This window comes from Streptomyces sp. NPDC053079, from assembly GCF_044546695.1.
In the GTDB taxonomy this organism is placed as follows: domain Bacteria; phylum Actinomycetota; class Actinomycetes; order Streptomycetales; family Streptomycetaceae; genus Streptomyces.
This window is the reverse complement of sequence record NZ_JBITZJ010000004.1, coordinates 708,204-755,835: the sequence shown is the minus strand read 5'-3', so window position 1 is coordinate 755,835 and position 47,632 is coordinate 708,204. Positions and strand designations below refer to the sequence as shown.

Genomic DNA, 47,632 nt, shown 5'->3' with positions numbered 1-47,632 from the left:
GTTACATTCCGAACCCGGAAGCTAAGCCTTTCAGCGCCGATGGTACTGCAGGGGGGACCCTGTGGGAGAGTAGGACGCCGCCGAACAATTATTCAAAAAGCTCTGATGTATGGACTCCGGTTCATGCATCAGAGCTTTTTTGTTTTCACGATGAACTGTGCGGCGTCACGCCTCGTTAACGTCGCGTGGGCACCATCCGCGGCATGGGGACAGTGGAGTTGCTCAGGGCGGCAGGTGTGGGAACCGGCGACGAGGTCATCGTGCCCTCGTACGCCACGGCCGGGCCCGCCGAGGCCGTACGGAGCGTGGGCGCCCGGCCTGTGTTCGCCGACATCGATGCGCACAGCTTCTGCCTCGACCCCGCCTCCGTGGCCCGCGCCGTCACCTCACACACGGCCGCCATCATGCCCGTACACCTCTTCGGGCATCCCGCTGATCTGCTGGCCCTTCAGGCCGTCGCCGACGCGCACGGTGTCCGCCTCATCGAGCACGCGCCGCACGAGCCCGAGCCCGGCGAGGCCCTGCAGCGGCGCCGGGCCAACGCCGCCTACCTCGACGCCCGTCTCTCCGGGGTCGTGACGCCGGCCGTGGCTCCCGGAGTCGTGCACCGCTACCGCTCCTATGTGGTGCGCGTGCCCGGCAACGGTCGTCCCGACCGGGACGCCTTCGCCCGTGCGCTGCGGGCCCGGGGGATCGGATGCCGGGTGCCCGTGCAGACGCCGGTGCACCGACTCCCCGCCTACCGGCGGGAGTTGTGGCTGCCCGAGACCGAGCGGGCCGCCGGCGAATGCCTCGCTCTGCCCGTCCTGGCAGGGATGTCGCCCCGGGAACTGCACCGGCTGGTGGCGGCGTGCAACGCGCTCGGAGGGTTGTTGCCCGTAGCGGCCGCCTGATGGTCAAAAGCGCGTCCGAACATCGGGTATGCTTTATCTCGTTGCCGGCCCCAATAGCTCAGTCGGCAGAGCGTCTCCATGGTAAGGAGAAGGTCAACGGTTCGATTCCGTTTTGGGGCTCCACAGGAAAGGCCCCCGCCGTAAGGCGGGGGCCTTTCTCGTATCCCGGCTCCCTCAGGAGTCCTGAGGCTCCGGCACCCGCATCGCGAGGATGGCCATGTCGTCGGAGGCGGGCTCCGCGGCGAAACGTTCGACCGCACGGAGGACGCGCGCGGCCACCGCACCCGCCGTCAGGCCCGTGCAGTTCGTCAGGACGTCCGTCAGACCGTCGTCGCCCAGCATCCGCGTGCCCTCGCGGCGCTCGGTGACGCCGTCGGTGACGCACAGCAGCACGTCGCCCGGGTCCAGGGTGACCGTCTGCTCGTACAGCTCCAGGTCGTCCATGACGCCCAGCAGCGGCTGCGGGTCCGCGGCCGGCTCGACCGTGCCGTCCTGGCGCAGGCGCAGCGGCAGGGGATGACCGGCGCAGACGACCTTGAGGATCGCGCTGCCGTCGTGCTGGGGCCACAGCTCGCCGTAGAGAAGGGTGAGGAAGCGGCTGCGGGCGCCCTCGTCGAGGATGGCGGCGTTGAGCCGCTCGAGGACCGCGGGGCCGCCGAAGCCCTCGCGGGCCAGCAGGCGCAGCGCGTGCCGGGCCAGGCCGGTGACGGCCGCCGCCTCCGGGCCCGTACCGCAGACGTCGCCGATGGCGAAGCCGTAGGCGCCGTCGCGGATGGGGAAGAGGTCGTAGAAGTCGCCGCCGACCTCGTTGCCCTCGCCGGCGGCGCGGTAGATGACCTCGACCTCCACACCGGGGACCTCCGGCAGCTCCGGCGGGAGCAGGCTGCGCTGGAGGCTCTGGCTGATGGCGGTGCGCTCGCTGTAGAGGCGGGCGTTGTCCAGGGCGAGGGCGGCGCGGCGGGAGAGGTCCTCGGCGAGTTCGAGGATCTCCTGGCGGAAGTGGTCGTCGGTGGGCTTGCCGAGGGTGAGCATGCCGATGACGCGGTTGCGGGCCACCAGGGGGAGGACGACCGTTTCGCCGCCGACGGCCGCGGCCGTGGCGAGCGAGGTGCCCGGGCCGGGGATGCGGCCGGTGGCGTCGGCGAGGCCGAGGCTGCGCAGGGAGGTGCGCAGCGCCGCGGAGTGGGCGGCCTCGGCGGGGGCGGACCAGATGCGGGCGCCGGGGGTGGGGACCGGGTCGGGCGGGGCGACCTTGGACAGCAGGGCCTTGAGGCCGTCGATGCGGTCCTCGTCCTCGTGGAGGACGTAGGACAGCTCGGGTTCCGAGCTCTGGTCGGCGATCGTGTAGACCGCGCACCAGGTGGCCAGGGTCGGGACGGTCATCTGGGCCATGAGGGCCAGGGTCTGGTCGCGGTCGAGGGTGCCGGCGAGCAGGTCGGAGGCCTCGACGAGGAAGGAGAGGGAGCCGCGGCGCAGCCGTTCCAGTTCGCCGAGGCGGGCGGACTCGACGGCGAGGGCGATGCGGTCGGCGGCGAACTGCAGGCGCAGGGCCTCTTCGTTGCCGTAGCGGCGCGGGGATTCGGCGGCGACGCCCAGCGAGCCGGTGAGGCGGCCCTCGACCTTGAGCGGCACGGTGACGACCGAGCGCATTCCGGTGTCGGCGAGGAGGGGGACGGCGCCCGGTACGGCGCTGAGGTCGTCGTGGACGGCCGGCATGCGCGCGGAGCCGTAGCGGCCGGTGCCCGCCTCGACGGGGACGCGGGCGAAGCGCTGGCGGGTGGAGGGCAGGCCCGTGGAGGCGCGTACCTCCAGTTCCGTCTCGTCGTCGGTGGCGAGCAGGAGGTAAGCGGAGTCGCCGTCGAGCATGTCGCGGGCGCGCTCGACGGTGCGCTGGAGGAGTCCGTCGAGGTCGTCGGGGGCGGGGGAGCCGATGAAGACCTCGAAGGGGTCGGTCCCCGAGCCCCGTTCCGCGGCGGCCGCGTCGGGGGCCGGGGAGCGGGGCGGGCTCTGCAGGACGGCGCGCTCGTCGTCCCGTACGAGCAGGCAGACGGTCGAGGGGGAGCCGGCGGTGTCGCGGACGCGCAGGTGGGAGGCGTAGACGGGGATGATCCTGCCGTCGGCACCCCTTATTCCGTAGGAGCCCTCCCAGCGGGACAGGCGCAGGGCCTCGGCGATGCCGGTGGAGGTGCCGGGGGTGTGCGGCCAGGCCGCGAGGTCGGTGAGGGGCTTGCCCATGATCTGGTCGGCGGCGAAGCCGAAGAGTTCGTGGGCGTCGTCGTTCCAGGCGCTGATGCCGCCGGTGCGGTCGATCTGGATGACGGCGACGCGCACGCGGGCGTCGGCGACCGGCAGTGCTTCGGCGGGGAGGGCGGGGCCGGCGGAGCGGGTGCCCGCGGGGCGGTCGGGCAGGTCGATGCGGAACCAGACCGTCTTGCGGGTGGCGCTGTACTCGACGCCCCAGCGGGCGGCGAGTGCGGCGCACAGCAGCAGGCCGCGGCCGCCTTCGCGGTCGACGCCGCCGAACTGGCGGGCCGGGCTCTGCACGGGCAGCTCGCGCTCGGGGTAGCGGTCGGCGACCTCGACGCGTACGCCGGCGTCCATGCGGATGCACAGGACGTCGGCTGCGGTGCCGGCGTGGACGACGGCGTTGGTGACGAGCTCGCTGGTCAGGACGACGGCATCGTCGATGACGTCGGGGAAGCCCCAGCCCTGGAGGGTGTCCCGGACGAAGGCCCGGGCGGCGGCGACCGAGCGGCCGACCGGCTCGAAGGTGGCGGCAGCCCGCGCGGTGATCACAGGTCTCCTCGTGTATGTCTCGGCGATCTGCTCACACATGTGCAGCGCCCCTCCGTTGCCCTGGCCGGTTGCCAGGTTACTTACCTCCGCTGTGTGCGCGGATCCCGGTGCACAGGGATTCCACCTTGGGGGTGCCGGCGGACCGTGTGCGATGCTGCCGACTGTTATGGCCTGGTTGGGCCGGGGTGAAACACTGGGAAAGCTCGAAGCGGAAGCCCGACGAGGATGATCGACCCAGCGGGAGGGACACGGTGGAGTCTGGCGCAGCGGCGCGGGGCGTGAGCACGCGCGCGAAGGGCGGACGGTCCCGGCCCAACGGGACGACCGAAGTGGACACGGCTGCCCTGAACCGGCTGCGGTCGGCCTTGGAGGCGATGCGGGACGGGAACCTGCGCAAGCGGCTGACGGTCTCCGGCGACGGCGTGATGGCCGAGATCGCCGCCGTCTTCAATGAGGTGGCCGACCGTAATCTGCAGCTCACGGGCGAGCTGGCGCGGGTGCGCCGGGTGGTCGGCCGCGAGGGCAAGCTCGCGGAGCGGCTGGAGGTCGGGGCCTGCGAAGGGGCCTGGGCGGCGGCTATCGACGCCTCGAACGCCCTGGTGGACGATCTGGTGCGGCCGGTGTCCGAGGTGGGCCGGGTGCTGTCGGCGGTCGCCGAGGGCGATCTGGAGCAGCGGATGGATCTGCGCTCCCAGGGGGCCGACGGTGCGGCGCATCCGCTGCGCGGTGAGTTCCTGAAGGTCGGGCGGACGGTCAACGGGCTCGTGGACCAGCTGTCGGCGTTCACCGACGAGGTGACGCGGGTGGCGAGCGAGGTGGGCACCGAGGGCAAGCTGGGCGGCCAGGCCCGGGTGCGCGGAATGTCCGGTTCTTGGAAGGACCTCACGGATTCCGTCAACACGATGGCGTCCCGGCTCACCGCTCAAGTGCGTGATATCGCGCTGGTGACGACGGCGGTCGCCAAGGGCGACCTCTCCCGGAAGGTCACCGTTCACGTGGCCGGGGAGATGCTGGAGCTGAAGAACACCGTCAATACGATGGTGGATCAGCTGTCGTCCTTCGCCTCCGAGGTCACGCGGGTGGCCCGGGAGGTGGGTACCGAGGGCGAGCTGGGCGGTCAGGCGCAGGTGCCGGGTGTCGCGGGGGTCTGGAAGGACCTCACCGATTCGGTGAACCTCATGGCCGGCAATCTCACGGCGCAGGTGCGCGGTATCGCGCAGGTCACGACGGCCGTCGCCAGCGGCGACCTGTCGCAGAAGGTCACGGTGAGCGCGCGCGGCGAGGTGGCGCAGCTGGCCGAGACGGTCAATCAGATGACGGAGACGCTGCGGACGTTCGCGGACGAGGTCACGCGCGTCGCCAGCGAGGTGGGCGCCGAGGGCCGGCTGAGCGGTCAGGCGCAGGTGCCGGGTGCGGCGGGTACGTGGAAGGACCTCACCGATTCGGTGAACACGGCCTTCCGTAACCTCACCGGCCAGGTCCGTGACATCGCGCTGGTGACGACGGCGGTCGCCAACGGCGATCTGGGGCTGAAGGTCACCGTCGACGCGGCCGGCGAGATGCTGGAGCTGAAGAACACCGTCAACGGGATGGTGGATCAGCTCCAGGCGTTCGGTGCCGAAGTCACGCGGGTGGCGCGGGAGATCGGTGTCGAGGGTGAGCTCGGCGGTCAGGCGCAGGTGCCGGGTGCGGCGGGTACGTGGAAGGACCTCACCGATTCGGTGAACACGGCCTTCCGTAACCTCACCGGCCAGGTGCGCAACATCGCGCAGGTGACCACGGCGGTCGCCAACGGCGACCTGTCGCAGAAGGTCACCGTCGATGTGTCCGGCGAGATGCTGCAGCTGAAGAACACCGTGAACACGATGGTGGACCAGCTGTCGTCCTTCGCCGACCAGGTCACGCGGATGGCGCGGGACGTGGGTACGGAGGGACGGCTCGGCGGCCAGGCCCGGGTGGACGGCGTCAGCGGCACCTGGAAGGAGCTGACCGACTCGGTCAACTTCATGGCCGGCAACCTCACTTCGCAGGTGCGTCAGATCGCGCAGGTGACCACGGCGGTGGCGCGCGGTGATCTGTCGCAGAAGATCGATGTGGATGCCCGGGGCGAGATCCTGGAGCTGAAGAACACCATCAATACGATGGTCGACCAGCTCTCAGCCTTCGCCGAACAGGTGACCCGGGTGGCCCGTGAGGTGGGCACGGACGGCCGGCTCGGCGGTCAGGCGCAGGTGCCGGGCGTGGCGGGCGTGTGGCGTGACCTCACCGACTCGGTCAACGGCATGGCCGGCAATCTGACCACCCAGGTCCGCAACATCGCGCAGGTCGCCACGGCGGTGGCGCGCGGTGATCTGTCGCAGAAGATCGATGTGGATGCCCGGGGCGAGATCCTGGAGCTGAAGAACACCCTCAACACGATGGTGGACCAGCTCTCCTCGTTCGCCGACCAGGTCACGCGCGTGGCCCGCGAGGTGGGTACCGAGGGCATCCTGGGCGGTCAGGCGGAGGTGCAGGGCGTCTCGGGCACCTGGAAGGACCTCACGCAGTCGGTCAACTTCATGGCCAACAACCTGACCTCGCAGGTGCGCAACATCGCCGAGGTGACCACGGCGGTTGCCAAGGGCGACCTCTCCAAGAAGATCACCGTCGATGCCAAGGGCGAGATCCTCGAGCTCGTCACCACGGTGAACACGATGGTCGACCAGCTGTCGGACTTCGCCGAGCAGGTCACGCGGGTGGCCCGTGAGGTGGGTACCGAGGGGCAGCTGGGCGGTCAGGCGCGGGTGCGTGACGTCACCGGCATCTGGAAGGACCTCACCGACAACGTCAACCTGATGGCCAACAACCTGACCAGCCAGGTCCGCAACATCTCGCAGGTCGCGGGCGCGGTCGCCAACGGTGATCTGACCAAGAAGATCACCGTCGAGGCGCGCGGCGAGGTCGCGCAGCTCGCCGACACCGTCAACACGATGGTGACGACGCTGTCGTCGTTCGCGGACGAGGTCACGCGCGTGGCCCGTGAGGTGGGCACCGACGGCATCCTGGGCGGTCAGGCGCGGGTGCCGGGCGTCAGCGGCACGTGGAAGGACCTCACCGAGTCCGTGAACTCGATGGCGTCCAACCTGACCGGCCAGGTGCGCAACATCGCGATGGTGACGACCGCCATCGCCCAGGGCGATCTGACCAAGAAGATCGACATCGATGCGCGCGGCGAGATCCTCCAGCTGAAGACGACCATCAACACGATGGTGGACCAGCTGTCCTCCTTCGCCGACCAGGTGACCCGGGTGGCCCGCGAGGTGGGTACCGAGGGTCAACTGGGGGGTCAGGCTCGGGTACGCGACGTGGACGGCACGTGGCGCGACCTCACAGAGTCGGTGAACGAGATGGCGGGCAATCTGACCCGGCAGGTAAGGGCCATCGCGGAGGTCGCCACGGCGGTGACCCGCGGCGACCTCAATCTCAAGATCGACGTGGATGCGGCGGGCGAGATCCTGGAGCTCCAGGACAACATCAACACGATGATCGCGAATCTTCGCGAGACGACCCTGGCCAACAAGGAGCAGGACTGGCTCAAGGGCAACCTCGCCCGGATCTCCGGTCTGATGCAGGGCCGGCGCGACCTGCAGGACGTCGCCGGGCTCATCATGAGCGAGCTGACCCCCGTGGTCTCCGCGCAGCACGGGGCCTTCTTCCTGGCGATGCCCACGGGCCCGCAGGAGACGGAGGGCGGCGACGAGGCGTACGAGCTGCGGATGCTCGGCTCGTACGGCTACTCCATGGGCTCGATGCCCACGTCCTTCCGGCCCGGTGAGTCGCTCATCGGTACGGCGGCGCAGGAGAAGCGCACGATCCTGGTGGAGAACGTTCCGCCGGGCTATCTGAAGATCGCCTCGGGCCTGGGCGAGGCGCCGCCGGCCCATGTGATCGTGCTGCCGGTGCTGTTCGAGGGGCAGATCCTCGGTGTGATCGAGCTGGCGTCCTTCCAGCCTTTCGCGCAGATCCAGAAGGACTTCCTGAGCCAGATCGCCGAGATGATCGGCACCAGCGTGAACACCATCAGCGTCAACACCAAGACGGAGATGCTGCTCAAGCAGTCGCAGGAGCTGACCGAGCAGCTGCGCGAGCGCTCGGCGGAGCTGGAGAACCGGCAGAAGGCGCTGGAGATCTCCAACGCCGAGCTGGAGGAGAAGTCCGACCGGCTGGCCCGGCAGAACCGCGACATCGAGGTGAAGAACACCGAGATCGAGGAGGCCCGGCAGGTGCTCGAGGAGCGGGCCGAGCAGCTCGCGGTCTCGATGCGCTACAAGTCCGAGTTCCTGGCCAACATGTCGCACGAGCTGCGCACCCCGCTCAACTCGCTGCTGATCCTGGCCAAGCTGCTCGCCGACAACGCGGAGGGCAACCTCTCGCCGAAGCAGGTGGAGTTCGCCGAGACGATCCACGGCGCGGGCTCGGACCTGCTGCAGTTGATCAACGACATCCTGGACCTGTCCAAGGTCGAGGCGGGCAAGATGGACGTCAGCCCGAGCCGGATCGCCCTGGTCCAGCTCGTGGACTACGTGGAGGCCACCTTCCGGCCGCTGACGGCGGAGAAGGGCCTGGACTTCTCGGTGCGGGTCTCGCCGGAGCTGCCGGCCACGCTCCACACCGACGAGCAGCGGCTGCTGCAGGTGCTGCGCAACCTGCTGTCGAACGCGGTGAAGTTCACCGACACGGGGGCGGTCGAGCTGGTCATCCGGCCGGCCGGGGCGGACGTGCCGGACAGCATCCGCGAGCAGTTGCTGGAAGCGGGCTCGCTGCGCGACGCCGACGCCGACATGATCGCCTTCTCGGTGACGGACACCGGCATCGGCATCGCGCAGAGCAAGATGCGGGTCATCTTCGAGGCGTTCAAGCAGGCGGACGGCACGACGAGCCGCAAGTACGGCGGTACGGGCCTGGGGCTGTCCATCAGCCGGGAGATCGCCCGGCTGCTCGGCGGTGAGATCGACGCGGCCAGCGAGCCCGGCCGGGGCTCGACCTTCACGCTCTACCTCCCGCTCAACCCCGGTGAGCTGCCGCCGCAGGGCTATCCGCAGCTGGAGGCGGACGGGCGGACCGCGGGCGCGCCGCTGAGGGCGTCCGGCGACGCGACGACCGAGGGGGAGGTCTCCCCCGCGCGCCAGGCCGCCGGGCTCTTCCTGCGGCGCCGCCGGGCGGCCCAGGCCGCCGGGCAGATGGCGGCCCTGGCCGGGGCGACGGGGCAGGGCGAGTCGGCGGTGCCGGGCGCCCGGGGGGCGCGCGTGGGCGAGAGCGCGCCGCCGGAGCCGTGGATGAGCGAGGCGCACCGTCACGCGGGGGAGGCGCACAGCGGCTTCAAGGGCGCCTTCCAGGGCGAGAAGGTGCTGATCGTCGACGACGACATCCGCAACGTCTTCGCCCTCACCAGCGTGCTGGAACAGCACGGCCTGTCGGTGCTCTACGCGGAGAACGGGCGCGAGGGGATCGAGGTCCTGGAGCAGCACGACGACGTCGTGGTGGTCCTGATGGACATCATGATGCCGGAGATGGACGGCTACGCCACGACGGCGGCGATCCGCAGGATGCCGCAGTTCGCCGGGCTGCCGATCATCGCGCTCACGGCGAAGGCGATGAAGGGCGACCGGGAGAAGAGCATCGACGCCGGAGCGTCCGACTATGTCACCAAACCAGTTGATACGGATCATCTTCTGACGGTGATGGAGCAGTGGATGCGCGCAGAGTGACGGAATCTCGTTCACTATTTGACTGTCTGCTGACGGAGTGTGGCCAAAGACGTGTGGGACCGCGGTATTCGGGGAACCTTCTGGTCCCCCACCGCGTTTCTGCTACGTGCACAGTGACATCGCGGTGACAGGGTGTGGCGACAGGCGGGGTGCGGCTACCATGACCGGCACAAGGACGGGCGGCGCATGGGAGTCGTCCCCTGGGGCGGCGCCCGGTGCACTGCCGGGGCGAGGAGGACGGGCCATGGTGCAGAAGGCCAAGATCCTCCTGGTCGATGACCGGCCGGAAAATCTGCTGGCGCTGGAGGCGATCCTCTCGGCGCTCGATCAGACACTGGTACGGGCATCGTCAGGGGAGGAAGCGCTCAAGGCGCTGCTGACGGACGACTTCGCGGTGATCCTGCTGGACGTTCAGATGCCCGGCATGGACGGCTTCGAGACCGCAGCGCACATCAAGCGGCGGGAGCGGACCCGGGACATCCCGATCATCTTCCTCACCGCCATCAACCACGGTCCGCACCACACCTTCCGCGGCTACGCGGCGGGCGCGGTCGACTACATCTCCAAACCGTTCGACCCGTGGGTGCTGCGCGCCAAGGTCTCGGTCTTCGTCGAGCTCTACATGAAGAACTGCCAGCTGCGCGAGCAGGCCGCCCTGTTGCGCCTGCAGCTGGAGAGCGGCCAGTCCGGCCGGAGCGGTGCCATCGAGCCCCAGGAGCCCGCAGGGCTGCTCGCCGAGCTCTCCGCACGGCTGGCCGCCGTCGAGGAGCAGGCCGAGGCGCTCTCCAAGCAGCTCGACGAGTCCGCCGACGCGGCGGCGGTGGCCACCGCCGCCCATCTGGAGCGCAAGCTCACCGGTCTGCGGCGCGCGCTGGACGCGCTGGAGCCGGGCACGGGAAGCGGCGCGAGCCCGCTTCCCTCCCCGAGCTGACCGCCCTTTGACGCCGCGTCACCGGCTTCGCCACGGCACCGCGACACGAATGGGTGAACGCCCGGCCCCACGTGTACCGCGCGTCGGACAACGGTAATCTCGGCACCATGGCCTCACGTACGTCCGGCAAGGGTTCCCAGAGCACGGCGGGCAACTCCAAGCAGCGCGCCGGACGGTCCGGGGGCGCTGCCAAGAAGGCACCCGCGAAGAAGTCACCGGCCCGCCCCGCGGGCCGGCCGCCCGCGCGCAAGGCACCCGCCAAGAAGCCGGCGGCCAAGGCGGCACCCAAGCGGGCATCGGGCGGCGCCCGACGCGTCGGCAGCGGCCTGGCGCACGGCGCCGGCAGCCTCTTCCGCGGGGTCGGCCGCGGCGCCAAGGGCCTGGACCCGGCCCACCGCAAGGACGGACTCGCCCTGCTGCTCCTGGGCGTGGCCCTCGTGGTGGCCGCCGGCACCTGGTCCAGCCTCGACGGTCCCGTGGGCGACCTCATCCGGATGCTCGTCACCGGCGCCTTCGGCCGCCTCGACCTGGTCGTACCGATACTGCTCGGCGTCATCGCGATCCGGCTCTTCCGCCACCCCGAACGGCCCGAGGCCAACGGACGGATCGTCATCGGTCTGTCCGCGCTGGTCATCGGCGTCCTCGGGCAGGTCCACGTGGCCTGCGGATCACCCGGCCGCGGTGACGGCTCGCAGGCGCTGCAGGACGCCGGAGGGATGATCGGCTGGGCGGCCGCCAAGCCCCTGATCGTCACGGTCGGCGAGATGCTGTCCGTACCGCTGCTGTTCCTGCTCACCGTCTTCGGCCTGCTGGTGGTCACCGCGACGCCCGTCAACGCCATCCCCCGGCGGCTGCGGCAGCTCGGGATCCGGCTCGGCGTCATCGAGCCGCACCCGCAGGAGTACGCACCCCAGGACGGCGAGGACTACGCGGAGTACGGCGAGGAGTGGCGCGAGGCGCCGCCCGCTCGCAGGCCCCGCCGCCCCGCCGCCGCGGCCGACCCGGGGCGGGCTGAGGAAGAGGCGCTGGACAAGCGGCGCACCCCGCGCCGCAAGGCCGTGGATCCCCCCGCCGACCGCGAGCCGGACGCGGTGGATCTCGCCGCCGCTGCCGCCGCCTCCCTGGACGGCGCCGTCCTGCACGGCATCCCGCCCACCCCGCTCGTCGCCGACCTCGGCAGCGGCGTGCAGCCGGAGAACGGCCGCCCCGGCGCCGTGCCCACCGCGCGCGGCGGCGGGAAGGCGGGCAAGGCCGGCAAGGCCGCGCCGCCCGCGGAGGCCGCGCCGGGCGTCGTCCCCGACCTCACCAAGCCCGCGCCCGAGCCGGCCGGCGGGCTGCCCGCGCGGGCCGAGCAGCTGCAGCTCTCCGGGGACATCACCTACGCGCTGCCCTCGCTCGGCCTGCTCGAGCGCGGCGGCCCCGGCAAGACCCGCAGCGCCGCCAACGACGCCATAGTGGCCTCGCTCACCAACGTCTTCGCGGAGTTCAAGGTCGACGCCGCCGTCACCGGCTTCACCCGGGGCCCGACCGTCACGCGCTACGAGGTCGAGCTGGGCCCGGCCGTCAAGGTCGAGCGCATCACCGCCCTCACCAAGAACATCGCCTACGCCGTCGCCAGCCCGGACGTACGGATCATCAGCCCGATCCCCGGCAAGTCCGCCGTCGGCATCGAGATCCCGAACACCGACCGTGAGATGGTCAACCTCGGCGACGTGCTGCGGCTGGCGGACGCCGCCGGCGACGAGCACCCGATGCTCGTCGCGCTCGGCAAGGACGTCGAGGGCGGCTATGTGATGGCCAACCTGACGAAGATGCCGCACGTCCTGGTCGCCGGCGCCACCGGCTCAGGCAAGTCGTCCTGCATCAACTGCCTGATCACCTCGGTGATGGTGCGTGCCACGCCCGAGGACGTCCGGATGGTGCTCGTCGACCCCAAGCGCGTCGAGCTGACCGCCTACGAGGGCATCCCGCACCTGATCACGCCGATCATCACCAACCCCAAGCGGGCCGCCGAGGCCCTGCAGTGGGTCGTGCGCGAGATGGACCTGCGCTACGACGACCTGGCCGCCTACGGCTTCCGGCACATCGACGACTTCAACGCCGCCGTGCGGGCCGGGAAGGTCAAGCCGCCCGAGGGCAGCGGGCGTGAGCTCTCCCCCTATCCGTACCTGCTGGTCATCGTGGACGAGCTCGCCGACCTGATGATGGTGGCGCCGCGCGACGTCGAGGACTCCATCGTCCGCATCACCCAGCTCGCGCGCGCCGCCGGCATCCACCTCGTGCTCGCCACCCAGCGGCCGTCCGTCGACGTGGTCACCGGTCTGATCAAGGCGAACGTCCCGTCCCGGCTCGCCTTCGCCACCTCCTCGCTCGCCGACAGCCGGGTCATCCTCGACCAGCCGGGCGCCGAAAAGCTCATCGGCAAGGGCGACGGCCTCTTCCTGCCGATGGGGGCCAACAAGCCCATCCGCATGCAGGGCGCCTTCGTGACGGAGGCCGAAGTGGCGGCCATCGTCCAGCACTGCAAGGATCAGATGGCGCCGGTCTTCCGCGACGACGTCACCGTCGGCACGTCGAAGAAGAAGGAGATCGACGAGGAGATCGGCGACGATCTGGACCTGCTGTGCCAGGCGGCCGAACTGGTCGTCTCCACCCAGTTCGGGTCGACCTCGATGCTGCAGCGGAAATTGCGTGTGGGATTCGCCAAGGCGGGCAGGCTCATGGACCTGATGGAGTCGCGCGGCGTCGTGGGACCCAGCGAGGGTTCCAAGGCCCGCGACGTGCTGGTGAAGCCCGATGAGCTGGACGGGGTCCTCGCGATCATCCGCGGGGAGGACCAGCCGTAGCAGCTGGAAAAGATCCCTGACCAACCGTTTCTCTCGGGCCCGAGCGGAGTTGAGCGAGGGGGGAGGGGCGATGTGCCACTGGCGTTACCACAGAGCATTCTGATGGCCTACAAAGTCCGGCTTCCCGCTTGCCCGACCGTTTCGCATCCCCCCTAGACTGAATCTCCAGCAGGTGGCTGCACGCTCGAAAGGCGCCCACGTGTCCATCGGCAACTCTCCAGAGCCATCAGAGTCAGAGGATGACCGGCCCGAGGAAGACCGGCCCTCCGTCGGACGATCCCTTCAGCAGGCCCGTATCGATGCCGGACTGACCGTGGAAGAAGTCAGTTCGGCCACCCGCGTACGCATCCCGATCATCCACACGATCGAACAGAACGACTTCACCCGCTGCGGCGGCCGCGTCTACGCCCGGGGACACATCCGCACACTGGCGCGCGCCGTGGGCGTCGACCCGGCGCCGCTCGTCGCGCAGTACGACGCCGAGCACGGCGGGCGCCCCGCGCCCACGCCCGCCGCCCCGCTCTTCGAGGCCGAGCGCATCCGGCCCGAACCGCGGCGGCCCAACTGGACGGCAGCGATGGTCGCCGCGATCGTGGCGGTCGTCGGCTTCGTCGGTTTCACGCTCTTCAGCGGCGGGTCGAAGAGCGGGCCGGTCTCGGCCGACCCCGCCACCAGCAAGCCGTCCGCGGCACCGAGCAAGGCCGGCTCCGGGAAGGCCGGCTCCGGGAAGGCGTCGTCCGACCCCAAGGCCGAGGCGTCCGCCAGCGCCATCGCCGGCGTCCCTGCCAACAAGGTCACCGTCAAGCTCACCGCCGAGAACGGCCAGACCTGGATGTCCGCCAAGGACCACAACGGCAAGCTCCTCGAGGAGGGCGTGCTCAAGCAGGGCGCCTCCAAGACGTTCACCGACAGCAAGCGCATCGACCTGGTGCTGGGCAACGCCGGGGCCGTGCAACTGTTCGTGAACGGCAAAGAGGTCAAGAACCTGGGCGACGACGGCCAGGTTCAGCGCCTGAGCTACACCAGGGGCGACCCCTCGGCGGGCTGAGGGCCCCTGCGGGCGGGGAAGAGCAGCCGCACGGACGGGCGCGGAGGGCCACCGGGTGACCAGGCTCTCCGCGCCCGCCGGCCACTCGGCAACGGATGCGGCGCCGGGACAAAGTAGGCTGAGCCCTATGCCCGAACGCCGTACCGTCGCTCTTGTCACACTTGGCTGCGCCCGTAACGAGGTGGACTCGGAGGAGCTGGCAGGCCGCTTGGCGGCGGATGGCTGGGACCTCGTCGAGGACGCCGCCGATGCCGATGTGGCCGTCGTCAACACCTGTGGTTTCGTCGAGGCCGCCAAGAAGGACTCCGTCGATGCCCTTCTCGAGGCCAACGACCTCAAGGATCATGGCCGGACCCAGGCCGTCGTAGCCGTCGGCTGCATGGCCGAGAGATACGGCAAGGAGCTCGCCGAGGCGCTGCCGGAGGCCGACGGCGTGCTCGGATTCGACGACTACGCCGACATCTCCGACCGCCTCCAGACCATCCTCTCCGGCGGCGTCCACGCCTCCCACACCCCGCGTGACCGGCGCAAGCTGCTGCCGATCAGCCCCGCCGAGCGCCAGCAGGCGGCCGACGTGGCCCTTCCCGGGCACGCCCAGGACACCCCGCCCGCCGACCTGCCGCAGGGCGTGGCGCCGGCGTCCGGGCCGCGCGCCCCGCTGCGCCGCCGGCTCGGGGCCAGCCCCGTCGCCTCCGTGAAGCTCGCCTCCGGCTGCGACCGGCGGTGCTCCTTCTGCGCCATTCCCTCGTTCCGGGGATCCTTCATCTCCCGCCGCCCCTCCGACGTGCTGGGCGAGACGCGCTGGCTGGCCGAGCAGGGCGTCAAGGAGGTCATGCTCGTCTCCGAGAACAACACCTCGTACGGCAAGGACCTCGGCGACATCCGCCTGCTGGAGACGCTGCTGCCCGAGCTCGCGGCCGTTCCCGGCCTGGAGCGGATCCGGGTCAGCTACCTCCAGCCGGCCGAGATGCGACCGGGCCTGATCGACGTGCTGACCTCGACGGACAAGGTCGTCCCCTACTTCGACCTCTCCTTCCAGCACTCGGCGCCCGGCGTGCTGCGCGCCATGCGCCGCTTCGGCGACACCGACCGCTTCCTGGAGCTGCTCGAGACGATCCGGGCCAAGGCGCCGCAGGCCGGTGCCCGCTCCAACTTCATCGTCGGCTTCCCCGGCGAGACCGAGGAGGACGTGGCCGAGCTGGAGCGCTTCCTGACCGGGGCCCGCCTGGACGCCATCGGCGTCTTCGGCTACTCCGACGAGGACGGCACCGAGGCGGCCACCTACGAGAACAAGCTGGACCCCGACGTCGTCGCCGAGCGGCTGGCGCGTGTGTCGATGCTGGCCGAGGAGCTCACCGCGCAGCGCGCGGAGGAGCGGATCGGTGAGACGATCGAAGTACTGGTCGACCGTGTCGACGACGAGGACGGCGTGATCGGCCGCGCGGCGCACCAGGCGCCCGAGACCGACGGCCAGGTGCGGCTCATCTGGTCCGACGACGTCCAGGCGCCCGCGCCCGGCCGTATGGTCGTGGCGAAGGTGGTGGCGAGCGAGGGCGTCGACCTCGTCGCCGAGCCGCTCGGAATCGAGGGCGGGTGTACCGAGGAGGCGGGCAGATGAGCGGACTCCCGGCCTCCGCCGCAGGAGGTCCGGCTCCGGCGACGGGCGTGAGCCCGGCCCGGTTGTGGAACATCGCCAATATCCTCACCATGGTGCGCCTGCTCCTGGTGCCCGGGTTCGTCTTGTTGATGCTTCACAACGGCGGCTACGACCCGGCCTGGCGCTCCTTCGCCTGGGCGGCGTTCGCCATCGCCATGATCACCGACCTGTTCGACGGTCATCTGGCGCGGGCGTACAACCTGGTCACCGACTTCGGCAAGATCGCCGACCCGATTGCCGACAAGGCGATCATGGGCGCGGCGCTGATCTGCCTGTCCGTCCTGGACGACCTGCCGTGGTGGGTCACGGGCGTGATCCTGCTCCGCGAGATCGGCATCACGGTGATGCGGTTCTGGGTCATCCGGCACGGCGTCATTCCGGCCAGCCGGGGCGGCAAGATGAAGACGCTCTTCCAGGGCGTGGCCGTCGGCATGTACATCCTCGCGCTGACAGGGCCGCTGGCCACGCTGCGCTTCTGGGTGATGGCGGTCGCCGTCGCGTTGACCGTCTGGACCGGCCTCGACTACGTCAAGCAGGCCGTCCAGATGCGCCGGGCAGGACGGTCCCGGGAGTCCGCGCGATGACCACGACGGGCGGCGGCGACGCCGTAGAGGTGCTGTCGGCGCTGCTCGAACGGGGCCACACGGTGGCCGCCGCCGAGTCGCTCACGGGCGGCCTGGTCGTCGCCTGGCTGACCGAGGCGCCCGGGGCCTCCCGCACCGTCCGCGGCTCGGTCACCGCTTACTCCACCGAGGTCAAGCGGGACGTCCTCGGTGTGGACGGCGCGCTGCTCGAGGCGCGGGGCGCCGTCGACGCGGACGTGGCCCGGCAGATGGCACGGGGCGTACGGGACCTGCTCGGCGCCGACTGGGGGATCGCGACGACGGGGGTCGCGGGTCCCGACGAACAGGACGGCCAGGCCGTCGGCACGGTCTTCGTCGCCGTGGCGGGGCCGGACGGCGCGGATCACGCACGGCAGCTGTCGCTCGACGGCGACCGCGCGGCCATCCGGGCCGCAAGCGTACGGGCGGTCCTCGCGCTGCTCCTGCGCGAACTGACGGAGAACGCGGGGGCAAAGGATACGGAACACAACGGGGGGAATTGATGTTTGCAGCCCTGAGTGAACACGACATAGCTCCCCGCACGGCCGCACCCCGAGGCGGTACGGTGGGGCGTGAAGGAACCGGATTCGCGGTCCAAGGAGGGAGCCACCGATGATTCTGCTCCGTCGCCTGCTGGGTGACGTGCTGCGTCGGCAGCGCCAACGCCAGGGCCGCACTCTGCGCGAGGTCTCCTCGTCCGCCCGGGTCTCGCTCGGTTATCTCTCCGAGGTCGAGCGCGGGCAGAAAGAGGCGTCCTCCGAGCTTCTCTCCGCAATCTGCGACGCTCTGGACGTTCGGATGTCCGAGGTCATGCGCGAGGTGAGTGACGAGCTGTCGCTCGCCGAGCTGGCGCAGTCGGCGGCGGCGAGCGAGCCGGTACCCGCGCCGATGCGGCCGATGTTCAATTCGATGTCCGTAACGTCCGTGACGGGCGTTCCGGGGGAGCGCGTGACCATCAAGGCCCCTGCGGAGGCCGTGGATGTGGTCGCTGCCTGAGAAGGGCTGACAAGAGCCTGGAAGGCATGAGTTTCCCGTTCGGGATCCCGGTCAGAAGTTCTGACCGGGATCTCTGCGTTTTCCGGCCCGTCACGGCACCCGTGTGCCGTGATTCCCGCGCCATGCCATCGTGGTGCCGTGGCGGAAAAAGCGGAGCAACCGAAGTAATGCCTTGAACAGGAGGAAAGCGGATGTCTGTCGTGAAGAGTCCTCTGTCCGAAGGGGACCGCAAGACCGTCGGTGATGCGCTCCAGGGCGCGCTCGTCGATCTCGTCGACCTCTCGCTCGTGGCCAAGCAGGTCCACTGGAACGTCGTGGGCCCGCGATTCCGCTCCGTCCACCTCCAGCTCGACGAGGTGGTGGCGAGCGCTCGCGTGCACGCCGACACGGTGGCCGAGCGGGCCTCGGCGCTGGGCATCGCCCCGGACGGGCGGGCCGAGACGGTGGCGAAGACCAGCGGCATCGACCCGGTCGGGGGCGGCTGGACCAAGGACACGGACGCGGTACGGACCCTGGTCGAGGCGCTCGGCGCCGTGATTACCAGGATGCGCGAACGCATCCGGGAGACGGCCGATCCGGACCCGGTCACCCAGGACATCCTCATCGGGCTCACGGGCGACCTGGAGAAGCACCACTGGATGTTCCAGGCCGAGAACGCCTGATGTCCATGTCCTGCACGTCCCCCACGTCCCCCGTGGCCCTTCGGCCGTGGACCCGGCCACGGGCTTACGGGTGGCGGGGGCGGTCCCTGCGGGGTCTCCTGGGGACATGAGCGAGCACCCGGTGATCCGCTTCACGACAGAGCTGATGGTGGTCTCGGACCTCGACCAGGCCACGGCCGGCGCTTTCGTACGGGCGGTCTACCAGGAGGGTGTGCACGAGGGGGAGCAGCGGGTGATCGTCGAGGTGCACCGGCGCGACCGCGAGATCGCGGAGCTCGAGCGGGAGCTCGCCCGGGCCCGCGGCGAGAACGCCGGCTGACGCCGGCCGAGGGCCTTCGGAAGGCCCCTGTGGGTCGGTGCGGTGCTCCCGGTGTCGGCCCCCGAAGGAGGCAGCCATGGTCCGCAGCGTTGTGCCGGGGCGCCGACGGCGCCCGGGCCCGGTCGGCTGGACGCTCGCGCTGCTGCTGGGCGGGGTGTGGTGCTGGGCCGTCTTCCGGCTGCTCCTCCAGCCGGGGCGCACGGGGTTCCTCGAAGGGCTCGTCGCGACCGGGGGCTGGGGGCTGAGCCTGCTGCCGGTGCACTGCGTGCCGAGGGACCGCAGGGCGGGGGCCCGGGGCGTACGGCGACGGCGGTGGCGCCGGGGCGATGGGCAGGGACCGGCCGGCATGGGGTGAGCCGGAGCGAGGCCGCCTTGCCTCACCCGTCCGGCCCAGGGGCGGTCCGATGCCGGTGCGCGGGCCGGCCCGTGGGGGGTGGGGGGCCGGCCTGGCAGTGGGGGCACCAGTACGTGGACCGCTCCTGGCCCGCCGGGCCCTGGTCGGCGAGGAGGACCGGGGTGCCACAGCGGCGGCAGGGCCTGCCGACCCGTCCGTAGACCCACAGATGGCGGTCGGGGCGGGCGTCGGCGGTGGTGATGCGGGCGCTGCGGGACTTGTTGGCCTCCAGCAGCTTCTTGGCGAGGGCCACCAGCCGCTCGGGCCCGGGGAGCGCGGCGACGGGCAGCCAGGGGGACACCCGGAGCATGAAGCAGAGCTCGGATTTGTAGACATTTCCGATGCCCGCGAGATTGCGCTGGTCCAGCAGGGCCTCGCCGAGGGTGCGGCCGGGATCGGCGAGCAGGCGGCGGACCGCCTCCTCCGCGTCCCAGCCGGGGCCCAGGAGATCCGGGCCCAGGTGGCCGACGACCGTGGACTCGTCCGTGGTGCGCAGCAGCTCCAGGACGGGCAGGCGGTAGCCGACGGCCGTGTGGCCGGCCGTGGCGAGGACGGCACGGATCTGGTGCTGTGGGCCTCCGCCGGGGCGCCGGCCGGGAAGCTGGATCCGCCAGGAGCCGTCCATGCCGAGGTGGGAGTGGAGGGTCAGGCCGCCCTCGACGCGCATGAGCAGGTGCTTGCCGCACGGGACCGTCTCGAGGACCGTGCGGCCGGTGAGGTCGACGGTCGCGAGCTTCGGCACGCGCAGGTCGGAGCGGACCAGCGGCTCACCCGCGAGGGCGTCGTGCAGGTCCCGCGCGGTGCGCCAGACGGTGTCCCCTTCGGGCATAGGGCGTCTCCTTCCGGCCTACGGCCATCATGTGGCCTCGCTCAGGGTGCGCGCAGGCGCAGCCCTCGCGGTGTGGCGTGGAAGCCCACGGACTCCAGGAGCGGGCCCAGGGGCGAGGACAGGGCCGGGGAGCCGTTGACGCGCTCGACGGTGACGGTGCCCAGGGCGCCGGCGCGGGCCGCCTCGGCGAGGGCGGCCGCCGCCTCGCGCAGTCCGGGGTCGTCGCCGCTCGCGGTGTCGGTGCCCTCCTGCTGCGGCCAGGCCAGCAGGGTCTTGCCGCCGCGCTCCACATAGAGCGCCAGGGCGCCGTCGAGGAGCACGACCAGGGAGCCGGCCTTGCGGCCGGGCTTGTGGGCGGCCGCTTCGCCGGGCGGCTCGGGCCAGGGAAGGGCGGCGCCGTAGGCGTTGGCGGGATCGGCGGCGGCGAGCAGGACGGCGCGGCGGGCGGGTGGTGCGCTGGCGGGCCGGGCGTCCCAGGGGGCGACGGGCGCACCGCCGGACCGCTCACGGGCCGTGCCGGCGGCACGCAGCCGGTCGACGGCGCCGTCCATGGCGAACTGCGCGGCGCCCAGGCCCTCGACGACATAGCCGCGGCGGGCCTGCCCGCTCTCCTCGAAGGCGGAGAGCACGCGGTAGGCGGCGGAGAAGCCGCCCTCCACGCCTTCCGCGGCGACGGCGCCCCGGGTGACCACGCCGTGCCGGTCGAGGAGGGTCCGGGCCAGGGCGTGGGCCCGGTGGGTGGCGTCCGCCTCGCGCTGGGGCAGCAGCGACCAGCGGCCCGCGACCGTCGGGGGGCCACTGCGGGAGGCGGTGCTCCGGGCCGTCAGACCGGTCAGGCTCGGCCGGCCCGTGAAGGCGCCGTAACGGCCGCGCGGCACGGCCCGCTTGGCGCGATGGGCGGTGGAACCGGCCGTGCGGCCCGAGCCGAGGAGCGAGCGCAGCGGAGCGAGGGTGTCGTTGGTGAGCCGGCCCGACCAGGCGAGGTCCCAGACGGCCTCGGCGATCAGAACGTCGCTCGCCGCTGATTCGCCCATGGCCGGGTCGGCGGCGCGGACGCGGTCGGCGATCTGACGGAAGAACAGGCCGTAGCCGCCCGAAAGGGCCTCGAGCACGGCCTCGTGCAGGGGCGAGAGCTCCAGCGGGTGCGGCGCGGGCAGCAACAGGGGCGCCGCGTCGGCGAGCAGCAGCGAGACCCAGCCGTCCTTGCCGGGCAGCGCGCCGGCGCCGGCCCAGACGACTTCGCCGGAGGCGGTGAGCTCGTCGAGCATGGCGGGGGCGTAGTCCTTCACTCGGGCGGGGAGGACGAGCTTCTCCAGGGCGGAGGCGGGCACCGAGGCGCCCTGCAACTGCTCCACGGCACGCAGCAGTCCGTCGATGCCGCGCAGGCTGTGGGCGCCGATGTGCTGCCAGGCGGGGAGGAACGCGGCCAGGGTGGCGGGCGGAACCGGCTCCAGCTCGTGCCGCAGCGCGGCCAGGGAGCGGCGGCGCAGCCGGCGCAGGACGGTCGCGTCGCACCACTCCTGGCCGATGCCGGCGGGATGGAACTCGCCCTGGACGATGCGGCCGCCCGCCGTCAGCCGGTGCAGCGCGCCGTCGGTCACCGCGGTGCCGAGGCCGAGGCGGGCGGCGGCCTGGGCCGAGGTGAACGGGCCGTGAGTGCGGGCGAAGCGGGCCAGGAGGTCGCCGAGCGGGTCCTTGACGGGCTCGGTGAAGGCCTCGGGCACGCCCACGGGCAGGGCCGTGCCCAGGGCGTCGCGCAGCCGTCCGGCGTCCTCGACGGCCGCCCAGTGGTCCCGGCCCGCGATACGGACCCGGATGGCGCGGCGCGCCTCGGACAGCTCCTTCGCCCACTGCGCTTCGGCGCCGCGCTCGGCGAGCTCGGCGTCGGTCAGCGGGCCGAGGAGGCGCAGCAGGTCGGCGACGCCTTCGGCGTCCTTGACCCGGCGGTCCTCGGTCAGCCACTGCAGCTCGCGCTCCAGTTCGGTGAGGACTTCGGGGTCGAGCAGCTCGCGCAGCTCGGCCTGGCCCAGCAGCTCGGCCAGCAGCCGGGAGTCGAGGGAGAGCGCGGCGGCCCGGCGCTCGGCGAGCGGGGAGTCGCCCTCGTACAGGAACTGGGCGACATAACCGAAGAGCAGCGAGCGGGCGAACGGGGACGGCTCGGGCGTGGTCACCTCCACCAGCCGGACCCGGCGGGCCTCGACGTCCCCCATGAGCTCGGTCAGCCCGGGGACGTCGAAGACGTCCTGAAGGCATTCGCGCACCGCCTCGAGCACGATCGGGAACGAGCCGAACTCGCCCGCGACCTGCAGGAGCTGGGAGGCGCGCTGGCGCTGCTGCCACAGCGGGGTGCGCTTGCCGGGGTCGCGCCGCGGCAACAGCAGGGCGCGGGCGGCGCACTCCCGGAAGCGGGCGGCGAACAGGGCCGAGGAGCCCACCTGGTCGGTGACGATCCGGTCGACCTCGCCCTTGTCGAAGGTGACGTCGGCGGCCCCGACGGGGGACTGCTCGCCGTCGTACTCCGTGCCCTGCCGCGCGGGCTCGGTGTCGAGCAGCTCCAGGCCCATCAGGTCGGCGTCGGGCAGGCGCAGCACGATGCCGTCGTCGGCGTGCATCACCTGGGCGTCCATGCCGTACCGCTCGGAGAGCCGGGCGCCGAGGGCCAGCGCCCAGGGGGCGTGCACCTGGGCGCCGAAGGGGGAGTGGACGACGACCCGCCAGTCGCCCAGCTCGTCGCGGAAGCGCTCGACGACGATCGTCCGGTCGTCGGGCACATGGCCGCAGGCGCGGCGCTGTTCGTCCAGGTAGGACAGGACGTTGTCGGCCGCCCAGCGGTCGAGCCCGGCGGCGGTGAGCCGCTCGCGGGCCGCCTCGGGCGCCAGGCCGCCGATCTCGCGCAGGAACGCGCCCAGGGCCCGTCCCAGTTCGAGGGGGCGGCCGAGCTGGTCGCCCTTCCAGAACGGCAGCCGGCCGGGGGTGCCGGGGGCCGGGGTGACGAGGACGCGGTCGCGGGTGATGTCCTCGATCCGCCAGGACGTGGTGCCGAGGGTGAAGACGTCGCCGACCCGCGACTCGTAGACCATCTCCTCGTCGAGCTCGCCGACCCGGCCGCCGCCCTTCTTGGGGTCGGCGCCGGCCAGGAAGACGCCGAAGAGGCCGCGGTCGGGGATGGTGCCGCCGGAGGTGACGGCGAGCCGCTGCGCTCCCGGGCGCCCCGAGAGCGTGCCGGCCGTGCGGTCCCAGACCAGGCGCGGCCGCAACTCCGCGAAGGCGTCGGAGGGGTAGCGGCCGGCGAGCATGTCGAGGACGCCGGAGTAGGCGGACTCCGGCAGCGCCGCGAAGGGCGCCGCGCGCCGCACCACGGCCAGCAGCTCCTCCACGTCCCAGGTGTCCATGGACACCATGGCGACGATCTGCTGGGCGAGCACGTCCAGCGGATTGGCCGGCACGCGCAGCGACTCGATGGCGCCCTGCCGCATGCGTTCCGTCACGACGGCCGCCTGGACCAGGTCGCCCCGGTACTTGGGGAAGACGACGCCGGTCGAGACGGCGCCGACCTGGTGTCCGGCGCGGCCCACCCGCTGCAGCCCGGAGGCGACCGACGGCGGTGACTCGACCTGGACGACCAGATCGACGGCGCCCATGTCGATGCCCAGCTCCAGGCTGGAGGTGGCGACGACGGCCGGCAGCCGGCCCGCCTTGAGGTCCTCCTCCACCAGGGCCCGCTGCTCCTTGGAGACCGAGCCGTGGTGCGCCCGGGCGATGACCGGGGGCGCGCCCTTGGCCGGGCCGGAGCCGCCCATCAGCTCGGCGGGGGAATGGTGCTCGGGCAGGGGCTCGCCCGTGGCCCGCTCGTAGGCGATCTCGTTGAGGCGGTTGCACAGCCGCTCGGCGAGACGGCGCGAATTGGCGAAGACGATCGTGGAGCGGTGGGACTGGACGAGATCGGCGATGCGCTCCTCGACGTGCGGCCAGATCGACGGCCTCTCCTTGCCGTCGCCGCCCTCCTGCACCGGTGAGCCGCCGAGCTCGCCCAGGTCCTCGACCGGCACGACGACCGACAGGTCGAACTCCTTGCCGGACGACGGCTGGACGATCTCCACCTTGCGCTGGGGCGAGAGGTACCGCGCCACCTCGTCCACCGGCCGCACCGTCGCGGACAGGCCGATGCGCCGGGCGGGGCGGGCGAGGAGGGTGTCGAGGCGCTCCAGGGACAGGGCCAGGTGGGCGCCGCGCTTGGTCCCGGCGACGGCGTGCACCTCGTCCAGGATCACGGTCTCCACGCCCGTGAGCGCCTCCCGCGCGGCGGAGGTCAGCATCAGGAACAGCGACTCGGGAGTGGTGATCAGAATGTCCGGCGGGCGGGTGACCAGCGCGCGGCGCTCGGCGGCGGGCGTGTCACCGGACCGGATGCCGACGCGGATCTCCGGCTCGGGCAGTCCCAGCCGCACCGACTCCTGGCGGATGCCGGTGAGGGGGCTGCGCAGGTTGCGCTCGACGTCCACGGCCAGGGCCTTGAGCGGCGAGACGTACAGCACCCGGCAGCGCTTGGCGCGCTCGGTGGGCGGTGGGGAGCTGGCCAGGCGGTCCAGGGAGGCGAGGAAGGCGGCCAGCGTCTTGCCGGAGCCCGTCGGGGCGACGACCAGCACGTCCGAGCCCTCGTCGATGGCCCGCCAGGCTCCCGTCTGGGCCGCCGTGGGCGCGGTGAAGGCCCCCGTGAACCAGGCGCGGGTCGCGGGGGAGAACGTGGCGAGGGCCGGGGCCGGATCCCCCGCCGTCGCAGCTGCCGTGTCGTCCGCCATGCCCCCCATCGTGCACCGCACCACTGACAATGCCCCGGACGGGCAGGTCAGCGGCGGTTTTCAGGGGTGCCGGGAGGGCTGGTCGGCGTGGCCGTAGGCCCGCAGCGTCAGCAGGGCGTCGATGGTCACCATGGGCCGGCACTCCAGCACCGTCCCCGGCGCCCAGGCCCGCCAGCGGATCGGCCAGCCCCCGTCCTCCTCCTGCGCGGCGGCGAGGAACTCCAGCGACCTGGCCAGCTCGGCGTCGGTGAACCAGGGCCGGGCCAGGGAGCCGGGGGTCCGGGCGAAGTCGTGCGGGAAGTGGTGCTCGCCCGGTGCGTACCCCTCCGGCACCGGCTGGTCGGCCGCCCGCGCCGGGTCCAAGAGGGCCAGCCGCTGCTCCCGCACCGTCCGCCCGAGCCGCTCGGCCGCAGCCTCGGCACGCCGCCGGTCCGGGACCCCGTCGAGAAAGGCGACGGCCGCCTCGACCTCGTACGGATGCGTGCGCGCACCCGCGCCGAGTGCGTCGACCGCGGCCCAGCAGAAGTCGGTGGCCCGGAACAGCCACGCGTGCCACACCTCGTTGCGGTGCAGCAGCCCCACCACGGGCCCGGTCGCCAGAAGGTCGCTCGGCGGATCGTCGACGACCGGAATCCAGGGGGCCGCCGGATAGCCGCGCAGCGAGGGGTGGAGCGCGGGCAGCGCGCCGTCCGGCGTGGAGACCGCCGTCAGATAGCGGCACAACCGCTCCACACGGCGGTCGCGGCAGCGGCCGATCTCGTCCAGCACGCGCAGCGCGTGCGCGGTGTGCAGCGGCTGGCTGACGGGCCCGCGCAGATCCGGCTCCAGGGCGTGTCCGAAGCCTCCGTCGTCGCCCTCGTACGCGGTCAGGGCCGCCTCGACGGCGTCAGCGCCGCCACCGAGGAAGTGGTAGGCGAATCTGCGCTGCTCCAGGACGCGGGCGGTGAGCCAGACGAAGTGTTCGGCGCGGGCGACAGCGGATGCTCCGGATGGGGCCATGGACAAGACCGTAGGGTGCGAAGCGGCCCCGGTCAGCGGCTCGTGCGCGGCTGCACTCTCAGGGGCGGGATACTTGGACCATGCGGTTGACGGTCTTCTGGCAGCGGATGGCGGACTATTTCGGCGCGGTGTACGCCGACTCCTTCGCGCGCGATCATGTGATGTCCGAACTCGGCGGAAGGACCGTGCACCAGGCGCTGGACGCCGGCTGGAACGCCAAGGACGTCTGGCGAGGGGTGTGCAGGGCGATGGAGATCCCCGAAGACAGGCGCTGAGGGGCGCCGACGAGCACCCACGGACCGTCCGGCCGGATGTCGCCGGACGGTCCGTTACTCATTTCGTCCTATAGGCAACACTTGGTCCGTGGCAGCGACAGACGACTCCGCCCCGGACAGCCCCCGCCCGCCCCGGCCCGACGACGGCTCGCGCATGCCGCGCTGGCTACCCCGGGCCGTGGTGGTCACGCTCGCCCTGGTCGCCTGCTTCCAGCTGGCCAGCTGGGCGTTCCACCAGCTGATCGGCCTCTTCGTCAACATCCTCATCGCGTTCTTCCTCGCGCTCGCCATCGAGCCGGCCGTGGACCGGATGGCCGCGCGCGGCGTGCGCCGGGGGATCGGGACGGCTGTGATGTTCCTGGGGGTGACCGTCGCCTTCGTGGGCTTCTTCACCCTCCTGGGATCTATGCTCGCCGGGCAGATCCAGACCATGGTGGAGAACTTCCCCTCCTACCTGGACTCGGTGATCCGCTGGAGCAACCGGACGTTCGGCACCAAGCTGTCCCGGCTCGAGATCCAGGAAAGCGTCCTGCACTCGGACTGGCTGCAGAAGTACGTGCGCAACAGCGCCGGCGGAGTGCTGGACGTCTCGGCCACCGTCCTCGGAGGCCTCTTCCGGCTGCTGACCGTGGTGCTCTTCTCGTTCTACTTCGCGGCCGACGGCCCCCGGCTGCGCCGCACCCTGTGCTCCCTGCTGCCGCCGAACCGCCAGACCGAGGTGCTGCGGGCCTGGGAGATCGCGGTCGCCAAGACCGGCGGGTACATCTACTCGCGCGCCCTGATGGCGCTGATCTCCGGTGTGGCGCACTACGTCCTGCTGGAGATCCTGGGCGTGCCCTACGCCCCGGCCCTCGCCGTCTGGGTGGGCCTGGTCTCGCAGTTCATCCCGACCATCGGCACCTACCTCGCGGGCGCCCTGCCGATCCTGCTCGCCTTCACCGTGAATCCCTGGTACGCGGTGTGGGTGTTCGGCTTCGTCGTGGTCTACCAGCAGTTCGAGAACTACGTGCTGCAGCCGCGCATCACCGCCAGGACCGTCGACATCCACCCCGCCGTCGCCTTCGGCTCGGTGGTCGCGGGCACCGCGCTGCTCGGTGCGGTGGGGGCCCTGATCGCCATCCCCGCGGTCGCGACGCTGCAGGCGTTCCTGAGCGTGTACGTGAAGCGGTACGAGGTCTCCACGGGCGCCGGCGAGCCGCCCGGCCCCGGCCGGCGGGCGCCGGGGGGCCGTCGTCCCTCGCTGTTCGCCCGGCTGGCGAGGGCCCTGCGCAGGCGCTGACCGGGGCGGCTGATCCGGGCGGCCGGGGGCCGCCGCGCGGGCGGAGTGGCGCGCTTGACAGCAAAATCGAACATCCATTCTTATGGGTGTCCCGGGCCCACGGAGCCGAGTTATCCACAGGCCGGGGCGACGCCCGGGCGCATTGTCAGTGGCAGGCGTTAGCGTCGTGGACGTGAAGCGATCGACTCAAGCAAACCGGGTGGAACCCATGGCAGGCACCGACCGCGAGAAGGCGCTGGACGCCGCGCTCGCACAGATTGAACGGCAATTCGGCAAGGGCGCCGTGATGCGCCTGGGCGACCGGCCGAACGAGCCGATTGAGGTCATCCCCACCGGGTCGACCGCTCTCGACGTCGCCCTCGGCGTCGGCGGACTGCCGCGCGGCCGCGTGGTGGAGGTCTACGGACCGGAGTCCTCCGGTAAGACCACCCTCACCCTGCACGCCGTGGCCAACGCGCAGAAGGCGGGCGGCACCGTCGCCTTCGTCGACGCCGAGCACGCCCTCGACCCCGAGTACGCCCGTGCCCTGGGCGTCGACACCGACAACCTCATCCTTTCCCAGCCGGACACCGGCGAGCAGGCGCTGGAGATCGTGGACATGCTGGTCCGCTCCGGTGCCCTCGACCTGATCGTCATCGACTCCGTCGCCGCCCTGGTGCCGCGCGCGGAGATCGAGGGCGAGATGGGCGACTCGCACGTCGGTCTCCAGGCCCGCCTGATGAGCCAGGCGCTGCGCAAGATCACCAGCGCGCTCAACCAGTCCAAGACCACCGCGATCTTCATCAACCAGCTCCGCGAGAAGATCGGCGTCATGTTCGGCTCCCCGGAGACGACGACCGGTGGCCGGGCCCTGAAGTTCTACGCCTCGGTGCGTCTGGACATCCGCCGCATCGAGACCCTCAAGGACGGCACGGAGGCGGTCGGCAACCGCACCCGCGTGAAGGTCGTGAAGAACAAGGTCTCGCCGCCCTTCAAGCAGGCCGAGTTCGACATCCTCTACGGCCAGGGCATCAGCCGCGAGGGCGGCCTGATCGACATGGGCGTGGAGCACGGCTTCATCCGCAAGGCCGGTGCCTGGTACACCTACGAGGGCGACCAGCTCGGCCAGGGCAAGGAGAACGCCCGCAACTTCCTCAAGGACAACCCCGACCTCGCCAACGAGATCGAGAAGAAGATCAAGGACAAGCTGGGCGTGGGCGTCAAGCCCGAGTCCCCGGCCGGTGAGCCCGGTGCGGACGCCGCGGCCGCCTCCGGCGAGCCGGCCAAGTCCGTGCCCGCGCCGGCGGCCAAGTCCACGGGGAAGGCGGCCAAGGCCGCGGCCAAGAGCTAGCGATGACACGGCGAAGCGAGTGGCCCGAGCCCGGCGAGCCGCACGCGGGCGACCGTACGGGCGGTGGCGCCCCCTCCCCGTCGAGGGCCGGGGGCGGAGCGCCACCGTCACCGGAGGAGCAGGCGCGGGCGATCTGCCTGCGCCTGCTCACCGGATCCCCGCGCACCCGCAAACAGCTCGCCGACGCGCTGGCCAAGCGGGGCATAGCGGACGAGGTCGCGGCGGAGGTGCTGTCGCGGTTCGAGGACGTGGGCCTGATCGACGACGGGGCGTTCGCCGACGCCTGGGTGGAGTCCCGGCACCGCGGCAGGGGGCTGGCCCGCCGTGCCCTGGCGCGCGAGCTGCGCACCAAGGGCGTGGACGCGGAGCTGATCGACGAGGCCGTCGGCCGGCTCGACGCGGAGCAGGAGGAACGCACGGCCCGCGAGCTGGTCGAGCGCAAGCTGCGCTCGACCCGTGGCCTGGACCGGGAGAAGCGGCTGCGCCGCCTCGCCGGGATGCTGGCCCGCAAGGGCTACTCCGAGGGCCTTGCCCTGCGCGTGGTGCGCCGCGCGCTGGAGGAGGAGGGCGACGACCCCGAACTGCTCGACGCCTATCTGCCCGAGGCCTAGCACCGGGCGGACGCCCACGCGGACGCCGAGGGAGAGACGGGTGAAGCGGGGAGCCGCCGGGCCTCAGGTCCGCACCGGCAGCCCCGCCGCCCGCCAGGCCTGGAAGCCGCCCACCAGGTCCGTCGCGCGGTCCAGCCCCAGCTGTCGCAGGGACGCCGCCGCCAGCGACGACGCATAGCCCTCGTCGCAGATCACGACCACCCGCAGGTCATGGCCGGTGGCCTGTGCCGCGCGATGGTCGCAGGCCGGGTCCAGGCGCCATTCCAGCTCGTTGCGCTCCACCACGAGCGCCCCCGGGATCGTCCCGTCGCGCTCCCGCAGCGCCGCGTAGCGAATGTCGACCAGCAGCCCGCCGGAGGCCTGGACGTCGGCCGCCTCGGCGGGGCCGAGCCGGTCGAGGCCCGCACGGGCGGCGGCCAGCAGCTCCTCGACCCTCATGCCCACTCCTGCGGCCACTCGACCTGCTCCAACCGCAGCACCAGGCCGCTTCGGCTGTAGCGCCGCATCATCGGCAGCGGCGGGTAGTAGGCGTGCACGGACACCGCGTGCCGCTCCGGCGAGCCGTTGAAGACCTGGTGCACATGGTGCGGACCAAAGGCGCGGCCGGCACCGTCCGTCAGCTGCCGTTCGCGGTCGATGCCGTCCGCCAGCTCCAGCAGCGTCCAGCCCTCGGTGGGCAGCCGTGCGGCGAGCGACTGCTCGGTGAGGTGGCCGGCGGCCGCGGCGAAGGCACCGTGCGAGCCGCCGTGGTCGTGCCAGCCGGTGCCACTGCCCGGCGGCCAGCTGATCAGCCATGCCTCACTGCCGCTCGGTCCCTCCAGCCGGATCCAGGTGCGGCCCTGCGGATCGAGGGGGAGCGAGCCGACGAGCCGGTCGTCGGCCGCCGTCCGGCGGACGAAGTCGAGGAGATCGGCCTCCGAAGGAGCGCCCGGAGCGCCGGGAGCGGCGGACGCCGCGGCTGGGACGACGGAAGAAGGGGCGGAGGCATGCACGGGGGAAGACACGGAGGACCGTCCTGAGTGATCGCGAAGGAGCGCGCGGGGCGTTCGACGCACGGCCGCGCGGTGAAGGAAGCGGATCAACAGGACGGACGACAGACGCAGCCCGCATAGCGGAGGAGGTCCAGATGGACCCTCCGCCAGAAACGAGCGCCGCTGTCAGTCACGCTCGGAGTGAACCATGACGATCCGGGCCGGTCAACGGTTGGCCGTAGCCTCACTGTTGGCGGTCCGGGGGTGTCCCTCGCCCTCCGCAGCCGTGGCCGTGGCCGCCGTCGCCCCGCCCCGCGCCGCGTCCGCGCAGGCGTACAGCTCCGCCGGCCGCACCCCCGCGAGGGCCGCCACCAGATGACCGTCCGGTCGCACCACCAGCACCGTGTGGGCGTCCGCCCCCGGGTACCCCTCCGTCACCAGGAGCTCCGCCCGCATGGGCAGCGCCGAGACGGCGGCCGCCAGCCGGGGCATGAGCCCGGCGCCCAGCCAGTGCCGCCGCTCCCACACGCCCGTACCCGGCGCGACGAGCACCACCAGCAGCTCACCGCCCAGCCGGTCGCGCAGCCGTGTCTCCGACCCGTCCGGCGCGGTCACCGGCACATCGACGACCGGCGCTCCCACCGCCGTGCCCACCAGGACCGAACCGGCGGGCGGCGCGGCCGGCGCCAGGGGCGTACGGGAGTGGACGTACGGCGCGCTCAGCAGCCCGCGCCCCAAGTGGCCATCGGTCAGCAGCAGGTCGTGGCCGCGCGCCGCGCCCGGCAGCACGGTGCGCCGGACCGTGCGCCAGCCACCCTCCCCGCGCACGGTCGGCAGGGTCCGGTCGGCGGCGCGCAGCCGGGCCGCGACCGCCTCCCGCCGCTCGGCCTGATAGCTGTCGAGCAGTACGTCCGAGGCACCGTGGTGCCAGGCCAGGGCGAGCTTCCAGGCGAGGTTCTCCGCGTCCCGCAGCCCCTCGTCGAGAGCCTGCGTGCCCAGCGCCCCGAGCAGATGGGCGGCATCCCCGGCGAGGAAGGCGCGACCGCTGCGCCAGCGGCGCGCGAGGCGGTGGTGCACGGCGTGCACACCGGTGTCCAGCAGGTCGTACGCCGGTACCTCCCCGCACCACAGGGACAGCGCGTCGCGCACCCGCGCGAGGAGGGCGTCGGGGGTGACCAGCTGGCCGTCGGGCGGCAGCAGCCAGTCGAGCCGCCACACCCCGTCCGGAAGCGGACGGGCCGTCACCTCACCGCCGCGCGGCGGCGACCGGTGCAGCAGGGCTTCGCCCGGCCACGGCAGTTCGGTGCGCAGCGCGGCGACCGCGTACCGTTCGACGGCCGTACGGCCGGGGAAGCGCGCGCCCAGCAGTTTGCGCACGACGGAGCGGGCGCCGTCGCAGCCGACCAGGTAACTCGCGCGCCAGACCGTGCCGTTGTCGCCGCTGGTGTGCGCGGTGACGCCGGAGGAGTCCTGCTTCAGGACGGTCAGCCGGCTGTCCTGGATGATCCGGACGTCCGCCTCGTCGCCGAGCGCGGCACGCAGCTCCCGGGTCAGGGCGTGCTGGGGCAGATGGAGGGGAGACGGTTCTGCTCCCGTGACGCCGGAGTCCCCCTCGGTCCCGGGCTCCTCCAGCGCCCCTGGCTCCTCTTCCTCCTCGGCCTTCACGCTGCCGGGCGGTGCGGCGAAGCGGACCCGTGCCACCTCGGCGCGGCGTCGCATCGTGCGCCAGCCCGTCCACCGGGTGCCCTCGGTCGTGGCGCACCCCAGCCGCTCCAGCAGGGCGGCGGTCTCCGGCCGCAGCACCGCCGTGCGCGCCAGGCGGCGGTCCTCCTGCCCCAGGCTCTCGGGCGGCGCCTCGTCCAGAACGGTGACCGGCACCTCGTACCGGGCCAGGGCCAGGGCCAGGGTGAGCCCGACCGGGCCGGCCCCGACGACGATCACCGGGTCCACGGCACGGCTCCCCCGTCCCCGGGGCGGACGGCGGCGGACGCCTCGCGCGCGTGGTGCTTACGGGACGTACGGGGACTGGCAGGGGGAAAATGCGCGATCACAGAACGTATGCAACCCATTGCCGGTGCTTGCGTCAAGCGATCAGCGGCCTCGCCACGGCGCGCCGGACGCGTGCGCCCCGCCGGCCCTGGGGGCCGACGGGGCGTCATGCACGGCGGTGGCGGCGGGCCTTGGCTCAGCTCGCGCCGGCGGCTCCGGGGCCCGCTCCGTGCGCCGGGTCGCCCGTGAGCACCGCGGTGGTGTCCATCGGGGGAGGGGTGCCCTTGCGCGAGCGCTTCGTGCGCCGTTCGACCCACGTGGCGAGCGAGGACAGCGCCAGGCACAGCAGGATGTAGATCGAACCGAAGACGATCACCATCGGAATGAAGGCGTAGACGCCGTTCACGGGCGGGGTCTGCTGGGCGAACGCCTTGCCGACGAACAGCAGTTCCTCGTACAGGATGATGAATCCGAGCGAGGTGTCCTTCAGGGTCACCACGAGCTGGCTGATGATCGACGGCAGCATCGACCGGACCGCCTGCGGCACGAGGACGTTCGTCATCACCTGCGTCTTGCGCAGTCCGATGGCGTACGCCGCCTCGCTCTGCCCCTTGGGCACGGCCTTGATGCCGGAGCGGAAGATCTCCGCCTGCACCGAGCCGTTGTAAAGCGTCAGGCCGATCACCAGCGCCCACATGGGGTCGGAGGTGAACACCGCCGCGTACAGCAGGAAGATCATGATGAGCAGCGGCATGGCCCGGAAGAACTCCACGGCCACCGTGGCCACCCACCGCACGGGCTTGTGGTCGGAGAGCCTGGCCGTGGCCAGCACCGTGCCCAGCACCAGGGAGAGGACCGCCGCGATGGCGAAGGTCTTCAGCGTCGTCAGCAGGCCGTCGACGATCCGCTGCTGGGTGTCCGCGTATTCGTAGTCGTCCCACAGCCCGGCCTGGAACTGGCCGGTGTCGTCCAGCTTGTAGACGATGAAGGCGAGCAGGCCGACGATGGCGGCTATGGAGAGGACGCCGTAGACCCGGTTGCGGTTCCGTGCCCGGGGGCCGGGGACGTCGTAGAGGACGCTGCCACTCATCGGGCCACCGCCAGACGGTTCTCCAGCAGCCGGAAGAGGCCGCTGATCGTGAACGTGATGATGATGTAGCAGACCGCGATCCACAGGAAGATCACGTAAATGTCGTAGCCCGACGCCGCGTTGAGGGTCTTCTGCACCGAACCGAGCTCGGTGACGTTGAAGCCCGAGGCGATCGCCGTGTTCTTGGCCAGCGCGATCATCAGGCTGCCGATGGGCGGTATCGCCGTCCGGGCGGCCTGCGGCAGGATTATCTGGCCCAGGGTCTGGTTGAAGGTCATCCCGATGGAGCGGGCCGCCTCCGCCTGGCCCACCGGCACGGTGTTGATGCCGGACCTGATGGCCTCGCAGATGAACGCCGAGGTGTAGCACCCCAGGGCCATCACGGCGAGCCAGAAGGAGTCCCAGCCCTTCAGGCCGAGCGCCGGCAGCCCCAGCGTGACGGCCAGGAACAGCAGCACCAGCGGGGTGTTGCGGAGCAGCGTCACCCATGCGGTGCCGAAGGCGCGCAGCGCGGGCACCGGAGAGACGCGGAACGCCGCGACGAGGGTGCCCAGCACCAGGGCGAGCAGCGCGCTGAGCGCCGTCAGTTCGACGGTGCCGAGGAAACCTTCGCGGAACATCGCGAAGTTGTCCGACAGAACGTTCAAGTCATTTCTCCGGGAATCGCGTGGCGGTCATACGGCACCGATCGCCGGTCAGTAGCGCTGGACGGCGGGCGGGGTCGCGGAGCTGCCGGACTTGCCCAGCGTCGCGTCGTAGGCCTTCTTCCAGTCGCCGTTCTGCACGTGCGCCTCGATGGCCTTGTTGACCGCCTCGCGCAGCGCCGCGTCCTCCTTCTTCAGGCCGATGCCGTACGGCTCCTTGGAGAAGGGGTTGCCGACGACCTTCAGGGCGCCCTGGTTCTCGGCCGCGTAGCCCTTGAGGATCGAGTCGTCCGTGGTGACCGCGTCGACCGAGCCGTTGACCAGGTCCTGCACGCACAGCTGGTAGCCCTGCTGCGCCTTGGCCTCGGCGACGTCGTACTTGGGCTCCTTGATCCGCTTGAGCGGCGTGGAACCGGTCGCCGAGCAGACCTTCTTGCCCTTGAGGTCCTCGGGGCCCTTGATGGTGCTGTCCGCCTTGACGAGCAGGTCCTGGCCGGCCTCGTAGTACGGGCCGGCGAAGCCGACCTGCTTCTTGCGCTCGTCGTTGATCGTGTACGTGCCGACGTACAGGTCGACGCCGCCGCTGGCGATCTGCGTCTCACGCGCCTCGGAGGGCACGGTCTTGAACTTGATGTGCGCCTCGTCGAAGCCGAGGTCGGCCGCGATCATGCGGGCGATCTCCACGTCGAAGCCGGTGCGCTTCTTGGTGCCGGGGTTCTCGTAGCCGAGGCCGGGCTGATCGGCCTTGGTGCCGATCGTGATCTCCTTGCCCTTGATCTTCTCGAAGACGGGCGAGTCCTTGACGTCGGCGGCGGTGTTCACCTTCCACTGCGGGAGCGCGGCCGCCGACGTACCGCCGCTGGCCTTGTCGCCGTCCTTGGCGTCGTCGGGGCTGCCGGACTTGCCGCAGGCGGTCGCGGTCGCGGCGAGCGCCAGCACCACGGCGGCCGCCGCAGCGGTGTTGCGGAGCTTCATGAGGAACATCCTTTGCGTCTGCGCCTGCGTCTGCGGGGCGTCGGGTAGCGGGGGAAAGCAGCGGTAAAGAAGCGGCGGGGGTTTCGGAGGGGGCGGGGCCGAGCGGGCCGGCCCCTCACTCCGGCCGGATCAGTGGTGCAGGATCTTCGACAGGAAGTCCTTGGCCCGGTCGCTGCGCGGGTTGTTGAAGAACTGGTCCGGCCGGGCCTCTTCGACGATCCGGCCGTCCGCCATGAAGACGACACGGTTCGCGGCGGAACGCGCGAAGCCCATCTCGTGGGTGACGACGACCATCGTCATGCCGTCCCGGGCGAGCTGCTGCATGACCTCCAGCACCTCGTTGATCATCTCCGGGTCGAGCGCCGAGGTCGGCTCGTCGAAGAGCATGACCTTCGGGTCCATGGCCAGCGCGCGGGCGATCGCCACCCGCTGCTGCTGGCCGCCGGAGAGCTGCGCGGGGTACTTGTCCGCCTGCGCGCCCACCCCGACCCGGTCGAGCAGCTCCCGGGCCTTGGTCTCGGCCTCCTTGCGGTCCTTCTTGCGGACCTTCACCTGCCCCAGCGTCACGTTCTCCAGCACGGTCTTGTGCGCGAAGAGATTGAAGGACTGGAAGACCATCCCGACGTCCGCGCGCAGGCGCGCCAGCTCCTTGCCCTCCTGGGGCAGCGGCTTCCCGTCGATGGTGATCGAACCCGTGTCCGTCGTCTCCAGCCGGTTGATCGTGCGGCACAGCGTCGACTTGCCGGACCCCGACGGCCCGATGACGACCACGACCTCGCCGCGGGCGATCGTCAGGTCGATGTCCTGGAGCACATGCAGCGCGCCGAAGTGTTTGTTGACCTTGTTCAGGACGACCAGTGCGTCCGCGGCGGGCGCCACGTCCTTGGTCACCGATACCTCGCTCATCGGCGTTCCTCGCTCCGTCCTCCTCGATTGGAGAGGACCCTAATGAGCCGCAACGACCAGCGTCATTACATCTGAGCTGAAATTGAGCATAACGATCCGGCCTCAAACGGACACTCTGCGTCAACAGCCGCGCACACGTCGCGCGGGCGTACCGGCTGCATAACGGAAGGCCTCCGAAGGGCTGGAACCCCTTGACGCGCCCGGCCTCCATCGGCGTGGATGCGGTGTTGCCGTACCTGCGCCCGGAGGGGGCCGATGAGACTGCTGCTCGTGGAGGACGACGACCATGTCGCCGCGGCCCTGTCGGCCGTGCTGGCCCGGCACGGGTTCGACGTCACCCACGCCCGCAGCGGCGAGGAGGCCCTGCACGCGCTGCTGCCGGACGAGGGCGCGCCCTTCGGCGTCGTGCTGCTCGACCTCGGACTGCCCGACCAGGACGGCTTCGAGGTCTGCGGCAAGATACGCAAGCGCACCGCCACCCCCGTGATCATGGTGACCGCCCGCTCCGACACCCGCTCGAAGATCCACGGCCTCAACCTCGGAGCCGACGACTACGTCGTCAAGCCCTACGACACGGGGGAGCTGCTCGCCCGCATCCACGCCGTCGCCCGGCGCACGCCGCACTCCGAGAGCGCACCGGGACCGTCGCAGGACGCCGCCGGTCCGCACGCCCTGTTCCTGGGACCCCTGACCATCGAGGTCCCCAACCGCAAGGTCTGCGTGGACGGCAACGCCGTCCCGCTCACCCGCAAGGAGTTCGACCTGCTGGCGCTGCTCGCCCAGCGCCCCGGCGTGGTCTTCCGCCGCGAACAGATCATCAGCGAGGTGTGGCAGACCAGTTGGGAGGGGACCGGGCGCACCCTCGAGGTGCACATCGCCTCGCTCCGCTCCAAGCTGCGGATGCCCGCGCTCATCGAGACGGTCCGCGGCGTCGGCTACAAAATCGTCCTCCCGGCGTGAGGACCGTACGAGCCTGTGCGCACCCGACTCCTTCCGCTGCTGCTCGTCCTCATGGCGGGCGTCCTGCTGGCCCTGGGCTTCCCGCTCGCCGCCGGCATGGCCACCGTGCAACAGCAGGAGGTAGTTGTCGACCGCATCGACGACACCGCCCGCTTCGCCTCCCTCGCCCAGTACGTCACCGCCCGGCCCTTCGAACCTGCCGACGAGGCGGACGGACGCCTGATCACCCTGCGCTCCGAGCTCGCCCGGTACGAGGACCTCTACGGCATACGGGTGGGCATCTTCTACCGCAACGGCCAGCCCATGGCCCTCGCCCCCGCCCAGTGGACCCTCCCGCTGGAAGGGGAGAGCAAGCGCGCCTTCCAGGAGGCCCTCGCGGGGCGCCGCAGCCGCGACCCCGGCCAGGTCTGGCCCTGGCTGCGCAGCCGCCTGACCGTGGCCTCGCCCGTCATCCGCGACGGTGACGTCGTCGCGGTCGTCGTCACCGAATCGCCCACCGGGCAGCTGCGCTCCCGCATCCTGCACGAATGGCTGCTGCTCGCGGCCGGCGAGACCGCGGCCATGCTGGTCGCCGTCCTGGCGGCCTTCCGCCTCACCGGCTGGGTGCTCCGCCCCGTACGCACCCTCGACGTCGCGGCCCACGACATAGCCACCGGCCGGATGAACTCGCGCGTCGTCGCCGACAGCGGCCCGCCCGAGCTGCGCCGCCTCGCACGCTCCTTCAACGAGATGGCCGACAACGTCGAGAACGTCCTGGAGCAGCAGCGGGCCTTCGTCGCCGACGCCTCGCACCAACTGCGCAATCCGCTCTCCGCGCTGCTGCTGCGCATCGACCTGCTGGCCCTGGACCTCCCCGACGGGCACGCGGAGGTCACCTCCGTCCAGGCCGAGGGCAAGCGGCTGGCCCGGGTGCTGGACGACCTGCTGGACCTGGCGCTGGCCGAGCACGACGCCGGCGATCCGCAGCTCACCGACATAGCCGAGATCGTCACCGACCGGGTGGGCGCCTGGTCCCCCGTCGCCGACCGCGAGGGCGTCCCCCTCACCTACCGGGGACCGTCCGCCGCGACCGGCTGGGCCGACCCCATCGCCCTCTCCAGCGCCCTGGACGCGGTCGTGGACAACGCACTGAAGTTCACGCCCGAGCACGCCCGCGTCGAGGTCACCGTCGAGGTGGTCGGCGACCGCGTCCACATCGCCGTCGCCGACGGCGGGCCCGGTCTGACGGAGGAGGAGCTCACCCGGATCGGCGACCGCTTCTGGCGCAGCGGCCGCCACCAGAACGTCTCCGGCTCCGGCCTCGGCCTGTCCATCTCGCGGGCCCTGCTCGCCGCGTCGGGCGCCACGCTCACCTACGAACCGAACGAGCCCACCGGCCTGCGCGCGACGATCGCCGTACCGCGCGACGGAACACCGGCCGCCCGGCACGACACCGGCTGACTTTCGCCCCCGAAAACGGGTTTAGGGCTTGACCGACACGTAATAGCGGCGCGCACCCGCGTGCAGCGGCAGCGGGTTGGTGAAGATGGCCGTGCGGAGGTCCACTTTCTGCGCGGCGTGCACCCGGGTGCCGATGCGGTCGCGACTCCTTATCACCGTGCGGGTGATGCTCTCCGTGAGATCGGAGTCGGTGTCGTCCAGGGTGACCAGGAGATTGGCGACCGCGATCGTCTTGACGACGTCGGTGGCACGCAGCTCCGGATAGGCGTCCGCCGGCATCATCGCCGCCCGGTAGAAACGGGCCTCCTCGCCCATGGCGTGCAGGGGCCCGATCAGGTCGCCGAGCTGGACGAGCCGGATCGGCAGCCGCCGTCCCAGGGACTGCACGGCATTGGTGGGCAGCCCCCCGGACCAGAAGAAGGCGTCGATCTCGCCCTTCTCCAGCAGTCCCGGCATCCGGTCGATGCCGACCCGCACCGCTGTGACGTCCGCGTCGAAGTCCAGCCCGGCGGCCTTCATCAGACGCCTGGTGATCAGCTGCACGCCCGAACCGTCCGCACCCACCCCGACCCGCAGCCTTTTGAGGTCCCGCGCCGACCGGACGGGCGAGTCCTTGCGCACCACCAGCTGCATGTAGTCGTCGTACAGCCGCGCACACGCGCGCAGCCGCTCCGCGCCCGGTTCCCGGCTCTCGCGATAGGTGGCCACCGCGTCCGCGGTGGCCAGGGTGAAGTCGGCCCTGCCGCCCGTGAGCTGCCGCAGATTGTCCAGCGACCCCTGGCTGCGCCTGAGCCGTACGTCCAGGGCCGGCAGGTCCTGCGCCAGGTCCTCCTTGAGGAGGTCTCCGTACTTCGCGTACACCCCGCTCGGCACCCCCGTGGCCACCGATATCCGGCCACTGGGCGAGGGGCCCCCGTCCATCGGCAGCAGCCACCACATGAGCAGCGCGAGCACGGCGGCGGCCGCCGCGCCCGCCCGTGCGGTGCGGCGCCTTCCGGAGCTCGGGAGTCGGGGGGCCATGGGCGGGATCCTGCCAGCCCGCTCCGCCGCGGACCAGGCTTCCCGCGCGAGCGTGACGGTGAGCACGCGGGCAGCGCAGGTGGGAGGGGAAGGGGAGGGATGCGGGGGAGGGGCGGGAAGAAGGAGGAGGCGGGGTGTCCGGACGACCACGTACCCTGGTCGATTGAGATGAGTGCGAAGACCTACGAGGTGCGCACCTACGGGTGCCAGATGAACGTCCATGACTCCGAGCGGCTGTCCGGCCTCCTGGAGGACGCGGGCTATGTCCGCGCCCCCGAAGGCCACGCCGAGGGTGACGCCGACGTCGTCGTCTTCAACACCTGCGCGGTGCGGGAGAACGCCGACAACAAGCTGTACGGCAACCTCGGCCGGCTGGCCCCGATGAAGACGAAGCGGCCCGGTATGCAGATCGCCGTCGGCGGCTGCCTCGCCCAGAAGGACCGCGACACGATCGTCAAGCGGGCCCCCTGGGTCGACGTCGTCTTCGGCACGCACAACATCGGCAAGCTGCCGGTCCTGCTGGAGCGCGCCCGCATCCAGGAAGAGGCGCAGGTCGAGATCGCCGAGTCGCTCGAGGCGTTCCCCTCGACGCTGCCGACGCGGCGCGAGAGCGCGTACGCGGCCTGGGTCTCCATCTCCGTCGGCTGCAACAACACCTGCACCTTCTGCATCGTCCCCGCGCTGCGCGGCAAGGAGAAGGACCGCCGCCCGGGCGACATCCTCGCCGAGGTCGAGGCGCTCGTCGCCGAGGGCGTCAGCGAGATCACCCTGCTCGGCCAGAACGTCAACGCCTACGGCTCCGACATGGGCGACCGCGAGGCGTTCTCCAAGCTGCTGCGCGCCTGCGGCCAGATCGAGGGCCTGGAGCGCGTCCGCTTCACCTCGCCCCACCCGCGCGACTTCACCGACGACGTGATCGCCGCGATGGCCGAGACGCCGAACGTGATGCACCAGCTGCACATGCCGCTGCAGTCCGGCTCGGACACGGTCCTCAAGGCGATGCGCCGCTCGTACCGCCAGGAGCGCTTCCTGGGCATCATCGAGAAGGTGCGCGCCGCCATGCCGGACGCCGCCATCTCCACCGACATCATCGTGGGCTTCCCCGGCGAGACCGAGGAGGACTTCGAGCAGACCATGCACGTGGTCCGCGAAGCACGCTTCGCGAACGCCTTCACGTTCCAGTACTCCAAGCGCCCCGGCACCCCGGCCGCGACCATGGAGGGCCAGATCCCCAAGGAGGTCGTGCAGGCGCGCTACGAGCGTCTGGTGGCCCTCCAGGAGGAGATCTCCTGGGACGAGAACAAGAAGCAGGTCGGCCGCACCCTGGACGTCATGGTCGCCGAGGGCGAGGGCCGCAAGGACGGCGCCACGCGCCGTCTGTCGGGCCGCGCCCCCGACAACCGCCTCGTGCACTTCACCCAGCCCGACGAGCCGGTCCGCCCGGGCGACGTGGTGACCGTCGAGATCACCTACGCCGCCCCGCACCACCTGCTCGCCGAGGGCCAGGCCAAGGCCGTGCGCCGCACGCGCGCGGGCGACGCGTGGGAGAAGCGCACCGCCGCGGCGGCCGCCAAGCCCGCCGGCGTCATGCTCGGCATCCCGACGATCGGCGCGCCCGCGCCGACGCCCGCCCCGGCCGCCCAGGGCTGCTGCGGCGACTGACGTCGCTCCGGCCGGCGCGCGCCGGCCGAACGTCCGCCCCGCCGCGGGCCCGCTCGAGCAGCGGGCGCACGGCGGGGCGTATCGTTCGCGCCATGCTCGTCGCCGCTGCCGTATGCCCCTGCCCGCCCCTGCTCGTGCCCGAGGTGGCCGCCGGGGCCGCACCCGAACTGGACGCCCTGCGGGCCGCCTGTCTCGACGCCGTGGCCGTGCTGGCGGCCGCCCGCCCCGACCGGCTGGTCGTCCTGGGCCCCGCCGGGCCGGCGGACCGCGGCACCTATCCGCAGGGCGCCCCCGGATCCTTCCGCGGCCTCGGCGTGGACGTCGACGTACGGCTCGGGCAGGGCGGCCCGGCAGGCGAACGCGAACTGCCGCAGTCCCTGGCCGTCGCGGCCTGGCTGCTGCAGCGCACGGGCTGGGCGGCGGCGCCCGTCGAGGGCCTGGGCGTCGGCGAGGAACTGGAGGCCGAGCGCTGCCTGGCCTCCGGGCGGGAGCTGGCCGGCGCGGCCGGGCGGGTCGCGTTCCTGGTGATGGGCGACGGCAGTGCCTGCCGCACGGTGAAGGCTCCGGGCTACCTCGACGAGCGGGCCGAGCCCTTCGACGCCGGGGCGGCGCGGGCGCTGGGCGCCGCCGACACCGCCGCGCTGGCCGCGCTGGACGTGGAGCTGGCCCACGGACTGAAGGTCGCCGGACGGGCCCCCTGGCAGGTGCTGGCGGGCGCGGGCGAGGGCGCCGGGCTGCGCGGGCAGCTGCTGTATGAGGACGCGCCCTACGGGGTCGGGTACTTCGTCGCCGGCTGGTCGTAGGCGGAACGCATCACAGCCGGCCGCGACGGGAACGGGAGCCGCCGAGCGGAGCGCGGGCCGGCCGCACGAGCCGTCCGGAGTCGCGGGGCCGGCCCGAAGGCCGGCCTACGGGCTCCGCCGGCCCGGCACGGCGACGGCCGTGGAGCGGGCTCCACGGCCGGTCGCCGGCGAGGGGTCAGGACGAGGCGTCACGGAGTCCCGGAGCTCGTACCGCCGCCCTTGCCGTCCTTCTCGGCGAGCCGGCCGAGCGCGTCCTTGGCCTTGCTCGTGCCGGTCCGGATCTGGCTGCTGTACTTGCCCTTGGTCTTTGAATCGACCACCTGCGCGGCCTTCTCCAGCCCGTGTTCGATCTTGCCCTCGTGCTGCTGCGCGAGGTCGCCGACCTTGCCCTTCAGCGGGCCGAGCTTGGCCTTGAGATTGTCCAACAGGCCCATGGTGACCGCCCCTCGTCCTACCTTGCCAAAACTTACTTGCGGGCGCCCTCACCGGCCTCGCTGTCGGCCGCCTTCTCCGCGGACTGCTGCTTGGGGATGTCGACTCCCTCAGCCGCCTCGTCCGCGGTGTCCTCGGCCTTGGCCTCGGCCGCCTCCTCCTCCGGCTTCACCTCGGCCGTCTCGGCAGCGTCGGTGGATTCCGCCGTCTGAGTGGCAGTCGCGGCCTCTTCCGTTGACGTCGAGGACGACCTACGGAGAATCCTTGAAAACACGCCCATATCTACTCCATTACCTTACTGGTGTGAGCGAAATCCCGCGTCGTCCGGGGCGTCCCATGGCGCCGCTTGCGGACACCGGTCCGCGAACCGGCTCTCGGAACCTCGCAACAGGCAACGAACCCGTCGGCGTCGCGTCACGTCGCTCGTTCGTGGGGCACGCCCGAGGTTTGGGACACTGATCAGGTGAGAAACGCAGCTCCCGCACCTCGGGTCATTGCCGTCGTCGGCCCCACCGCAGCCGGCAAGTCCGATCTCGGCGTCGCCCTCGCCCAGCATCTGGGCGGCGAGGTCGTCAACGCCGACTCCATGCAGCTCTACAGAGGCATGGACATCGGCACCGCCAAGCTCACGATGGCGGAGCGCCACGGCGTGCCCCACCACCTGCTCGACATCTGGGACGTCACGGAGGCCGCGAGCGTCGCCGAGTACCAGCGGCTGGCCCGGGCGGAGATCGACCGGCTGCTCGCCGAGGGCCGCACCCCGGTGCTCGTCGGAGGCTCCGGGCTCTACATCAAGGGCACCATCGACGCCATGGACTTCCCCGGCACCGACCCGGCCGTACGGGCCCGGCTGGAGGCCGAGCTGGCCGAGCAGGGGCCCGGGGCGCTGCACGCCCGCCTCGCCGCCGCCGATCCGGACGCCGCCCGCGCGATCCTGCCGGGCAACGGCCGGCGCATCGTGCGCGCCCTGGAGGTCATCGAGCTCACCGGCCGCCCCTTCACCGCCAACCTGCCCGGGGAGGAGCCGGTGTACGACGCCCTGCAGATCGGCGTGGACGTCGAGCGCCCCGAGCTCGACGAGCGGATCACCCTCCGGGTCGACCGCATGTGGGAGGAGGGGCTCGTCGACGAGGTCCGCGCGCTGGAGCGCGAAGGGCTGCGCGACGGGCGCACGGCATCGCGCGCGCTCGGCTACCAGCAGGTGCTCGACTTCCTCGCGGGGGAGTGCACCGAGGAGGCCGCCCGGGCCGAGACGGTCCGGGCCACCAAGAGGTTCGCGCGCCGTCAGGACTCGTGGTTCCGCAGGGATTCGCGCGTGCACTGGCTGAGCGGAGCGGCCGACCGGCGGGCGGAACTGCCCGGCCGAGCGCTGGCGTTGGTCGAACGGGCGATTACAGCCTGATCACGTGATGGCATCGGGACGCTCCGTGTGCCGTGCAGGCATCCTCTGGCGTGCCATCATCGAGCTTCGATCGAGCCGTGAAGTCCGGGTTGGGAGGGCGCGTGGCGATGGAGGCCGGCCCTCGTGACAGACCGCAGCAGCCGCCGCGCAGGGGGCACCTCCCCGCGGTGGCCGGGACGGAACCGGTGGGCCTGAGTCCGGACGGGCCCGACGACACCGAGGGGACCACGGCCGACGCCACGGCGCCCGCGTCGTTCCGCGAGCTGCGCCCCCAGCGCAGGCTGCGCGCCTGGCAGCTCGCCCCAATCGTCATGCTCGCCGCCATCGGCTCCCTCATGTTCGCCTTCCCCCTCGCCTTCGAGTTCGGGGACGGCGGCCCCGTCGTCGCCATGCTCGGCCTGCTCATCAGCTGCTGCGCCGCGGGCTGGGGCGTCATGGCGGCCCGCCGCGTCGGCTACACCTGGCCCGGCCTGCCGCCGCGCGGCTCCGGGCGCCGCCCCGACTGGCGCTACGTCGCCGCGTACACGGCCGTCGTGATCGTCGTGGTCGTCCTCGCCGTCTGGCGCGTGGCCCGCCTGCGCTGAGCCCCGGGGCCCGCGGAAGGCCGGTGTGTCGTCGGCACACCTCACCCGTACCATCGAAGGGTGAGCACCGCGCAGATCGCCTTCCTCAAGGGTCACGGCACCGAGAACGACTTCGTGATCATCCCCGACCACGACGGCCGGATCGAGCTGTCCCCTGCCGCCGTCGCGCGGCTGTGCGACCGGCGGGCCGGCATCGGCGCGGACGGCGTGCTGCGCGTCGTGCGCTCCGCCGCGCACCCCGAGGCGCGGGCCATGGCCGCCGAGGCCGAGTGGTTCATGGACTACCGCAACGGCGACGGCAGCATCGCGGAGATGTGCGGCAACGGCGTCCGCGTCTTCGCGCACTACCTCCAGCGGGCGGGCCTCACCGGGGAGGGCGACGTCGCGATCGCCACCCGCGCCGGCATCCGCCGCGCCCACATCGCCAAGGCGGGCCCCGACGGTGAGCCCGGCGAGATCACCGTGGGCATGGGCCGGGCCGTGCTCCCCGAGGGCGAGGTCACCGTCACCGTCGGCGAGCGCAGCTGGCCCGCGCGCAACGTCAACATGGGCAACCCCCACGCCGTCTCCTTCGTGGCCGACCTGGCCGACGCCGGAAACCTGCTCGCCGCCCCCGCCGTCAGCCCCGCCGGCGCCTACCCGGACGGCACGAACGTCGAGTTCGTCGTCGACCGCGGCCCGCGCCACGTCGCCCTGCGCGTCCACGAGCGCGGCTCCGGCGAGACCCGTTCCTGCGGAACGGGCGCCTGCGCCGTCATGGTGGCGGCCGCCCGCCGGGACGGCGCCGACCCGGCCGTCCTCGGTCACCCCGTCACGTACACCGTCGACCTGCCCGGCGGGCGACTGGTCATCAGCGAGACCCCGGACGGCGAGATCGAGATGACCGGAGCGGCCGTCATCGTCGCCGAGGGCGTCATCGACGCCTCCTGGTTCGCCACGGCCACCGCCTGACACCCCCGCGCGCCCGCACCGTCCCGACACACCCAACGGGCTCCCTCGAATGGGTGATCCGTTTCACTCTGGGCGAGAGGGGGTGAGCGGTGCGTGATGGGCTCGGTAGCATCAAGCACCGGTCTGGAGGCGTGAGCCGACCACCGGTCGACGCTGCCGGAGGTGCCCATGAGCGCAGAGGCCACGAACACCGGTGCTCCCGGCCGCAGGCGCGGCCGTCGCATCGACCTGAGACGGCTCGGGCGTGCGGCGCTCAGCGGCTCCGGGGCCCGCGGCCGGCTCCCTGATGCCATCGACCACGTCGCCAAGGTCCACCGCGCCCATCACCCCGGCGCCGATCTCGACATCCTGCACCGGGCGTACGTCCTCGCCGAGTCCTCCCACCGCGGCCAGACGCGCAAGAGCGGCGAGCCGTACATCACCCACCCCCTCGCCGTCACCCTGATCCTCGCCGAACTGGGCGCCGAGACCACCACCTTGACCGCCTCGCTGCTGCACGACACCGTCGAGGACACCGAGGTGACGCTCGATCAAGTGCGGGAGCAGTTCGGCGAGGAGGTGCGCTTCCTGGTCGACGGCGTCACCAAACTGGAGAAGGTCGACTACGGCACCGCCGCCGAGCCCGAGACCTTCCGCAAGATGCTCGTCGCCACCGGCAACGACGTCCGCGTGATGTCCATCAAGCTCGCCGACCGGCTGCACAACATGCGCACCCTCACCGTCATGCGCCCCGAGAAACAGGCCCGGATCGCCAAGGTCACCCGCGATGTGCTGATCCCGCTCGCCGAGCGGCTGGGCGTCCAGGCGCTCAAGACCGAGCTGGAGGACCTGGTCTTCGCGATCCTCCACCCCGAGGAGTACGCGCGCACCCGCGACTTCGTCCTCGCCCACGCCGGCCGCCCCGACCCGCTGGAGGCGACGGCGGCGCGCGTACGGGCGGTCCTGCGTGAGGCGGGCATCGCCGGCGAAGTCATCGTCCGCCGACGGCACTTCGTCTCCGTGCACCGGGTGCGCCTCAAGCGCGGCGAACTGACCGGGTCGGACCTGGGCAGGCTGCTCGTCCTGGTGGGGGAGGACGCCGACTGCTACGCGGTCCTCGGTGAACTGCACACCTGCTTCACGCCGTTCATCTCGGAGTTCAAGGACTTCATCGCCGTACCGAAGTTCAACCTTTACCAGTCCCTGCACACCGCCATCGCCGGTGAGGGCGGGCAGGTCGCCGAAGTCCTCATCCGCACGCACCAGATGCACCGCGTCGCCGAAGCCGGCGTCATCGCCCTCGGCAACCCCTACGCCGCCCCCGAGGCGCCCGACGCCGCCGACGGCGAGCGTGCCGACCCCACCCGCCCGGGCTGGCTCTCCCGGCTGCTGGAGTGGCAGCGCGCCACACCCGACCCCGACACCTTCTGGACGTCCCTCCGCGACGAGCTGGCTCAGGACCGCGAGGTGACCGTCTTCCGCGCCGACGGCGGCACCATCGGCCTGCCGGCGGGCTCCAGCTGCGTCGACGCGGCGTACGCCCAGTACGGCGAGGGCGCGCACCACTGCATCGGCGCGCGCGTCAACGGCCGGCTGGCCACCCTCAGCACCGTTCTGCGCGACGGCGACACCCTGCACCTGCTGATGTCCGCCGACGCCGCCTCCGGGCCGTCGCCCGACTGGCTCGAGCACGCCCGTACACCCGCGGCCCGCATCGCCATCGGCCGCTGGCTGGCGACCCATCCGCAGGAGCCCGCCGCCCCCGCACCGCCCGCGCCCTCCGCCCCCGGCCCCCCGAGGTCCGCCCCCCGGACCGTCGCGGCGGCCGGGGTCGGGCCGGTCGCCGTCGTCGCCGGGGGCGGCGGCCCTGCGGCCCCGAGCGTGCGACTGGCCGGCTGCTGTACGCCCGTACCGCCCGACGAGGTCACCGGCTTCACCGTGCGCGGGGGCACGGTGACCGTGCACCGCGCCCCGTGCCCCGTGGTGGACCGGATGGTCACCTCGGGCCGCGAGCCGGTGGAGGTGCACTGGCGCAGCAGCCCGGACGGCGCGGGCACCGGCGACTACCGGGTCACCCTGCGGGCCGAGTCGTTCAGCCGCCCGCACCTGCTCGCCGACCTCACCGAGGTCATCGCGGCCGCGGGCGCCGCCGTCGTCTCCGCCGCCGTCGAGCCGCCGCACGAGCAGCGGGTGCGCCACACGTACACCCTTCAGCTGCCGGACGTGGGCCGGTTGCCGGAGCTGATGCGGGCGATGCGCCGGGTGCCGGGGGTCTACGACGTCGCGCGGGCGGGACGATCGGTGGCCCCGGCGCCCCTGTGACCGCGCGGGGTGCTCCTTGCACGTACGGGTGATACGACACTCGTACCACCATCCGAGACGCTCGTACGGGTGGGACGGCGCCGCGCCGCCACCGGTCGGCGGCCGGGCGCTGATAGCGGTGGACGCATGTCGCACTCACCGGAGCGTTCCTCCCGGCGCCGGCGGTCCGCGCGCCGCCGGGCCGCCCTCGTCGTCGCAGCAGCCTCCCTGGTCCTCGGGGCCGCCGCACCGCCGGCCCCCGGTGCGCTGGGGGTCGGCGACCGGCTCTTCCCGCACCTCGGCAACCCCGGCTACGACATCGCCGCCTACGACATCTCCTTCGGCTACCGCGCCAACAACCAGCCGCTCGACGCCGTGACCAGAATCGTCGCCCGGGCCACCGCCCCCCTGGAGCGGTTCAACCTGGACTTCACCCACGGCACGATCAGCGCGATCGAGGTCAACGGCGCCGCGGCACAGTTCGTCGCGGCCGGCGAGGATGTGGTCGTC

At 72.1% G+C, this 47,632-nt stretch carries 39 protein-coding genes, 1 tRNA gene and 1 rRNA gene (1 of these 41 running past the window's edge); 27 read left to right on the top strand and 14 right to left on the bottom strand.

Annotated features, from left to right (window positions below; translation table 11 throughout):
- The 3 genes from rrf to ACIGXW_RS18970 all read left to right on the top strand — a co-directional run.
- Positions 1–86, top strand: a 5S ribosomal RNA gene (rrf, locus tag ACIGXW_RS18980); the annotation flags it as partial.
- A gap of 117 nt (positions 87–203) precedes the next feature.
- On the top strand, positions 204–893 hold the full coding sequence (locus ACIGXW_RS18975) for a DegT/DnrJ/EryC1/StrS family aminotransferase (RefSeq protein WP_399574024.1): 690 nt from the start codon (positions 204–206) through the stop codon (positions 891–893).
- 47 nt (positions 894–940) lie between these two features.
- Positions 941–1,016: transfer RNA gene (locus ACIGXW_RS18970), tRNA-Thr, on the top strand.
- Between the two features lie 51 nt (positions 1,017–1,067).
- On the opposite strand, the gene ACIGXW_RS18965 is transcribed toward ACIGXW_RS18970, so the two are convergent.
- Positions 1,068–3,689, bottom strand: a complete 2,622-nt coding sequence (locus tag ACIGXW_RS18965) for a SpoIIE family protein phosphatase (RefSeq protein ID WP_399574022.1) — start codon at positions 3,687–3,689, stop codon at positions 1,068–1,070.
- Positions 3,690–3,940: 251 nt separating this feature from the next.
- On the opposite strand from ACIGXW_RS18965, the gene ACIGXW_RS18960 reads away from it, so the two are divergent.
- From ACIGXW_RS18960 to ACIGXW_RS18910, 11 genes are all read left to right on the top strand, one after another.
- Positions 3,941–9,436, top strand: a complete 5,496-nt coding sequence (locus ACIGXW_RS18960; protein ID WP_399574021.1) for a HAMP domain-containing protein — start codon at positions 3,941–3,943, stop codon at positions 9,434–9,436.
- Positions 9,437–9,680: 244 nt separating this feature from the next.
- The gene (locus ACIGXW_RS18955; RefSeq protein WP_360910838.1) at positions 9,681–10,367 is read left to right on the top strand and encodes a response regulator; all 687 of its coding nucleotides are present in this window, start codon (positions 9,681–9,683) and stop codon (positions 10,365–10,367) included.
- A gap of 107 nt (positions 10,368–10,474) precedes the next feature.
- The gene (locus ACIGXW_RS18950) at positions 10,475–13,213 is read left to right on the top strand and encodes a DNA translocase FtsK (RefSeq protein ID WP_399574019.1); all 2,739 of its coding nucleotides are present in this window, start codon (positions 10,475–10,477) and stop codon (positions 13,211–13,213) included.
- Between the two features lie 199 nt (positions 13,214–13,412).
- Positions 13,413–14,261 (top strand): helix-turn-helix domain-containing protein, encoded by an 849-nt coding sequence (locus ACIGXW_RS18945; RefSeq protein ID WP_399574017.1) that lies wholly within the window; start codon positions 13,413–13,415, stop codon positions 14,259–14,261.
- A gap of 127 nt (positions 14,262–14,388) precedes the next feature.
- On the top strand, positions 14,389–15,879 hold the full coding sequence (rimO, locus tag ACIGXW_RS18940) for a 30S ribosomal protein S12 methylthiotransferase RimO (protein ID WP_399574016.1): 1,491 nt from the start codon (positions 14,389–14,391) through the stop codon (positions 15,877–15,879).
- Complete coding sequence (gene pgsA / locus ACIGXW_RS18935; protein ID WP_399574015.1) at positions 15,876–16,502, top strand: CDP-diacylglycerol--glycerol-3-phosphate 3-phosphatidyltransferase; 627 nt, start codon at positions 15,876–15,878, stop codon at positions 16,500–16,502. Before rimO ends, pgsA begins: the two co-directional genes overlap by 4 nt.
- The gene (locus ACIGXW_RS18930; RefSeq protein WP_399574014.1) at positions 16,499–17,023 is read left to right on the top strand and encodes a CinA family protein; all 525 of its coding nucleotides are present in this window, start codon (positions 16,499–16,501) and stop codon (positions 17,021–17,023) included. The genes pgsA and ACIGXW_RS18930 overlap by 4 nt, the downstream gene beginning before the upstream one ends.
- Before the next feature lie 109 nt (positions 17,024–17,132).
- Positions 17,133–17,516, top strand: a complete 384-nt coding sequence (locus ACIGXW_RS18925; RefSeq protein ID WP_071965196.1) for a helix-turn-helix domain-containing protein — start codon at positions 17,133–17,135, stop codon at positions 17,514–17,516.
- A 191-nt stretch (positions 17,517–17,707) separates the two neighbouring features.
- Positions 17,708–18,178, top strand: a complete 471-nt coding sequence (locus ACIGXW_RS18920; RefSeq protein ID WP_071965195.1) for a DNA starvation/stationary phase protection protein — start codon at positions 17,708–17,710, stop codon at positions 18,176–18,178.
- A 106-nt stretch (positions 18,179–18,284) separates the two neighbouring features.
- Positions 18,285–18,497: a hypothetical protein gene (locus ACIGXW_RS18915; RefSeq protein WP_143170363.1), complete on the top strand. Its 213-nt coding sequence runs from the start codon at positions 18,285–18,287 to the stop codon at positions 18,495–18,497.
- 76 nt (positions 18,498–18,573) lie between these two features.
- A complete protein-coding gene (locus ACIGXW_RS18910) occupies positions 18,574–18,852 on the top strand; it encodes a hypothetical protein (RefSeq protein ID WP_071965193.1) in 279 nt (92 codons plus the stop codon).
- A gap of 22 nt (positions 18,853–18,874) precedes the next feature.
- Here ACIGXW_RS18910 and ACIGXW_RS18905 read toward each other — a convergent pair whose 3' ends face one another.
- Genes ACIGXW_RS18905 through ACIGXW_RS18895 form a run of 3 tightly spaced genes read right to left on the bottom strand, consistent with a single transcriptional unit; the run spans position 18,875 to position 25,518 of the window.
- Positions 18,875–19,720: a DNA-formamidopyrimidine glycosylase family protein gene (locus ACIGXW_RS18905; protein WP_399574012.1), complete on the bottom strand. Its 846-nt coding sequence runs from the start codon at positions 19,718–19,720 to the stop codon at positions 18,875–18,877.
- A 41-nt stretch (positions 19,721–19,761) separates the two neighbouring features.
- The gene (locus ACIGXW_RS18900; protein WP_399574010.1) at positions 19,762–24,519 is read right to left on the bottom strand and encodes an ATP-dependent helicase; all 4,758 of its coding nucleotides are present in this window, start codon (positions 24,517–24,519) and stop codon (positions 19,762–19,764) included.
- A gap of 60 nt (positions 24,520–24,579) precedes the next feature.
- The gene (locus tag ACIGXW_RS18895; RefSeq protein WP_399574008.1) at positions 24,580–25,518 is read right to left on the bottom strand and encodes a hypothetical protein; all 939 of its coding nucleotides are present in this window, start codon (positions 25,516–25,518) and stop codon (positions 24,580–24,582) included.
- An 80-nt stretch (positions 25,519–25,598) separates the two neighbouring features.
- Here ACIGXW_RS18895 and ACIGXW_RS18890 point away from each other — a divergent pair, with 80 nt between their 5' ends.
- From ACIGXW_RS18890 to recX, 4 genes are all read left to right on the top strand, one after another.
- On the top strand, positions 25,599–25,793 hold the full coding sequence (locus tag ACIGXW_RS18890) for a DUF3046 domain-containing protein (protein WP_071965189.1): 195 nt from the start codon (positions 25,599–25,601) through the stop codon (positions 25,791–25,793).
- A 154-nt stretch (positions 25,794–25,947) separates the two neighbouring features.
- Positions 25,948–27,072 carry an AI-2E family transporter gene (locus ACIGXW_RS18885; protein WP_399574071.1) on the top strand — a complete coding sequence of 375 codons (1,125 nt, stop codon included), beginning with the start codon at positions 25,948–25,950 and terminating at the stop codon, positions 27,070–27,072.
- A 208-nt stretch (positions 27,073–27,280) separates the two neighbouring features.
- Entirely contained in the window at positions 27,281–28,402 is a 1,122-nt protein-coding gene (recA, locus tag ACIGXW_RS18880; RefSeq protein ID WP_071965187.1) for a recombinase RecA, read from the top strand.
- A gap of 2 nt (positions 28,403–28,404) precedes the next feature.
- Positions 28,405–29,013, top strand: coding sequence for a recombination regulator RecX (gene recX / locus ACIGXW_RS18875; RefSeq protein ID WP_399574006.1), 609 nt, complete (start codon positions 28,405–28,407; stop codon positions 29,011–29,013).
- Between the two features lie 63 nt (positions 29,014–29,076).
- Here the strand turns inward: recX and ACIGXW_RS18870 are convergent, their stop codons facing one another.
- The 7 genes from ACIGXW_RS18870 to ACIGXW_RS18840 all read right to left on the bottom strand — a co-directional run bounded on the left by ACIGXW_RS18870 (position 29,077) and on the right by ACIGXW_RS18840 (position 35,588).
- Complete coding sequence (locus ACIGXW_RS18870; protein WP_360910810.1) at positions 29,077–29,451, bottom strand: rhodanese-like domain-containing protein; 375 nt, start codon at positions 29,449–29,451, stop codon at positions 29,077–29,079.
- Positions 29,448–30,017 (bottom strand): cysteine dioxygenase, encoded by a 570-nt coding sequence (locus tag ACIGXW_RS18865; RefSeq protein WP_399574004.1) that lies wholly within the window; start codon positions 30,015–30,017, stop codon positions 29,448–29,450. Before ACIGXW_RS18865 ends, ACIGXW_RS18870 begins: the two co-directional genes overlap by 4 nt.
- Positions 30,018–30,209: 192 nt before the next feature.
- Complete coding sequence (locus ACIGXW_RS18860) at positions 30,210–31,934, bottom strand: FAD-dependent monooxygenase (RefSeq protein ID WP_399574001.1); 1,725 nt, start codon at positions 31,932–31,934, stop codon at positions 30,210–30,212.
- Positions 31,935–32,169: 235 nt separating this feature from the next.
- On the bottom strand, positions 32,170–33,063 hold the full coding sequence (locus ACIGXW_RS18855) for an amino acid ABC transporter permease (protein WP_399573999.1): 894 nt from the start codon (positions 33,061–33,063) through the stop codon (positions 32,170–32,172).
- Positions 33,060–33,710 (bottom strand): amino acid ABC transporter permease, encoded by a 651-nt coding sequence (locus tag ACIGXW_RS18850; RefSeq protein ID WP_071963012.1) that lies wholly within the window; start codon positions 33,708–33,710, stop codon positions 33,060–33,062. The genes ACIGXW_RS18855 and ACIGXW_RS18850 overlap by 4 nt, the downstream gene beginning before the upstream one ends.
- 48 nt (positions 33,711–33,758) lie before the next feature.
- Positions 33,759–34,682, bottom strand: coding sequence for a glutamate ABC transporter substrate-binding protein (locus ACIGXW_RS18845; RefSeq protein WP_071963013.1), 924 nt, complete (start codon positions 34,680–34,682; stop codon positions 33,759–33,761).
- Between the two features lie 129 nt (positions 34,683–34,811).
- Positions 34,812–35,588: an amino acid ABC transporter ATP-binding protein gene (locus ACIGXW_RS18840; RefSeq protein WP_071963014.1), complete on the bottom strand. Its 777-nt coding sequence runs from the start codon at positions 35,586–35,588 to the stop codon at positions 34,812–34,814.
- 255 nt (positions 35,589–35,843) lie between these two features.
- Between ACIGXW_RS18840 and ACIGXW_RS18835 the strand changes: the two genes are divergently transcribed.
- The gene (locus ACIGXW_RS18835; protein ID WP_071963015.1) at positions 35,844–36,548 is read left to right on the top strand and encodes a response regulator transcription factor; all 705 of its coding nucleotides are present in this window, start codon (positions 35,844–35,846) and stop codon (positions 36,546–36,548) included.
- Positions 36,549–36,563: 15 nt separating this feature from the next.
- Positions 36,564–37,988: an ATP-binding protein gene (locus ACIGXW_RS18830; RefSeq protein ID WP_399573997.1), complete on the top strand. Its 1,425-nt coding sequence runs from the start codon at positions 36,564–36,566 to the stop codon at positions 37,986–37,988.
- A gap of 21 nt (positions 37,989–38,009) precedes the next feature.
- Here ACIGXW_RS18830 and ACIGXW_RS18825 read toward each other — a convergent pair whose 3' ends face one another.
- Positions 38,010–39,008 (bottom strand): TAXI family TRAP transporter solute-binding subunit, encoded by a 999-nt coding sequence (locus ACIGXW_RS18825; RefSeq protein ID WP_399573995.1) that lies wholly within the window; start codon positions 39,006–39,008, stop codon positions 38,010–38,012.
- Positions 39,009–39,176: 168 nt separating this feature from the next.
- Here ACIGXW_RS18825 and miaB point away from each other — a divergent pair, with 168 nt between their 5' ends.
- Together miaB and ACIGXW_RS18815 are read left to right on the top strand one after the other, a co-directional pair.
- Positions 39,177–40,670, top strand: coding sequence for a tRNA (N6-isopentenyl adenosine(37)-C2)-methylthiotransferase MiaB (gene miaB, locus ACIGXW_RS18820; protein WP_071964655.1), 1,494 nt, complete (start codon positions 39,177–39,179; stop codon positions 40,668–40,670).
- A gap of 92 nt (positions 40,671–40,762) precedes the next feature.
- Entirely contained in the window at positions 40,763–41,473 is a 711-nt protein-coding gene (locus ACIGXW_RS18815; protein WP_399573993.1) for a class III extradiol dioxygenase subunit B-like domain-containing protein, read from the top strand.
- Between the two features lie 188 nt (positions 41,474–41,661).
- Here ACIGXW_RS18815 and ACIGXW_RS18810 read toward each other — a convergent pair whose 3' ends face one another.
- Together ACIGXW_RS18810 and ACIGXW_RS18805 are read right to left on the bottom strand one after the other, a co-directional pair.
- Positions 41,662–41,907, bottom strand: a complete 246-nt coding sequence (locus ACIGXW_RS18810) for an antitoxin (RefSeq protein WP_071964653.1) — start codon at positions 41,905–41,907, stop codon at positions 41,662–41,664.
- A gap of 32 nt (positions 41,908–41,939) precedes the next feature.
- Entirely contained in the window at positions 41,940–42,077 is a 138-nt protein-coding gene (locus ACIGXW_RS18805) for a hypothetical protein (RefSeq protein WP_360910785.1), read from the bottom strand.
- Between the two features lie 291 nt (positions 42,078–42,368).
- Between ACIGXW_RS18805 and miaA the strand changes: the two genes are divergently transcribed.
- From miaA to ACIGXW_RS18780, 5 genes are all read left to right on the top strand, one after another.
- Positions 42,369–43,307 (top strand): tRNA (adenosine(37)-N6)-dimethylallyltransferase MiaA, encoded by a 939-nt coding sequence (miaA, locus tag ACIGXW_RS18800; RefSeq protein WP_399573991.1) that lies wholly within the window; start codon positions 42,369–42,371, stop codon positions 43,305–43,307.
- 107 nt (positions 43,308–43,414) lie between these two features.
- On the top strand, positions 43,415–43,891 hold the full coding sequence (locus tag ACIGXW_RS18795; RefSeq protein ID WP_071964650.1) for a hypothetical protein: 477 nt from the start codon (positions 43,415–43,417) through the stop codon (positions 43,889–43,891).
- A 60-nt stretch (positions 43,892–43,951) separates the two neighbouring features.
- Positions 43,952–44,842 (top strand): diaminopimelate epimerase, encoded by an 891-nt coding sequence (dapF, locus tag ACIGXW_RS18790; protein ID WP_071964649.1) that lies wholly within the window; start codon positions 43,952–43,954, stop codon positions 44,840–44,842.
- A 168-nt stretch (positions 44,843–45,010) separates the two neighbouring features.
- On the top strand, positions 45,011–47,143 hold the full coding sequence (locus ACIGXW_RS18785; RefSeq protein WP_399573989.1) for a RelA/SpoT family protein: 2,133 nt from the start codon (positions 45,011–45,013) through the stop codon (positions 47,141–47,143).
- A 126-nt stretch (positions 47,144–47,269) separates the two neighbouring features.
- Positions 47,270–47,632: the beginning of a M1 family metallopeptidase gene (locus ACIGXW_RS18780; RefSeq protein WP_399573988.1), read on the top strand. It continues 1,110 nt past the right edge of the window; 363 of the gene's 1,473 nt are visible here — the first part of the coding sequence; the start codon lies at positions 47,270–47,272; the stop codon falls past the right edge of the window.

Excerpts from the sequence above, each read along its gene's own strand:
- ACIGXW_RS18975 (WP_399574024.1), top strand. The coding sequence starts at position 204 with ATGGGGACAGTGGAGTTGCTCAGGGCGGCAGGTGTGGGAACCGGCGAC.
- ACIGXW_RS18955 (WP_360910838.1), top strand. The coding sequence starts at position 9,681 with ATGGTGCAGAAGGCCAAGATCCTCCTGGTCGATGACCGGCCGGAAAAT.
- ACIGXW_RS18950 (WP_399574019.1), top strand. The coding sequence starts at position 10,475 with ATGGCCTCACGTACGTCCGGCAAGGGTTCCCAGAGCACGGCGGGCAAC.
- rimO (WP_399574016.1), top strand. The coding sequence starts at position 14,389 with ATGCCCGAACGCCGTACCGTCGCTCTTGTCACACTTGGCTGCGCCCGT.
- pgsA (WP_399574015.1), top strand. The coding sequence starts at position 15,876 with ATGAGCGGACTCCCGGCCTCCGCCGCAGGAGGTCCGGCTCCGGCGACG.
- ACIGXW_RS18930 (WP_399574014.1), top strand. The coding sequence starts at position 16,499 with ATGACCACGACGGGCGGCGGCGACGCCGTAGAGGTGCTGTCGGCGCTG.
- ACIGXW_RS18925 (WP_071965196.1), top strand. The coding sequence starts at position 17,133 with ATGATTCTGCTCCGTCGCCTGCTGGGTGACGTGCTGCGTCGGCAGCGC.
- ACIGXW_RS18920 (WP_071965195.1), top strand. The coding sequence starts at position 17,708 with ATGTCTGTCGTGAAGAGTCCTCTGTCCGAAGGGGACCGCAAGACCGTC.
- ACIGXW_RS18915 (WP_143170363.1), top strand. The coding sequence starts at position 18,285 with ATGAGCGAGCACCCGGTGATCCGCTTCACGACAGAGCTGATGGTGGTC.
- ACIGXW_RS18910 (WP_071965193.1), top strand. The coding sequence starts at position 18,574 with ATGGTCCGCAGCGTTGTGCCGGGGCGCCGACGGCGCCCGGGCCCGGTC.
- ACIGXW_RS18905 (WP_399574012.1), bottom strand. The coding sequence starts at position 19,720 with ATGCCCGAAGGGGACACCGTCTGGCGCACCGCGCGGGACCTGCACGAC.
- ACIGXW_RS18900 (WP_399574010.1), bottom strand. The coding sequence starts at position 24,519 with ATGGCGGACGACACGGCAGCTGCGACGGCGGGGGATCCGGCCCCGGCC.
- ACIGXW_RS18895 (WP_399574008.1), bottom strand. The coding sequence starts at position 25,518 with ATGGCCCCATCCGGAGCATCCGCTGTCGCCCGCGCCGAACACTTCGTC.
- ACIGXW_RS18890 (WP_071965189.1), top strand. The coding sequence starts at position 25,599 with ATGCGGTTGACGGTCTTCTGGCAGCGGATGGCGGACTATTTCGGCGCG.
- ACIGXW_RS18885 (WP_399574071.1), top strand. The coding sequence starts at position 25,948 with ATGCCGCGCTGGCTACCCCGGGCCGTGGTGGTCACGCTCGCCCTGGTC.
- recA (WP_071965187.1), top strand. The coding sequence starts at position 27,281 with ATGGCAGGCACCGACCGCGAGAAGGCGCTGGACGCCGCGCTCGCACAG.
- recX (WP_399574006.1), top strand. The coding sequence starts at position 28,405 with ATGACACGGCGAAGCGAGTGGCCCGAGCCCGGCGAGCCGCACGCGGGC.
- ACIGXW_RS18870 (WP_360910810.1), bottom strand. The coding sequence starts at position 29,451 with ATGAGGGTCGAGGAGCTGCTGGCCGCCGCCCGTGCGGGCCTCGACCGG.
- ACIGXW_RS18855 (WP_399573999.1), bottom strand. The coding sequence starts at position 33,063 with ATGAGTGGCAGCGTCCTCTACGACGTCCCCGGCCCCCGGGCACGGAAC.
- ACIGXW_RS18845 (WP_071963013.1), bottom strand. The coding sequence starts at position 34,682 with ATGAAGCTCCGCAACACCGCTGCGGCGGCCGCCGTGGTGCTGGCGCTC.
- ACIGXW_RS18840 (WP_071963014.1), bottom strand. The coding sequence starts at position 35,588 with ATGAGCGAGGTATCGGTGACCAAGGACGTGGCGCCCGCCGCGGACGCA.
- ACIGXW_RS18835 (WP_071963015.1), top strand. The coding sequence starts at position 35,844 with ATGAGACTGCTGCTCGTGGAGGACGACGACCATGTCGCCGCGGCCCTG.
- ACIGXW_RS18825 (WP_399573995.1), bottom strand. The coding sequence starts at position 39,008 with ATGGCCCCCCGACTCCCGAGCTCCGGAAGGCGCCGCACCGCACGGGCG.
- miaB (WP_071964655.1), top strand. The coding sequence starts at position 39,177 with ATGAGTGCGAAGACCTACGAGGTGCGCACCTACGGGTGCCAGATGAAC.
- ACIGXW_RS18815 (WP_399573993.1), top strand. The coding sequence starts at position 40,763 with ATGCTCGTCGCCGCTGCCGTATGCCCCTGCCCGCCCCTGCTCGTGCCC.
- ACIGXW_RS18810 (WP_071964653.1), bottom strand. The coding sequence starts at position 41,907 with ATGGGCCTGTTGGACAATCTCAAGGCCAAGCTCGGCCCGCTGAAGGGC.
- ACIGXW_RS18795 (WP_071964650.1), top strand. The coding sequence starts at position 43,415 with ATGGAGGCCGGCCCTCGTGACAGACCGCAGCAGCCGCCGCGCAGGGGG.
- ACIGXW_RS18785 (WP_399573989.1), top strand. The coding sequence starts at position 45,011 with ATGAGCGCAGAGGCCACGAACACCGGTGCTCCCGGCCGCAGGCGCGGC.